Source organism: Rhizobium sp. HT1-10 (assembly GCF_049472505.1).
Taxonomy (GTDB): Bacteria; Pseudomonadota; Alphaproteobacteria; order Rhizobiales; family Rhizobiaceae; genus Rhizobium.
On the sequence record NZ_JBCEBQ010000008.1, the window covers coordinates 170981 to 228481 of the forward strand.

Sequence of the window (57501 nt, forward strand, 5' to 3'; positions counted from 1 at the left end):
CGGCGAAGCAAAGCGCGATTACACGCCCGTTTCCAGCCGCTAGAAACCGTCTGCATCGATGAAAAAACCCGCTCAGCGATGAGCGGGTTTTTTGTTGTCGAGCAGGCTGAGGACGATGGAGGCCGCCTTTTCTCCCGGCGGCACCTCGGTCTGCATCCTTTGCCAGACGAGATCGAAGCCTTCGATCATCGCCCGTCGCTGCGCCGTATCTCCACTTAGCCGCTCCAGCCAGCGAGCCAGGACGCCCGGCAGCAACATCTCGTTGATCTGCTCCGGCACGATGACATAATCGGCAATCAGATTGGGCAGTGCCGCCGTCCAAGTCTTGATGCGCTTGTGCAGCATCTTGACGATGAAGTCGGTGCTGTAGGTCGAGATCACGGGCACGCCGGTCAGCCCGAGCTCGAGGATGACGGTGCCGGAGGCTGCCATGGCCGCATCGGCTTGCGCAAAGGCGTCCCATTTTGCCGCAGAGCCGACGACGATTTCGGGTTTGATATCCCAGTCCGCGACCAGCGAGCGCACCAGTTCCTCACGTCTTGCAACGGTCGGCATCACGAATCGCATGGAATCGCTACGCCGGCTAAGTTCTTCCGCAGTGCTGCGAAAGAAGGGAATCAGGCGACTGATCTCGGAGGAACGTGAGCCGGGTAACAAAATAATCGTCTTTTTGTCGACTGATTCGCTGGCTGCCCTTACGGCGCGCTGTTGGCGCGCCTCGAGAAGGTCTGGATCCGTCACCAGTCGGTGACCGACATAGGTGGTGGGTGGTCCGCCGAGCCTTTTCATCACCTCCGGCTCGAATGGCAGGACTGCCAGCACATGGTCGACATAGTCGAGCATCTGCACGGCCCGGTATTCCTTCCAGGCCCAGACGCTCGGGCAGACATAGTTGACGATCGGCAGGTCCGGCAGGACGGCGCGCACACGCTTGGCCACGCGGTGGGTGAAGTCCGGGCTGTCGATGATGACGAGAATATCGGGCTTGGCTGCGATGATCGCCTTCGCCGTCAGCCCGATCAGGGAAATCAGGCGCGGCAGCTTGGCAATCACCTGAGTAAAGCCCATCAGCGACAGCTCGGAGAAGTCGTAGAGCGATTTCAGCCCCTGCGCCTCCAGCCCGTCGCCGCCGACACCGACCAGTTCGAGCGGCCTGTCTGTCTGCAGGCGCAATGCGGCGATCAGGTCGGCACCCAGCAGATCGCCGGAGACCTCGCCGGCTATGACAGCAACTTTCAAGGCAGCGCCGCTCATTGCAGGCCTCCGGATGGCAGTCCGCGATCAATGCCGAAAACAAACAGTCCGGCTTCATCCGCAGCGGCAATCGTCGCCTTCCGGTCGAGAATGAGCGCGCGCCCCGCTTCGACCGCTATGCCGCCAAGGCCCGCGTCTCGGGCATTGGTGATCGTCGACACGCCGATGGAGGGCAGATCGGCGCGGAGATCCTGCTGCGGCTTGCAGAGCTTGACCAGCACACCGCGGCGGCGCTGCGAAATACGCCCTGCTGCTCTCAGGCCCGCGACACGCTCGATCATCTGGTCGGTACCCTCGGCGCCTTCAAGCGCCACGATCCGGCCACCGACACTGACGGCACCCTGTCCGACATCCAGCATCCCCAGGGCATCGGCGGCCCTTGCGGCCTGCCGGATGTCGCGGAGATCCTCGTCTGATGGCTTGTGGCGGCCGAGCGTGCCTGTGGTGGCGAGGAGATCCGGCGCGATATCATGGGCGCCGATGACCCGGCGGCCCTTCACTTCGAGCAAGCCGATGACCATCTTCAACACGGTGTCGTCGCCCCCTGAGAGAAGCGTCTTCACGACCCGCGGCATCTTCACCATCGATTGCCAGGTGGGCCGGATTTCCCGCCATTCCGGGCGCCGGGCGACGCTGCCTGACATGACGATACGGCGAACGTCGTATCGGTCGAACAGCGCCTCGAACCCCTTGAAGTCGCCGACGCCCAGCAGCGCATGATCATAGGCGCTCCAGTCCCGCAGCACCTCGTCCTTGAGCACGACGATCACCGGATTTTCACCGGCCTCGCGCGCCGCGGAAGCGAGATAGACTGGCAGGGAACCGCTTCCGGCTATGATTGCCAGTCGCCCATCCCCATCACTCGGCTTGTCGGCCACCTTAGTTCTTGTTGCCGCGATGCGGCGACGACAAAGCGCGATCGCTATCGGCGGCGATGAAATCGAGGATCTGCATGACCTCGGCGCAGTCGACATATTCGCTGCGAATGGCAGCGGCGTTTTCGCGAATCGAACCCTCGCCCTCGAAGATTGTCTTGAAGGCGCGGCGAACGATGTGGATGACCGGGCGCTCTATGCCCGCGCGCGTCATGCCAACGACGTTGAGACCACCCAGGATACCCGGGTTGCCGTTCAGCATCCCGTAGGGGATGACATCGTAGTTGACGGCCGAGAGCCCACCGATGAAGGCCTGGCGGCCGACGCGGGTAAACTGGTGCACCGCGCAACCACCGCCGAGGATAGCCTTGTCTTCGATGACGACATGACCGGCCAGCATGACATTGTTGGACAGGATGACGTTGTTGCCGACGCGGCAATCGTGGGCGACGTGCGAGTTGGCCAGGAAGAGATTGTTGTTGCCAACGATCGTCTTGCCGCCGAACTCTGCCGTCCCCGCGTTCATCGTCACCCCTTCGCGGATGGTGCAATGGCTGCCGACGGTAAGGCTGGTGTCCTCGCCGCCGTGATGCACGCTCTGCGGATCGCCGCCAACCACAGCCATGGCATAAATCTTGGTGCCTTCGCCGATCGTCGTGCGGCCGGTCACCACTGCGTGGGTCAGCAATTGAACGTTGTCATGCAGCACTACCTTCGGGCCGACATGGCAGAAAGGTCCGACAAAAACGCCCTCGCCCAGGATTGCGCCGTCTTCGACGACAGCCATCGGATGAATGGTGGCGCTCTTTGGTGTTCCGCTCATGATTCTTCCTTGCGCACGATCATCGCGCCAATATCGGCCTCTGCGACCTTGGAGCCGTCAACCTTCGCATCGCAATGAAACTTCCAGATGTTGCCGCGCTGACGCTGCTTGACGACGTGGAACTCGACGCGATCGCCCGGCACCACCGGCTTGCGGAAGCGCGCGTTGTCGATCGTCATGAAGTACACGAGGCTGCCGCTCTGGCCTTCCTTGCGGGCGCAGATCGCGCCTGCCGTCTGTGCCATGCCTTCGATCAGCAGGACGCCCGGCATGATCGGCTGTTCCGGAAAATGGCCGGTGAAATGCGGTTCGTTGGCCGTCACGTTCTTGATGCCGATCGCCGAATTGTCGCCATCGATCTCGATGATTTTATCGACAAGCAAGAACGGGTAGCGATGGGGCAGCAGCTTCATGATCTCGAGGATATCAGCAGAGCCGAGTTCGGAGCGGGATTGATCAGTCATTTTCGCCGCCCCGCATCTTTTTTCGATTTCCAATCTTGGCCATTGTCTCAGCCATCTCCCTTAGAAAGTCTTTTATAGGTCGCGCCGGTACGCCGCCGTAGCGGCCGCCAGGCGCAAGATCAAATATCACGCCGCTTCCCGCGGCAAGCTGCGCGCCATCGCCGACATGGATATGCCCCGCAACACCCGCCTGCCCGCCGATCTGCACGCCGCTGCCGATCTTGGCGCTGCCTGCGATACCAACCTGGCTGACGATCGCCGTGTGGCGTCCTATGCGAACGTTGTGGCCGATCTGCGCCTGATTGTCGATCTTCGTCCCTTCGCCGATGACGGTGTCGTCCATGGTACCGCGATCGATCGTCGTGTTGGCGCCGATCTCGACATTGTCCTGGATGATGACGCGGCCGATCTGGACGATCTTCAGCATGCCGGCCGGGCCCGGAGCATAGCCGAAGCCATCCTGGCCGATCCGGGCGCCATTGTGGATGATGACATTGTTGCCGACATAGGCACAAAGCACGCTTGCGCCGGCACTGATCGAGCAATTGCGGCCGATCTTCACCCCTGCACCGATGACCGCGCCCGCGCCGATCTGGCTGCCCTCGCCGATCTCCGCATCGGCGCCGATGACGGCCATCGGCTCGATCAGGACATTGGCCTCCAATCGCGCCGTCGGGTCGACGAAGGCTGCCGGCGAGATGCCGCTCGCATCCTTGCCGACGGTGACGGCGCGCATGGCCTGCGGATGCAGCAAGGCACCAGCCTGCGCGAAGGCGGCATGCGGATTGTCCGATAGAAGAACGGGAATGTGAGACGGAATGATCGACTGTAGCGCCGTAGCGCAGATGATGGCTGAGGCGTTGCAGCTCCTCAGCTCGTCCATATTCTTCCGGGAAAGAATATAGCAGACATCCCCTTTTGCGGCCCGGTACACCGGGGCAACGGAATGGATGACAAGCTCCGAGAACTTCTCATCGGCAACTTCCGCCCCAAGATGATTGGCCAGCTCCCGAAGGCTGAGCCCATCATGGGGCGGGAAAAAACGGTTATATTCCATAAACAACAGCTCCAGGACGGTATTCTAACCCGCGGGTCTGGGCCTGCCGATATCAGAATTGGTTGGCAATGCCAAACCGGAACTGCTGAACCTTGTCGTAGCTTTCCTTCATGACAGGCTGAGCATAGTCGACCCGGAGCACGCCGAACGGCGAAGCCCAGATGACACCAAGACCGACCGAGGCGCGGATCGAGCTGTCATTGTGCAGCACGTCGCCGAACAGGTCAGCCTTGTTGCCAAAGAGCGAGCCTGCGTCGGCAAAGGCAGCCGCGCGAAGACCGATATCCTGCGGAACGCCCGGCATCGGCATGGTTGCCTCAGCGGAAGCCGTGAAATAGGTCGTGCCGCCGAGCGGATCGCCATTGGACGTGCGCGCCCCGATACCGGTGTTCTCGAAGCCGCGAATTTCACGACCACCGAGCATGAACTGGTCGAAGACGTTGAGCTTGTCGCCCTTGGTCGAGACGACATAGCCGGCGCCGAGGGTCAGCGAGCCGATGATGTCGGCCTCGTCGTTCAGGCTCTTCACCAAGCGGGCCTTGCCGCTGATCTTGTAGAAGTTCGAGTCGCCGCCGAGACCGGCAAATTCATGGGTCAGCTTGGCGATGATGCCTTCGCGCGGAAGGTTCTGATCGTCGAGCGTGTTATAGGTGAAGGTCTGCGAAACCGTCGACTGCGTCCAAGGACCGTCGTTCACGAGGTTCTGATACGGCTTGGAGAGATGATCTTCCCAGTCGTTCGTCCCGCTGTAGTCGAGGTGCTTGTAGTTGTAGCGCAGCGTCGTCGCGAGGTTCTCGGTGATCGGCGCGGTGACGCGCAGCGAGAAGCCTGCTTCGCTGTAGTCGTAGTAGTCGTCGCTCGACGTCTGGTTCTTGAAGATGTCAAAACCGGCAGCCAGGCGGTAACCGAGGAAGTAGGGCTCGGTGAAGGAGATGTTGTAGGTACGCGAGCCTTCGGTACCAGCGCCCGCAGCGATGCGGATGTACTGGCCGCGGCCAAGGAAGTTCTTTTCTTCTACCGAAGCTTCGAGCAGCAGGCCGCCATTGTTACCGACGGAGTAACCGGCACCCACACCGAACGAACCGGTCGACTGATCGACCACGTTGACGACGATGACGACGCGATCCGGCGCGCTGCCAGGTGCGGTCGTGATGTTGACGGTGGTGAAGTAACCGAGGGCATCCAGGCGACGCTTTGCGCGCGTGATCATTTCCTGGTTGAATGCATCGCCTTCGTTGAGGTCGAACTCGCGACGGATGACATAGTCACGGGTACGCGTGTTGCCACGAATTTCGATGCGCTCGACATAGGCGCGCTCGCCCTGGTCGACGAGATATTCGACGGCGATCGTGTGGTTCTGGAAGTTGCGTGTGCCGCGTGGCGTAACGCGGGCGAAGGGATATCCGGCAGCGGCAACGCGCTTGGAGATAGCCTCGATCGACTTCTGGATGTTCTTGGCGCTGTAGACGTCGCCGGCCGTCGTGGTGATCAGGCCCTTCAATTCGTCGGCCTTGATGCCATCGACGGTGGAAACAACCGTGATGTCGCCATAGGTGTAACGCGGGCCTTCATCGACGGCGAAGTTCATCGTGTAGGCGTTGGTCTGCTCGTCCAGCGTCGCGTCGGAAGAGACGATGCGGAAGTCGGCATAACCATGGTTGTAGTAGAACTGGCGCAGCGTATCCTCGTCGGCATGCTGCTTGTCGGCGCTGTAGACGTCCTTGCGGGTCAGGAACGACAGGAAGTTGGTCTTCTTGGTCGCGATGACAGAAGCAAGGCGACCGTCGCCATAGGCCTGGTTGCCGGTGAAATTGATCTTGTCGATCTTCGTGCGGTCGCCTTCGTTGATGACGAAAGCGATGTTGACGCGGCCCTGGGCAACGGGGACGACCTGCGTCGTCACGCTGACTTCGTTGCGGCCGATGACGGCATAGGCTTCTTTGATCGTCTTAATGTCGTCATTGACGATGTTCTGATCGAAAGGACCTGAGGCGCGGGTCTTTACGACGCCCTGCAGCTTGTCGTCCTTGATCTTGCGGTTGCCGTTGAAAACGACGGCATTGACGATCTGGTTTTCACTGACCGAAACAACCAGCGTGCCGCCGGAAACGCTGATGTGCACGTCGGAGAAATAGCCGGTCGCATACAGCTGCTTGACCGAGTCATCGATATCGCTGTTCGAAAACGTGACGCCTGGCTTGATGGTGATGTTGTCGCGAACGGCATCCGCACCCGAGCGGGAAGCACCGCGAACATCGACCTTCTGAATGACTGCGGCTTCCGCAACCGAGGCGGAACCAAGGGTAAGGACGCCCGCGCCCGAAGCCACAATACCAGCAGACAGCGCAATCGCCGATACCGCGTTCAAAAACCTTGAACCAGCCTTCATGTACTTCTTACCTTTTTTCAGTCGTTCCTGAGGTCGAGCAAACCCGATTCCGGCTACGTGTGTCGTTTTACCCGCTTTTGGCCTACAAGCAAGCGCGCGGGTTAATTTCTGTTTACTTCATTTGGAAACGTGTCTCATTCGCCACTACTGCTTTGAAACATCGTAAATAAAGCATTATTTACCTATGCACTACTTCAGCCGATCAGGGCGCTTATGTCATTCCAGGTTGCAAACACCATCAACGACAACACCATGACCAGACCAATGCGGAAAGCAACATCCTGCGCCCCTGCGCCCAACGGTTTTCCCCTTACCGCCTCAATCGCATAGAACATCAAATGCCCGCCATCAAGTACCGGGACCGGCATTAGATTCAATAACCCAATGGAAACAGAGAGAACGGCTGCCAACTGTAGCACAGCCGCAATACCCAGCGAGGCCATCTGGCCGGAAGCCTGGGCCACGCGGATGGGTCCGCCCAGCTGATCAGGCTTCATGTAGCCACCGATGAGGTTGCCGATATACTCGAAAGTGCCGGTGACGATGTGTCCTGTCTGGCGAACGCCCTCGGCCAATGCGCCCACAGGCGTGAAGGTCTCCTGGCGAAAGTGCCCGACCTCCTGGTTGGTGACGATGCCGATGATGCCGAGTTCCATCTTGTTGCCGAACTGGTCGGTAATGACCGTCGACAGCGGGACCATCGGGAAGTCCTGCTTTGCGCCCCCGCGCTCGACCGTCACCAGGATCTTGCGGCCCGGCCTGATGCTGACATAGCGGCGCACGTCGTCGAAGGTGGTGACCTTGTCGCCGTCGATGGCCACCAGCAGGTCTCCAGGAAGGATTCCCGCCTGGGCAGCAGCGCTGTCCGGCTTGACCTCCGCCACCACTGGATCGGCCACCTGGCGCCCGTAGATGGCAAACAGAACGGCGAAGATGGCGATGGCCAGAATGAAGTTGGCGATCGGCCCGGCAGCAACGGTCGCCGCGCGCTTCCAGAGCTTGGCCCCGGCAAAGGATTGGGCCCGTTCCGCCTCGGTCATGGCTTCGATGGCGCCGGTGTCGGTCTTGCTGGAGGCGTCCTGATCTCCGAAGAACTTGACATAGCCGCCAAGCGGGATCGCCGACAGTTTCCAGCGCGTTCCATGGCTGTCGGTGAAGCCTGCGATCTCCGGGCCGAAGCCGACCGAGAATGCGAGGATCCGGATACCGGAGAAGCGACCGACCAGATAATGGCCCATTTCATGGACGAAAACCAGCAGCGACAGCACCAGCACGAAGGGTACGATATAACCGACCAGAAAGCTGATGATGCTCATTCACTTATTCCGTTTGTTTCGATCTCAGACACCCAGAAGAGCGCCGCCGAGCGACGACATCTCGCCCCCGGCCATCAGAGAAATGACGATAGCCAACAAGAAGCCTGCAAAACAAGCAAAAACGAGTCCGTCGGCACGATCCATGACACCGCCATGGCCCGGGATCAACCGGCTTGAATCCTTGACCTTGAAGCGCCGCTTGATGAAGGATTCGAAGAGATCGCCGCATTGGCTGCAGACCGACAGCACAAGCGCCACCAGGACCACGCGCAAACCGATGTTCGGAAAGAAGCACCAGACGACCACAGGACCGATGATGACAGCGGCAAGCGCTCCGCCGATGGCGCCCGACCAGGTCTTGCCGGGAGAAATCCGCGGCGCGAGCTTGGGTCCACCGATCGCCCGGCCGACGAAATAGGCCAGGATGTCGGTCGCCCAGACCGTCGCGAAGACGAACAGCATCAGCACGAAGCCGCGCAGATCGTCGTCCCGGATCTCGGCGAGCGAGATGACCGTCAGGCCGGCATAGACGATCCCGCCCGGCAGCCACCAGCTTCGGCGTCGCAAGGCAACGATGCCGACGCTGAGCACGGTAAACAGCAGCAAGGCGCCGACGGCATAGACGGAGTCTTTGGCGAGCGTGGCGATGACGATGACGACCATCCCGAGCCAGCCGAGTGCTGCCCCCCGGAAATCGCGGTCCTTCAACCCGGTGATCGAGACCCATTCGTAGTAGATCAGCAGGCCGATGATGGAGGCGAGCCACCGAAAGGCCATGCCGCCGTGCCAGGTGGCCGCCAGAACGACGACGGCCATGACGATGCCGGAGATTATCCTCAATCGCAGTTCGGAGCCCATCACGAGCCCACGGCGGCGGTCTGGCTGGCCGACAGGGCACCGAAGCGGCGGTCGCGGGCAGCGTATCGCTTCAGGGTCGAGGCGAAAAGTGCGCGGCTGAAGTCGGGCCAATAGTCCGGCACGAAGATGAACTCGGAATAGGCGGCCTGCCACAGCAGAAAGTTGGAGAGCCGCTCCTCGCCGCTGGTGCGGATGATCAGGTCGGGATCGGGGATGCCAGCGGTATCCAGGCGGGCGTCGATCAAGGCAGGTGTGATATCCTGCGGCCGCAGCCGCCCTGCTTCGACATCCCTGGCAAGGCTTGCGACGGCGCGGGTGATCTCGTCCCTGGACCCGTAGTTGAAGGCGATCACCAGGGTCAGGGCGGTGTTGTCCTTGGTGGTCTCTTCGGCCTCGATCAGCAATGGCAGAATGTCGCCCTGAAGGTTTTGACGATCGCCGATGACGCGGATGCGGACGTTCTGCCTGTGCAGCTCGCCCAGGTCGCGCCGGATGAAGGCCTTCAGCAGTCCGAGCAGCCCAACCACCTCAGCCTCCGGCCGCCGCCAATTCTCGGACGAAAAGGCAAAGAGCGTCAGGAATTTTATCCCCATGTCGCCGGCCGCACGGACGGTCTCGCGCACGGCCTCTACGCCTTTGCGATGACCCATCGAGCGTGGAAGACCGCGCGCATTGGCCCACCGTCCGTTGCCATCCATAATGATGGCGACGTGCTCGGGTACGCTGATGGGAATAGAGTCTGACATGAATATCCAGTGTGTTCGACTTCGGAAGGCTGAAGGGCGAGGTCCCTAGACCTGCATGATTTCCTTTTCCTTATCGATGAGCAAGCGGTCGATGTCGGAAATCGATTCATCCGTCATCTTCTGCACGCGATCGGATTTGGCACGGGTTTCGTCCTGGCCAAGCGCGCCGTCCTTTTCCGCCTTCTTCAAACCGTCCATACCGTCACGACGGACGTTGCGGATGGCGACCTTGGCCTTCTCGGCATATTCGTGAGCGACCTTGACCAGCGAGCGGCGGCGCTCCTCGTTGAGCTCCGGCAAAGGAATGCGCAGGTTCTGCCCGTCCATGATCGGATTGAGACCGAGATTGGATTCGCGGATGGCGCGGTCGACGGCATTGACCATCGACTTGTCCCAGACCGAGACCGACAGCATCCGCGCTTCCGGGATGGTGATGTTGGCCACCTGGTTGAGCGGCACGCGCGAACCGTAGGCCTCGACATTCACCGGATCGAGAATGTTGGCCGAGGCCCGGCCGGTGCGCAGCGAAGCAAGGTCGCCCTTGAAGGCGTTGATCGCGCCGTCCATGCGGCGCTTGAGTTCGGTAAGGTCGGTGTTGTCGGCCATGGTCATTACTCCCGTCAGCAAATCGGCACCGGACAGCGGCGCCTTGGGATCGTCAGTTGTCGGATACGACGGTCTTGTAACCGCCACCGGTCAGAATTTGGGCGAAGCCGCCCTTTTCGTGGATGGAAAATACAATGATTGGAATGGCGTTCTCGCGCGCCAGCGCAACGGCGGCCACGTCCATCACGGCAAGCCCCTTTTCGAGGACCTGGCTGTGGGTCAGATGGTCAAATCGAGTTGCGTCCGGGACCTTCTTCGGGTCGGCGGAATAGATGCCGTCAACCTGGGTGCCCTTGAAGATCGCCTGGGCGCCCATTTCAGCGGCCCGCAGCGCAGCGGCAGAATCGGTGGTGAAGAAGGGATTGCCGGTGCCGCCGGCAAAGATCACCACGCGGCCGATGGACAGATGATAAAGCGTCGCGCGCTGCGAGAAGCTCTCGCAGATTTCCGGCATGGCGATGGCCGAAAGCACTACCGTGTCGATGCCGAGCTTGCGCAGCGATGTCGCCAGCGCCAGGGCGTTGATGACGGTGCCGAGCATGCCCATGTGATCGCCTGTCACCCGATCTCCACCCTTGGAGGCAACGGCGACGCCGCGAAAAATGTTGCCGCCGCCGACGACCACGCCAACTTCGACGCCCATATTGACGGCTTCGGCGATATCAGAGGCAATGCGGTCGGCCACTTCGACGTCAATCCCGAAACCCTGCCTGCCCATCAGAGCTTCACCAGACGCCTTGAGCAAGACGCGCTTGTAAATCGGATCGGACATGGTCGCTCCTCGTATTGATCGTAAAAAGCCGGATACACGAAGGGCACCGCGTTGTCACGCGATGCCCCAGGTTTTCCCGCAGTAAGCAGACCGGTCGATCAGCCCTTGGCGACAGCAGCCACTTCGGCCGCAAAATCGGTCTCTTCCTTCTCGACGCCTTCGCCGAGGAGCAGGCGAGCCATGCCGGTGATCTCGATGGCGGCGCCGGCTTCCTTCTCTGCTTCCTTGATGGCAGCGCCGACCGTCAGGTCCGGGTTGATCACGAAGGCCTGCGACAGCAGGGCGACTTCCTCGAAGAACTTGCGCATGCGGCCATCGACCATCTTCTCGATGATGGCTTCCGGCTTGCCGGATTCGCGGGCCTGTTCCATGAAGACGTTGCGTTCGCGTTCGGCGACAGCGGCATCGACTTCTTCCGAGCGGATGGCGAGCGGGTTGGTCGCAGCGATGTGCATGGCAACCTGGCGGCCGATCGAGGTCAGCACGGCCTTGTCGCCGACCGACTTCAGCGCGACGAGAACGCCGAGCTTGCCGATGCCATCGCCGGCTGCGTTGTGGATGTAGGTGGCAACGACGCCGTGCTCGACCTCAAGCAGGGCCGAACGACGCAGCGTCATGTTTTCGCCGATCGTGCCGATCGCGTCCTTGATCGTGTCGGTGACGGACTTGCCAGTGGCCGGATAGGTCGCTGCACCAATGGCATCGACCGTGCCGTCGGTAGACAGCGCAACGGCGGCGACGCCGCGAACGATGTCCTGGAACGCGTCGTTACGAGCAACGAAGTCGGTCTCGGAGTTGATTTCGACGAGGACGGCCTTATGGCCGGCGGACGAGACACCGATCAGGCCTTCGGCAGCCGTGCGGCCCGACTTCTTGTCGGCCTTGGAGATGCCCTTGGCGCGCAGCCAGTCGATGGCGGCTTCCATGTCGCCGGCGGTCTCGGTCAGCGCCTTCTTGCAGTCCATCATGCCTGCGCCGCTCTTCTCGCGCAGTTCCTTTACCAGTGCAGCCGTGATTTCAGCCATTTTTTGCCTCTTGTCGGTTGGTACGGTGCGCTGACGGCATCAGCCGACGCGGCACCCGGTGTGAGGGACGAAATGTACCCCTATGCATGACAGCGTTATGAAGGCCCGCCATGTGGAAATATTTGCGCGAAGATCGCCTGAGGGCGCCTCCGCCTGAAACAGGTAAGGCCGCTGAAACTTCCTCAAGTCACCAACGGCCTTCCCGGTATTTCAGTCGCGGTCAGGCGGATCTAAACCCGCCCGCCGCTTGGTAGATCAAGCCTGCGGAGCAGCAGCGGCTTCTTCTTCGAGGGTCGGCTCGAGCGGTGCTTCGAAAGCAGCGCCGAGATCGCGGCCCGACGAGCCCTGCTGACGGGCGATGCCGTCGATGGCAGCGCGCGAGATCAGTTCGCAATAGAGCGAGATGGCGCGCGAAGCGTCGTCGTTGCCCGGGATCGGGTAGTCGATCTGGTCCGGATCGCAGTTCGAGTCGATGATCGCAACAACCGGAATGCCAAGACGCTTTGCTTCGTCGATGGCGATCTTTTCCTTGTTGGTGTCGATGATGAACATCAGGTCAGGGGTGCCGCCCATGTCGCGGATACCGCCGAGAGCCTTGTCCAGCTTTTCGCGTTCGCGCTCGAGGTTCAGGCGTTCCTTCTTGGTGAAGCCCTGGGCGTCGCCATTGAGGATCTCGTCGAGCTTGCGCAGGCGCTGGATCGAATTGGAGATGGTCTTCCAGTTCGTCATCATGCCGCCGAGCCAACGCGAGTTGACGTAGTACTGGGCCGAACGCTTGGCCGAATCAGCGATGATTTCCGATGCCTGGCGCTTGGTGCCGACGAACAGGACGCGGCCGCCACGGGCTACGGTGTCGCTGACAACCTGCAGGGCGCGGCTCAGAAGCGGAACGGTCTGCTGAAGGTCGATGATGTGGATGTTGCTGCGGTCGCCAAAGATATATGGCTTCATCTTCGGGTTCCAGCGATGTGTCTGGTGGCCGAAGTGAACGCCGGCTTCGAGAAGCTGGCGCATAGAAAAATCGGGCAATGCCATGCCTAAGTTACTCCTTATCCGGTTGAACCTCCGCAAGGCGAACAGCATCTTCGAAGAAGATACCACCGGGTGGAACGGTCCGGATTTCTCCCGGACAATCCCTTGCCTCACGTGTGGAATAGGGGTGCCCATACCCTTAACGAACGGGAAAAGCAAGCGTGACGCCGTGAGAAATGCACAGCAGCCTGCGAAGTCTGGACCGGCCCACTCGACCGAACGTCGTCATCACCGGGCTTGCACCCGGGGATCTGCGGATAGCTCCCATTCGATTGAAGTGGGTTAGATCCTTGGGACAAGCCCGAGGAGGACGATACCGTGGGTGTGACGCCCTACTTGCAGGCCTTGGCGTCCAGCATCTCGAGCTTCGCCAGCTTGCCTGTCAGGACGAAGTCGCCGTAATCCATCGTCAGGTCTCGGGTGATGCCGTTTTCATAGAGCTTGAACGACATGCGATAGACCGGCGTCGCGTCGCCATGGGACTTCTCGTTGAAGTAGGCAACCGTCACCGGCCAGAAGGATGTCTTGGAGAAGGCGCCCGCCTTGTCGGCATCGGCATCGTCGAGCTTCGGCGTTTCGGCCTTGCCGACCACCGTGGTTGCGACCAGCGCCCGATCGCCGTCGTCCGAGCCATCGAACACGTGCGCCTCGAAGAAGGTCTTGCCGAGCTTGGCGTTCTGGATGATGTCGAGCATGTGCTCGGTCGGAAAACGGCTTTCGGCCAGATCGATCTCTTTGGCCGACGGCTGCGTCAAGTTGACCTTGACGCCCTTGGCACCATCGGCAGCAGCGCCGCGGACATCCTTGTCGAGCGCATCGTCGGTAAACGACTTGGTCTCGAACTTGAAGGTCCGCTTGGCGATGTCCTCGAAGGTGGTCGTCTGCTGGTCGCTCATGCGTGTCGCGTCGCCCGTATCGATCTGCGTCACGAAGCGGAAATTGGTGGTGAAGCCGGTGCAGTCCGAGCCGGTGAATTCATAGACCATGCGGCCGTACATGCCGGCAATGCCGGAGCGATCAGTGGCGTCCTTGAGCTCGAGATCGTAGATGGCGCGATGGGCGACAAGCCCGCTTGGCCCGGCTGCCTCGGCCGCCAGCGGCAGGCAAAAAGCGCTCGCGCCGCCAAGGAGAACCGCGGCAAGGTTCGAACGGAACATGCATTATCTCCTGTTGGACTCGCCCATGATGTTATAAGAACGCTTTCGGTTAAACAAAGGCAGCGTCGCATGCGGCTGCGCCTTGATGACGGATTTTTGAAGAACATACAACAAAACGGGAGACGAAAATGTCCGACGAGATTAACGGTCGCCTGACCGCGCTGGGCATCACCCTGCCCCAGGCCGCGGCCCCTGCCGCCAACTACGTACCTTATGTCATCAGCGGAAATCTGCTCACCATTTCCGGGCAACTGCCGATGGAGAACGGCAAGGTCGCCGTGACCGGCCATCTCGGTCGCAATGTCGACGTGGCCACCGGCCAGCGGGCGGCCGAGCTCTGCGCCATCAACATCCTGTCGCAGGCGAGCGCAGCACTTGGCGGCGATCTCGGCCGGATCAAGCGGCTGATCAAGCTCAACGGCTTCGTGGCCTCGGTGCCTGAGTTCGGCGAGCAGCATCTGGTCATCAACGGTGCGTCGAACCTGCTCGCCACCGTGCTCGGCGAGGCCGGCAAGCATGCCCGCGCCGCCGTCGGCATGGCGGCCTTGCCGTTCAACGCCGCCGTCGAGATCGATGCCGTCATGGAAATCGCCGAATGAACGACTTCGCCTGGCTGACTGCCCAACCGATTGCCCATCGCGGCTATCACGACATGAACAAGACGATCTGGGAAAATACGCTGTCGGCCTTCTCCCGTGCCATCGAGGCGGGCTTCGCCATCGAGTGCGACCTGCACTATGCGGCGGATGGCGTGCCGGTTGTTTTTCACGACGACGACCTGCAGCGCCTCTGCAACCTGCCGGGCGCCGTCAGGGACCGCAGTTCGCAGGAGCTCGGGCTGTTGTCGGTCGGCGGCACGAAGGACAGGATCCCGACGCTGAAGAAGCTGCTGCAGCTTACCGACGGCAAGGTGCCGCTGGTGCTCGAACTGAAGGGCAAGATCGGCGAGGATGCGGGTTTTGCCGAGACGGTGCTGGAGGTGCTCGAAGGCTACAAGGGTCCAGTGGCGCTGATGAGCTTCGATCACTGGCTCTTGAAGGACCTCAAGGCGCTAAACCCGCCCTACCCGGTTGGCCTGACAGCGGACGGTTTCAAGCCCGAGACGTTTTTTGCCCATGACGAAGCCATGCAGTTGGGTCTAGACTTCATTTCCTATTTCCATGGCGACCTGCCGAACGCCTTCATCACGGCGCAGCGGCAGCGCGGCATACCGGTGATCACCTGGACCGTCCGCGACGAGGCCGGCGTCAAGCGGACCTTCGACAATGCCGACCAGATGACCTTCGAAGGTTTTGACCCCAGGGAGAGCCCCACCTTTATTCATGGCAGATGAACTGATCTTTCGCGCCGAACGTTCTTTCAAATCCATCCCTTCGACGAGCTGGTCGCGGCTCGCCGGAGCCTCCCGCTCCGCCAGCGCGCTGCCCTATAACCCCTTCGTCTCGCACGCCTATCTTTCCTCGCTCGAGGAATCCGGCTCGGCGACTGAGAGGACCGGCTGGCTCGGCCATCACCTGCTGCTGGAGACGGCGGACGGCATCCTGCTCGGTGCGGTCGCCGGATACCTGAAAAATCACAGCCAGGGCGAATATGTCTTCGACCAGGGCTGGGCCGACGCCTTCGAGCGCGCCGGCGGCGACTATTACCCGAAGCTGCAATGCGCCGTGCCGTTCACGCCGGCAACCGGACCGCGCCTTCTGGTCGCCGAGGGCAACGACCGTGACATGATCCAGCCGGCGCTCGCCGAAGGGCTGAAGGAGCTGACCCGCCAGACAGGGATATCGTCGGCCCATATCACCTTCCTGCCGAAGGACGAGATCGCGGTGTTCGAGACAGACGGCTATCTCCACCGCACCGACCAGCAGTTCCACTTCATCAACGAAGGCTATTCCGACCACGACGCCTTCCTCGAGACCCTCGCATCGCGCAAGCGCAAGGGCCTGAAGAAGGAGCGGCGGGCGGCGCTCGAGGGCGGCATCACCATCGACTGGCTGACCGGCAAGGACCTGACCGAGGAGATCTGGGACCAGTTCTTCGCCTTCTACATGGACACCGGCAGCCGCAAATGGGGACGCCCCTATCTCACGCGAAAATTCTATTCGCTGATCGGCGAGCGGATGGCCGACGACATCCTGCTGATCATGGCCAAGCGCGACGGCCGCTATGTCGCCGGCGCCATTAATTTCATCGGCGGCGACGCCCTCTACGGCCGCCACTGGGGCTGCATCGAGGATCATCCCTTCCTGCATTTCGAGGTCTGCTATCACCAGGCCATCGATTTTGCCCTTGCCAAGGGGCTGAACCGCGTCGAGGCCGGCGCCCAGGGAGAGCACAAGCTGGCGCGCGGCTACCTGCCGGTGACCACCCATTCGGCGCACTTCATCGCCCACCCCGGCCTCAGCCGCGCCGTCGGCGACTATCTCGAGCGCGAGCGGCAGGAGGTGGAGCAGATGGGCGAGATTTTGTCCGAGCACAGCCCGTTCCGCAAGGGCGAGCGCCAGGACAACTAAACGGCACCGATGATCCCCGGGTGGCCAGACGTTCAAGTGAGGAGCAAATCGATGACCAGTCCAGCCTATGACAGCAGCAACATCTTCGCCAAGATCCTGCGCGGCGAGATCCCCTCCCATAAGGTCTACGAGGACGATCACAGCGTCGCCTTCATGGATGTCATGCCGCAGGCACCCGGCCACACGCTGGTGCTGCCCAAGCACCCCTCGCGCAATCTGCTGGATGCCTCGCCGGAGGCGCTGTCGCAGGTGATCAGGGTCGTCCAGAAGGTCGCCAATGCGGTCAAGGACGCCTTCGACGCCGATGGCATCTACATCGCCCAGTTCAACGAGCCGTCGGCCGGCCAGACGGTGTTCCACCTGCATTTCCATATCATCCCGCGCCACGAAGGCACGGCATTGAAGCCCCATTCCGGCAAGATGGAAGACGGCGGCGTGCTGGCGGAGAACGCGCGCAAGATCATCGAAGCGATGAGCTGAAAGACCGAACACGGAGTGCGGCCGGAGTGACGGCTTAGCAGTCGCGCTCGGAGAGATCGATCCGCCTCGCCAACGTCGCCCCGTCGCCCGACCTCCTTGACCACCCGCTCGAAGGCATAGTCGTTGGTCTCGTACAGCGCGCGGGCAGCGTCCGGATACGGCACGTCGAGCACGCCGCAGAGCTCGATCAGGAACATCCCGTTATTCGCCCGCTCCTGCCAGCCCTTCTGGTTCTGCCAGCGATGGCTGAGCGATCGATCTTTGATTGCATCGTTCTTGTCCCCGCCCGCCCGTTTGTCAGGCGCGGCGCGACATGCAAAGTGCAACGCGCACCAAACGCCGCTCTGTCCCCGCACGTCTGGACGCAGCTTGGCCCGCCGCAGCCGATAGCCCTGCGCGCCGCAGTCGGGTATCCGGCCCAAACCTGTGGCAGGTCCTAACGACCTCGGGAGCAAGCCCGCCCCCCTCTGTCACTGCGTGACATCTCCCCCACAAGGGGGGAGATCGGCTGGAGCGCCTGTCTTGTCCCATCCGGCCGCGAGATCGCAGCACCCTTTTGTGAGGAGACCCGGCGCTCTCGGCTAATCTCCCCCCTTGTGGGGGAGATGTCGGCGTCGCCGACAGAGGGGGTGTCGCCACGACCAGGGTGCCATTGGCCCCAAGCTCAATCGCAGCCCATGAAACGACCTCCGGAGTAAGCCCGCCCCCCTCTGTCACTGCGTGACATCTCCCCCACAAGGGGGGAGATCGGCTGGCGCCTGTCTTGTCCCATGCAACCGCGAGATCGCAGCACCCTTTTGTGAGAAGACTCAGCGCTCTCGGCTGATCTCCCCCCTTGTGGGGGAGATGTCGGCGTCGCCGACAGAGGGGGGGTGCCGCGACCAGGACGCCATCGCCCCCAGCCGCGAACCATCCCCCAGACGCAAAAAGGCCCCGCCGTCACCGGCAGGGCCTTCAAACTTCGCAAAGAGCGCCGAAATTACTCGGCAGCGTCCTCGGCAGCCTTCTTCTTCGGAGCGGCCTTCTTCTTCGGAGCGGCTTCCTCGCCTTCGGCTTCTGCAGCCTCGGCCTTGGCAGCCTTCTTCTTCGGGGCGGCCTTCTTCTTGCCATCGTCAGCGCTGTCGTCGTCTTCGGCGAGCAGGGCTTCCTTAGTGACCGTCTTGTCCGTCACGTCGACTTCCGAAAGCAGATGGTCGATGACCTTCTCTTCGAAGATCGGCGCGCGCAGGTTGGCGGAGGCGCCCGGCGTGTTGCGGAAGAATTCCAGGATTTCCTTTTCCTGGCCCGGGAACTGGCGGAGCTGTTCGTAGAGCGCGCGCTGCAGCTCGTCTTCGCTCACTTCGATGCCGGCCTTTTCGCCGATTTCAGAGAGAACGAGGCCGAGGCGGACGCGGCGTTCGGCAAGCTTCAGGTATTCGGCACGGGCGGCTTCTTCCGTCGTGTCTTCGTCCTCGAAGGTCTTGCCTGATTCACCGAGATCGGTCTGGATCTGGCGCCAGATGCTTTCGAATTCGGCTTCTACCAGCTTCTGCGGGGTGTCGAACTGGTACATTTCGTCGAGCTGGTCGAGGATCTGACGCTTGACCTTCTGGCGGGTGACCGAGCCGTACTGGCTTTCGATCTGGCCGCGAACGATTTCCTTCAGGCGATCGGCCGATTCGAGGCCGAGCTTGGTGGCCAGTTCGTCGTTGATCTCGGTTGCAGCCGCAGAAGCGACGTCCTTGATGACGAGGTCGAAGGTGGCTTCCTTGCCGGCCAGGTTCTTGGCAGGATATTCGGTCGGGAAAGTAACGGTGATGACCTTCTCGTCGCCGGCCTTGACGCCGACCAGCTGCTCTTCGAAGCCGGGGATGAAGCGGTTCGAGCCGATGATCAGCTCGGCATTCTCGTCCTTGCCGCCGTCGAAGGCTTCGCCGTCGACCTTGCCGAGGTAATCGAGGGTGACGCGGTCGCCATCGGCAGCCGGGCCTTCCTTGGTCTCGTAGCTGCGCGCGCTTTCGGCGATCTTCATGATCTGCTCGGTCACTTCGTCTTCGCCGATCTCGGCAACTTCGCGGGTGACCTTGATGCCGCCGACCGGCTTCAGTTCGATGGCCGGGATGACTTCGTAGGAGAGCGTGAACTCGAAGTCGGCTTCGGCAGCGAGGATCTTCTCGGCTTCGTCCTTGTCTTCGGTCATGGCGATTTCAGGCTGGGTGGCGGACTTTTCGCCGCGGCCGGTCAGGATCTGCGCCGGCTGGTCGCGGACGATCTCATTGACGAGCTCGGCCATGATCGACTTGCCGTACATCTTCTTCAGATGCGCAGGCGGCACCTTGCCCGGACGGAAGCCGTTGATCTTGACCTTGTCCTTGACCTCGGCAAGGCGCTCGTTCATGCGGCCTTCCATGTCCTTGGCCGGAATGACGACCTTGATTTCGCGCTTCAGACCTTCGGCCAGCGTTTCGATAACCTGCATCTTCTTACCTTCAATTCGTAGCGGCCGTGCCCAGACAGCCGTTCGTTTCAATGAGCACGACGCCGGACCGACGACCGGGCGTGGCTTTTCATGCAATTCTCTGACATTTTGCAAACGGCAAAATGGCGCGTCTTCTCTCTAAGCTTTTGGGTCAGACTGTATCAGCCTCCCCCGGCAGCAAAGCAGCCTTGGTGCGGGTAGAGAGACTTGAACTCCCACGCCTTGCGGCACCAGAACCTAAATCTGGCGTGTCTACCAATTTCACCATACCCGCGTCCCTAAAACCGCATAGCAATGCCTACGCATGAGGCCTTCCGGAGCGCGGCGTCTCTATATCACCCGATTCAAACCGCGCAAAGGAAAAATGACACTTGTGCGTCCGGGAGCGGGGAATGGCCGATTTTTGCGAAAACAGTCAGTAGAAGGGCTCGTCATAGACGGGCTTGCCGTCGAGAAGCAGGCTTTTGATCTGTGCCGTGCCAGCGGCAGAGACGCTGGCGGCTATAGCCAGCCGGCCCTCCGCCGGCGCCTGCTCGAGATGCCGCCCCTCGCCTTCGGGCACATAGTAGCTCTCTATGCCGTAATCGACCCGTATGGCGGTCGTGTAATCCGACGGGCGATAGTCGAAGGGCAGGCTCATAAGCACCACCGAGCCCTCCTCCGCCGCCAACGACCCGAAGGATGATTCGGCGATGCCCCAGTAGCCGTCGGCCTGCTTCTTCAGCCGCACCGACAGGCGCTGCTCGCCCTTGCCTTGCGGCCGCGCCCCGGTCAGCGTCTCCACCGGCACGCTGGAGATGTCGTAGTTGAGGATGGCGTATTCGCCGCGCAGGAGATCCCGCGGATCGACCGGCGCCGCCTTCAACAGGACTTCTGCGCCATTGCGCAGGATGACCGCGTGACTTGTCACCATAGTGGCGAGGATGCCGGTCTGCAGCAGCGCCAGCGCGATGGCGGCGATAAAGGCGCGCCGGCCGAGCGCGCGGCGGGGATGAACGGTGTCGCTGAGATAACTCATGCTGCCATCTCCGGCTTCCGGCTTCCGGCAAAGCGACGCTCCAGGCGGATGACCAGCCAGGCGACGACGGCGACCAGCAGGCCCGAGACGAGGAAGAAGCCCGAGGTGCCGATGATCGAGCCGAGGGTCTCGGAGGCCAGGAACAGCATTTCGGCGGCAAACACCAGATAGGCGAGATAGCGCACCGCGCCATTGTCGCGGCCACGGATGCCGATGGCGCCGACGGAAATGGCCAGCGTAACCACACCCAGCGCCACCAGCCTCGGGCCGCTGATGATCTCGACGTGCAGCATCAGGAGCCCGATGGCGACGACGAGGAATGTATAAAAGGCCGGCGCTGCGCCAGCGGTCCGCAACAGCCCCGCCAGGGGTGGCAGCGGCAGGCTGACGGTGAGAAAGGCGGCAAGGCCGATGGAAGTATAGAGCACGGCCATCCCCAGCCCCTGGTTCAGCGAATAGATCCAGGTCAGCCAGCCGATGACGAGCAGATAGACCAGATGCCGGGCCCGGCCGGCGCCGGTGTAATAGATCAGCGCCAGCACAAGGGCGGCCATGATCGGCGGCGCATAGGGCGCCCAGCCGATCCAGTCGGAGACGTGTGCCTCGAGGTAGAGCCCGAAATAGAGCCAGGCCAGAAAGCCGGCCACCACGACCTGGCTGCCGGAGCGAAACAGCGCCGCCGACAGGCAGGCCAGCCCGAACCACAGCAGCACCATGGTCATCTCGTCACCCGACAGATGATACATCTGCGCCACCAGCGAAACGGCGGCACCAAAACTCAGCGTCGCCAGCAGCAGCATGGCAGTCGCCAGTTGCGGCTGGTCGCGGTTGGCGAAGGCGGCGCCCGACAGATAGAAGGCCCAGATCAGCACGAGGCAGCCGATCGCTCGAACGAGACGCGGGATCGCCTCCCAGTTGGAAGCCACCAGCAGCAGGATTGCGGCAGCCACCAGAAGCGCCGCCAGCACCGCAAGCACCCGCCCGAGACTGAAGCTTGCCGGCCGGCTGTCATAGTCGGCTAGTATGGCGCTTGCCTGCCCCTTTTCCAGCAGGCCTTTACCCACCCAAATCTCGATATCCCGCTGAAGTCTGCCGCGATACATCTCTTCCCCTTGCCCTGCCGGACGCACCCGCCCCTCACCTATATATCGGGCAAACCGAACCGGAGGCAAACGCCATTCACGCCGTTCTTCGGGATCACCCGCGGAACAGCAGAACTGGCCGCCCATCGCGCTTTAACGGAGTTTTAAATCCCGTACATTAAGATCGCCTAATGGAAAAACGCGCGCATCGCCGGCATGCACTATAGACATGGCTGACCGCGCTTTTCCGCACAGCACGCGATTCGCAGGATTCGTGCTCCGCAGCAGCGCCGCCCTCCGCTCTCAGCGCGGATGAAGCGGCAGAGTGAATTCGGGGCGGCACAGGCAATCGGCCCCGACGGATTGGCGCCTCCCCCCCAGCCAATCCCAGCAAACGACGTCCGCCGCTCTCCTCCATCGGCGGACGTCGTTCCCCCCGACTAAGCGCCTTCGACGATAACCAAGGCCACGCGGCGCCCCTGACAGCACCTGCGCGTCGTCCAGCACGGCAAACCTTAACGAGCCGGCGAACGAAGCTGTTAGTCGCAACAGAATCTTCACAAATGCGCTCATTTTATAACCACTGAGGATGAAATATGATGCGAGAGATGCATGCAGCGCATGGGTGTCATGATGCATCAGCGCTTTTTAAATCATCTCAATCGATTATATTCCAACTCATCAAACGGAAGCCAGCGCAGCAAAGAGCGGCTGGCAAGCAACCCTCGGAAAGGGGATTACGATGAACATCACTCGCTCGTACAACAACTGGCGCAAGTATCGTCAGACCGTCAACGAACTCGGCCGCATGACTACCCGCGAACTGCACGACCTCGGCATCGACCGCTCCGACATCCATCGCGTTGCCCGCGAAGCCACCGGTCGCTAACAAGACCCTGGCATCGCCCATCGCGATCGCCTTACAACGCCCGTTGCGGACCTCCGCGGCGGGCGTTCTCTTTTGCCCATTACTTTGATTTCTCGTCGGACCAGAGGGCCAAAAGCAGATATCTGCAAGCCGCCTAAATTTTAGCTCACGGCTGATATTTATGCGGCACATTGCACAAACGCATGGCAGAAGCCTTTTAATTGCACTGCACATTTCCCGGTCGATCGCCTATATGAGGGTCAATCGCTGACACGGCAATCACGCCGTTCGCCACCCGATCGACCTGAGGATATGACCATGAACCCGATCCGTATTGCAAAGAGCTGGATTTCCTATCGCCGCACCCTGAGCGAACTCGGCAGCCTGTCGAACCAGACGCTCTCCGACATCGGCATCAGCCGCTACGAAATCCGCAACATCGCAAACCGTTCGTTCCGCTAATCTTCGACGGAACGTTCCTTTAAAAACGGCGCCCTGGTGGCGCCGTTTTTGATTCCGGGAGATTGGAACAGGCACCTCGCCGTGCTATGGACCCGCCCATGAAAACAACCTCCTCCCCCATCCACGTCATCGGCGGCGGCCTTGCCGGCTCTGAAGCCGCCTGGCAGATCGCAGCCTCCGGCATTCCCGTCATCCTGCACGAGATGCGCGGCGTTCGCGGCACCGACGCCCATAAGGGCGACGACCTCGCCGAACTCGTCTGCTCCAACTCCTTCCGCTCCGACGATGCCACCAGCAATGCCGTCGGCGTCATCCATGCGGAAATGCGGCTGGCCGGTTCGCTGATCATGGCCTGCGCCGATCGCAACCAAGTGCCGGCCGGCGGCGCGCTCGCGGTCGACCGCGACGGCTTTGCCGCCGACGTGACCCGCGAGGTCGAAGGCAATCCGCTGATCACGGTCGTGCGCGAGGAAATCACCGGCCTGCCACCAAAGGAGTGGGACCAGGCGATCATTGCCACCGGCCCGCTGACGGCGCCCGGCCTTGCCGCAGCCATCCAGCAGGAAACCGGCGCCGATGCGCTCGCCTTCTTCGACGCCATCGCGCCGATCGTCTATCGCGACAGCATCGACATGGACATCTGCTGGTTCCAGTCGCGCTACGACAAGGTCGGCCCCGGCGGCGACGGCAAGGACTACATCAACTGCCCGATGGACGAGGCGCAGTACAACGCCTTCATCGATGCCCTTGTCGCCGGCGACGCCGTCGGCTTCAAGGAATGGGAAGGCACGCCCTATTTCGACGGCTGCCTGCCGATCGAGGTCATGGCCGAACGCGGCCGCGAAACGCTGCGCCACGGGCCGATGAAGCCGATGGGGCTGACCAATGCCCATAACCCTGGCGTAAAGGCCCATGCCGTCGTCCAACTCCGCCAGGACAACGCGCTGGGTTCGCTCTACAACATGGTCGGTTTCCAGACCAAGCTGAAATACGGCGCGCAGGCGGAGATCTTCCGGCTGATTCCAGGCCTGCAGAATGCGGAGTTTGCCCGCCTCGGCGGCCTGCACCGCAACACCTATATCCACTCGCCCGTCCTGCTCGACCACTCGCTGGCGCTGAAGTCGCGGCCGGGGCTTCGCTTTGCCGGCCAGATCACCGGCTGCGAGGGCTATGTCGAGAGCGCCAGCATCGGCCTGCTCGCCGGCCGCTTTGCCGCCGCCGAACGAAAGGGCGAGACGCCGAACCTGCCGCCCGCAACGACAGCACTCGGCGCCCTGCTCAACCACATCACCGGCGGCCATATCGTCAGCGACGAGGAGCCCGGCAAGCGGTCGTTCCAGCCGATGAACATCAATTTCGGATTGTTCCCGGAACTCGAGCCCGGTTCGATCGTCAAGCCCGAAGGCATCAAGCGCTTTCGCGGCAAGGACAAGACGATCATGAAGCGCCAGCTGGTGGCAAAACGGGCGTTGGCCGATTGCAGGGCCTGGCTTGGCCTACCACCTGCTGCGGAGCCTGTCGCGCAACCGCCACTCGAAGTCGCCGGACAAGAAGCCGCTCAGGCCTGATTGGCAGCTGTCGTGTCTGGCAGCGCCAGGTCTTCGGTGGCGACGTAGTTGCCGAGCAGCCAGAGCGAGACCTCGGCAGCCTCCTTGGCTGACGGGAACGCGTAAGTGCCGTTATGATGCGGCGCATCGAGGAAATCGATGGTGATGCGGCGGTTGTCCGCCGCGTCGCGCACACGGGCGCGGCCCGGTTCAATCAGGTGACAGGCGAAATGCCTGCCGCTGTCCTTCATGAAGCCGGCTTTGTTATCGTGCAGCCGGACAAACAGGGCCTTGCCATCGCTGGTCTTCTGCAACTGCCGGATCGCTTCCAGCGGGAAGGCGCGGCCGAATTCGAGAATGGCAAGGCCGACGTCGTTGAGGCTGTCTTCCCTGTCGCGCGCCACCATGCCGGTCGCGAAGAAACCAAAGCCGATGATCGCGGCGAAGATCACCAACCAGATAACAATAGCCATGGCGATTCTCCCTTCGGAACGTGAGGCGCTGCATCGCCGATAACGCGCGAGACTTGCGCGAGTTTGACCAGCGTCAAAATTTTCCGCGCACGGCGGCGATTGCCATGCTGAGCTGCCGGCGCCATTGCGGCGGTTGGAACGGCTGGTCGAGCACGCCGGCGCCGAGCGCGCGCGCCCTTCGCAACGTTGGACCGACGAGCGCCACCGGGAGAAAAGCAGGCACCAAGTCCTTTGGAACGGGTCCAGACGCCCGGGCCTTGGCCAGATGCTCATGGCCGAGCCCCACGAAGGCATCGATCGCAGCACCGATCCGCGCGACGTCCTTGCCGTCGAGGAAGGCCTGTCGGTCAAGCCCAACGGCCGTCAGGATATCGAGCGGAAGATAGAGCTGGCAGCGATGGCGATGCAGCGGCATCAGCAGCAGGCAGCCGGCAATCGCCTGTGCTACGCCTGCATGACCGGCGGCATGGCTCGACTGCATCGCATCCTCCGGCGACAGAACGAGCCCGGCCAGTTGGATCAGCGCGGAAGCGGTCTCACCCGCATAGCCTTCCAGCGCATTGCGGTTTTCCATCGGGTCGTCGTAGAGATCGAAAATCCGGGCATCGATCATGTTGATCAACGTCGCGCGCGGCAGCCGATGGGCCTCGATCGCCCGCAGCAGTTCGGAGGCAAGCGGATTGGCCTCCGTCGAGCCATGCGACTGGCCCTCAAGCAGGTCGCGCCAATATTGCAGCCGCACCTCTCCGGGGAGCGGCTCGTGCACGAGGTCGCGGATACGGGCGAGTTCTGCATGGAAGCCATAGAGTGCTGCCAGCGACCGGCGCTTGTCTTCCGGCGCCAGCAGGCACGCCAGATAGCGGTCGCGATCGGTTTCTCGGAGCGTGGCGAGACAGATGTCGGGGTTGCTGCGCTGTCCTTCGGTCGCCGCCATACTCAATCCTAATCGACGGCGATCAACGCGCAGGCCACTGCCCGCGATTCGGACAGCATGATGTTGAAGGTCCGAACGGCCGCACCGGTGTTCATTGGATCAGACGAGATGCCGGCTGCGCGAAGGGCTGTCTTAAGCTCCTGCGGCAGCGGCAGCATGTCTGTGCCGGTTCCGACCAGCAGGAACTCGATCTCCGCCGCCTCGTCGAGCACCTTCTGGAAGAGCGCCGGCGTCAGCGCGTCGCCTGCGACAGCGTTCCAGCCGTAAATGCCCGAAGGCAGGCAGAGCAGCGAGCCGCGATGGGACATGTCGGCGAAGCGAAAGCCGCCATTGCCATAGACGTCGATCGGCGCGCGTCCGGGAAAATGCGCCGAGCGTATTTCGATGCCACGCGCCATCAGGCCACCGCCTTGCCGGCCGGCGGCAGATCGGGCGCGGGGTCCGGCGAAACGCCCTTCGGCCGAAGCTTGAAGGCGATCAGCACCGGTGCGGCGATATAGATCGACGAGAAGGTACCGACGGCAACGCCGAAGAACATGACAAAGGTGAAGGAGCGGATGACCTCGCCGCCGAAGATGGACAGGGCCAGCAAGGCCAGCAGCGTGGTGGCCGCCGTCAGCACAGTGCGCGATAGCGTCTGGTTGATCGATGCATCGATCAGGATCGGTAGCGGCATCTGCTTGTAGTGCCTGAGATTCTCGCGGGTCCGGTCGTAGACGACGACGGTATCGTTCAGCGAATAGCCGATGATCGTCAGCACTGCGGCGATACTCGTCAGATTGAACTCGATGCCTGTCACGACGAACAGGCCGAATGTCAGGATGATGTCGTGAAGCGTGGCGATGATGGCGCCGAGCGCATACTGCCAGGCGAATCGCACCCAGATATAGATGAAGATCGCCGCAAGCGAGGCGAGCACACCGAAGGTCCCTGCCCGCGTCAGCTGGCCGGAGATCGCCGGTCCGACGACCTCGACGCGGCGAAACTCATAGGCGTCCTGCAATTCGCCGCGCACCAGCGTCACCGCCGATTGCTCGGCATTCTCGCCGCCATCCTGCGACTGCAGCCGGATCAGCGCGCCGGTGGCATTGTTGATCGGACGCGCCTGGACGTCGCCGATATTGAGCTGGCTCAACCGCGTCTTGATGTCCGGAATATCCACCTTGCCCTGCTTCGCCCGGACTTCGATCAGCGAACCACCGGTGAAGTCGACGCCGAGATGCATGCCGACGGAGAAGAATCCAACCATCGCGATCAGCGACAGCACCGCCGAGACGGTGAAGGTGTAGCGGCGGATGCCCATGAAGCGGATGTGGGCGCCGTCGAACATCGCCGTCCGCACGCCCTTCGGCAGATGTTTCGGACGCCGGCGCTTGATCCAGGTGGCGATCAGCCAGCGGGTCAGCGTGAAGGCGGTGAACAGCGATGCAATGATGCCAATGCCGAGCGTCACGGCGAAACCGCGCACCGGCCCGCTGCCCATCGAGAACAGGATGGCGGCGGCGATCAGCGTCGTCACGTTGGCATCGATGATCGTGGTATAAGCGCGCGCAAATCCGCTTTCGCAGGCCTGCACGAAGGGTGTGCCGGCTTTCAGCTTCTCGCGGATGCGCTCGTAGATCAGCACGTTGCTGTCGACCGCTAGTCCCATGGTGAAGATGATTCCGGCGATGCCAGGCAAGGTCAGCGTCGCCTGAAAGAAGCTCAGCACAGCCATGATCAGAATGATGTTGAACACCAGCGCGGCCGTCGCAAAGCCTCCGAGCGAGCCGTAGAAGAACACCATGAAGCCAACCACGGCGAGCGCCCCGACGATGCCGGCAATGACGCTGGCCTTCACCGAATCCGCACCGAGGCCGGGCTCGATCGTGCGCTCTTCGACAACGGTCAGCGTTGCCGGCAGCGAGCCGGAGCGAAGCAGGATCAAAAGGTCGGCCGCACCCTCGGGCGAAAAGTTGCCGGCCAGCATGCCCTTGCCGTCGGTAATCGGCTGCTTGATGAGCGGCGCCGAGATGACCTGATCGTCGAGCACGGCGACATAGGGCTTGCCGACATTCTTGGCGGTCGCCTGGGCGAAGGCCTGGGTCGCCTTGTCGTCGAGCTGAAAGGTGACGACATTCTGCTTGGTGGCCGGATCGAGTATTGCCTCGGCACCGACGATGCTCTGGTCGCTGGCAACAGGCCGCTTGACCACCAGATAACTCTCAGGCGGGTCGTCCTGCGAATAGAGGACTTCAGAATTGGCAGGCGGCTGCGTATCGATCGCGGTCTGCACCGGCATGCTGGTATCCAGCATGTTGAAGGTAAGCTTGGCGGGCTGGTTCAGCAGCGTCTTCAGGCGCTGCGGGTCGGTGAGCCCTGGGACCTCGACGATCAACCGATCGATGCCCTGTTTCTCGATCAGCGGCTCACGACGACCAACCTGCTTGACTCGGTTTTCTACCACGTCGATCGACTGGTCGACGGCAGCCGACACGCGGAAATTGATGCCGTCATTGGTCAATGCCACGGTGATCAGGCCGTCATTGCCCGATGTCACCGCTGCCTCGCGGATGGCGCCGCCGGTCGAGGAGGTCCCAATGCTGTCGGTGAGCGGCTTCAGCGCATCCGTCGCCGCCTGCATCTGGCCGGCGTCGGCAAGATGCAGGGTGATGGTCTGGACGGTGCCGCTGAGATCGGATGTGGCGATCTTGGCGTCGCGCAGGCGGCGGGCGACATCGTTGATGGTCGCCTGAAGTCGTGCTGCAACGATCTCGTCACGCTCGATCTTCAGCGAGATCCGCGATCCGCCCTGCAGATCAAGGCCCAGAACGGCCTTGTGATGCGGCAGCCAACTCGGAAACCGCGCGAGCTGGCGCTCGCTGAACAGATTGGGCAAGGCGACGACGACGCTGATGAAAACGGCAAGCCAGACCAGGATTGTCTTCCAGCGGGAGAATTGCAGCATGGCGTTCTCGACTTTGGCGCTTCATCGCGACGCGGCCGCTTGGCCGTCGTCGGTCTCTGCTGCTAGGCTGCGTCTGCCTTGACCGGCTCACCCTTGACGCGCACTTCCGAGATCGCCGTACGGACGACGCGGACCTTGACGCCTTCGGCGATTTCGACTTCCAATTCCTTGTCGTCGACGACCTTGACGACCTTGCCGACGATGCCGCCGCCGGTGACGATCTGGTCGCCGCGACGGATATTCTTCAGCACGTCGTCACGCTTGCGGGCCTGGGCGCGCTGCGGCCGGATCAACAGGAAATACCAGACGACCATCAGCGGGACGAAGAGGAAAATCATTTCCATGCCGGAACCGCCAAACGCGCCCATGGCGGAATCGGTGGCGCTCTGGGCGTATGCGTTGGTGATAAACATCGGAAGCTCCTCAAGACCCGGGCGGAAAACAACCCGTTATACCGCGCGGGATATCATTGTGATCGGTGTATATGCAACAAAAACAGCCGCTCAGCGTACCATTTTCCAAGGGTCTTAACCTTTCGGCTGCGGAAAGGCCATGCTACCCGGCAGCGAAATGATTTTTTACGGCTCAGCCCCATCTGCCATTCCGGAGGAACCACGGTGACCGAAGACCAAAACCTGCTGATCCTGCGCGAACTCAGCCGCCTTGCGGCGGCCGTCGAGCGGCTGGCCGGCCCTCCGCCCGCCATCAATGATTGGGACGCCGCGGACTGCTTTGTCTGGGCTCCTGCGCGCCAGCATCTCCAGCCGGTACCGAGGCCCAATCGCGTGGCGATCGGCCTCATCCGGGGGGTCGATCATGTGCGCGATATCCTGCATGAGAACACGCTGCGTTTTGCCGAGGGCTATGCCGCCAACAACGTGCTGCTGTGGGGCGCGCGGGGAATGGGCAAATCGTCGCTGGTCAAGGCGGTGCATGCCGATGTCGGCCGGGCAACCGGCGTGCCGTTGAAGCTGGTGGAGGTGCACCGGGAGGATATCTCGACACTGCCGCTGCTGCTCGACCTGGTGAAGGGGGCGCCGCTGCGCGTCATCATCTTCTGCGACGACCTGTCCTTCGACCATGACGACACGGCCTACAAGTCGCTCAAGGCAGCCCTCGACGGTGGCGTCGAGGGGCGGCCGGACAATGTGCTGTTCTATGCCACCTCCAACCGCCGTCATCTCCTGCCGCGCAACATGATGGAGAACGAACAGTCGACGGCCATCAACCCTTCTGAGGCAGTCGAGGAAAAAGTCTCGTTGTCGGACCGTTTCGGCCTTTGGCTCGGTTTCCACAAATGCAGCCAGGAAGACTATCTGCTGATGATCGACGGCTACGCCGATCACTTCAAGCTTGCGCTCGATCGTGCCGAAATGCACCACGAGGCGCTCGCCTGGGCGACGACGCGAGGCGCACGCTCGGGGCGCGTGGCCTGGCAATATATCCAGGATCTCGCCGGTCGGCAGCGAATTACGCTCGAGCGCGATTGAATTCGCTGAGGCAATTCGAAACATCCGCAGACACGGACCGAATGGTCACCCCATCGATTCCACGTTTTCGCATATGCTTGAATATCGAATATCATAAATTTTAATGTGCTAATTAGGAAATACTTCAGCCTGCCGCGCTACGGTCCGAATGGGGAAAATGACTGACCTCATGAAAGGCTATGACCAGCCAGCGCATGGAGGCACTATGTCGTTTTTTCGTAGCAAAGCCGGCCACGAGGCAGTCGCACTCATAGGCGTAGGCGGGGCCATATGGGGGCTGGGGGCAAATTTCGATGTCTTCGAAAAGCTATCCAGGCTTGTGGCGCAATACGACAGCTACGAATTGGACGATATACTGCTCGCCGCATCGGTCACCGGGCTCGTCAGTCTGATCTATTCCGCCCGCCGCGTGCACGAACTTCGCCGTGAGATAAATCGCCGAAAGCACGCGGAGCAGGACGCGGAATGGATGAGCGGCCACGACGAGACGACGAGGCTCCTCAACCGTCGCTCGTTGCAGCAGCGCATCGGTTGCGCGGGCGATAGCGGTTCTGTCGGCATTATCTCCTTCGAACTCCACGGCTTCAACAAGATCAAGGACCTCTTCGACCATCAGGCAGCCGATGACGTACTCCGGGAAATGGCAGAGCGCCTGAAGCAGATCTTTGCCTATCAAAATGTCTTCAGGACCGGTGGGCGCGAGTTCGTTGCGCTGATCGACCGCAATGGCGAACCGGATATGGCGGCTGTCGCCGAAAAGCTGGTGGCGGCCGTGGCACGGCCGGTCATCGTCAACGGGCAGGCCATGGATATCTCCATCTCGGCCGGCCATGCCACTTTTCCGGATGACGGCGCCTCCATGAGCGATGTCCTGCGCTGCGCGGAAGTCGCGATGGAAGCCGCCAAGAACGATCCCTTCAAGACGGTTCGCGTTTTCGAAGGCAAGATGCGCGAACGATGGCAGGAACGCACCAAGCTTGAGAAGCAGCTCCGCCAGGCGGTCCATGCGAATGCGATCACGCCGCACTACCAGCCGATCGTCGACCTCAAGACCGGCCGCATCAACGGTTTCGAGGCACTGGCGCGGTGGGAACCCTCGCCCGGACACTTCATCCCGCCCACCAGCTTCATCGAGCTGGCCGAGCGCACAGGACTGATTGCCGAGCTGACGGTAAAACTGTTCCGCACGGCCTGTGCCGACGCGCGCGATTGGCCGGACCACGTCATCCTCTCGTTCAACCTCTCGCCGACACAGCTGCACGACGGACTGCTCGGCATCCGGATCCTGACGATCCTCTCGGAGATGGGCGTTCCGCCATCGCGGCTGGAAATCGAAATCACCGAGTCCGCCCTCGTTCAGGATCTCGTCGCGGCAGAGCGCATCCTCGATGACCTGAGGAACGCCGGCATACGCATTGCGCTCGACGACTTCGGCACCGGCTATTCCAGCCTCGGCCAGCTGTCGCGTTTCAGCTTCGACAAGATCAAGATCGACCGCATCTTCGTGTCGGGGAGCGGTGACATCAAGAAAAACGGGAAGATCCTGAAAACCATCATCAGCCTCGGCAAGGGCCTCGACATCCTGACGACCGCCGAAGGCATCGAGACCAACGAACAGTTGCGGGCGCTGACCCGGATGGGCTGCAACCTCGGCCAGGGCTATCTCTTCGGCAAGGCCGTCCCCGCCAACGACGCCCTCAAGATGCTCGAATCCCAGGCCGCCCAACCGCAGAAGAGAAGCCGCCAGGCCGCTTGATGTGTCAGGCCAGCGTCGAGCCGCAACGCGCGGCGGGTGCGCCAGCATCCCACATTTATCGACGACGCAGCGAGCTACGTCCTAAGTGAACACGGCGCCGCCGCCATGAAGTCCGGCCAGCGCCCACAACTCCGCCACTGAAACAGCTGGACTGTAAGGCTGACTGACAAACGGCCGCTTCCGGCTCCACCACCCCCCGAAAAACACCCCGCACGCCGAGGCAAGGCAAGCCCTGAACGACAAAAAGCCCGGCATGACCGGGCTTTTTGCAGACGCCTCGAGATGCACTACCTATTCGAGGAATGTCATTGGGTTGACCGGCGATGCGTTCTTGCGGACTTCGAAGTGCATCTGCGGCTGCTTGGCGTTGCCGCTCATGCCTGACGTCGCCAGGGTCTGGCCACGCTGGATCTTCTGGCCGCGCGTCACGCTGAGGGCGTCGGCGTTGCCGTAGACGGTCACGGTGCCGTCGTCGTGGCGCACCAGCACCGTGTTGCCGAGCGCCTTCAGGCCGTTGCCGGCATAGATGACGACGCCATTCTCGGCGGCCTTGATCGGCGTACCCGACGGAACCGAGATATCGATGCCGTCGTTGCGGCTGCCTTCGACATTGGCACCATAGCCGGCGATGACAGCGCCGCGCACCGGCCAGCGATATTTGCCGATGCCGGTCGATTCCGGTGCGGCCGAGCCGGCATCCGACTTCTGGGCGTCGCTGACGGACTGGGTCGGCAGAGATGCGACCTTGGTCGGCTCTTCAGCCGCAACCGGAGCGGCGGCCTTGACCGGTGCCTTCTCCGGAGCGATCGAGGCAGTCTTCAGCTGGTCGGCAGCCGGCGAGGCCGCACCATGCGGCAGCTTCAGCGTCTGGCCGACCTGGATGCCGCCCTTTCCGATGGTGTTGGCCTGCTTCAGGGCGTCGATATGCGTTCCGGTCGCCTTGGCGATCTTGGACAGCGAATCGCCCGGCTTGACGACATAGGTGCCGGGTGTCGGACCCTTGCCATCACCGGCGGAAAGCTTGCCGGCGCCGTTATCGGCACTCATCTGCTGTTTGTCGCGGGCAGTGCTGCCGTTCGGCAGGACAGCGGCATCCTGCTCCGGCGCCTTCATCGGCGTCGGCTGGTTGCCGCTCTTGTCGAGATCCGTTGCCTGCGACGATGCCTTCACGACATTGGCGCCGCCATTCATGGTCGGGATGATGATCTTGGTACCCGGCTGCGCGGAAGCGGAATTGCGCAAGCCATTGACGCGCAAGATTTCCTTTTCAGGCACGCCGTAGCGGCTGGCGAGCGTCTTGGTGCTCTCGCCCGGCCGCAGCGTGACGCTCGGCGCATTGTCGCCTGTCCAGGCGGATGGCTTGCCGGGCGTGGTGCCTGTCGCGAGGGTCCGGTCCGGCGACATGCGCGGCGGCGCCAGCGCATGAGGCGGCTCGCCACGGTTGGCCGGATAAGGCTGAGCCATCGCCTGCTGCTCTTCGCGCGGCGGGCGGGTTGACAGATGATCCGATGTAGCGATGCCGGCCGGCGCTGCCAGCTCAGACCGCTGGACCGGAGGAGCCGAAGCGATGCGGGCGCTGGAATAGGCCGGCTTGTAGGTCTGCGGCTGCGACGGATAGGGCTGGTTCATCGCGGAATTTCCGTCGCCGTAATCTGACTGCCCGGAGGCAACATTGGCGCGCGGCACCGGGTCGGCTGGAAGGCCACTCAGCTGCCTCCGCGGAATTGAGTTCGTGGTGATATTGTCGGAGCCGGAGCTTCCGAACATCCCGCCAAAGCGCGAAGCGTCGGAGCTGCAGCCTGTTGCGGCGCTTGCAAGAAATGCCGCAACCAGAACCTTGCCTGTGGTCTTGTTGATATTTAACGGAACACTGAAACGCATGACTCGACCCACTTAAGACGCTACCATCTGTGAGGACCATTAAAGCGCGTTAATCTTACCATGCCGTTAAGGCGCTGGAGTCATATGGATTTTTTTGACATATTGCTAACCATAGCGATCCCATTGCGCCTGCGCGGCGCTGAAGACGCGGCCCGGCAGCTTGATCAGAGGTAGGAGGCGACCTGCGGGATGATCGGCAGGTAGGGAGCCTCGAAAAGCTCCTCACGCTCGAACCGGCTGCCGGTCTTCGTCAGGCGCACCATGCGGCAGACCGTGTCGGAGATCATGACCGGCGTGATCATCGAGCCGCCCGAGACCAGTTGGTCGGCATAGAAGCGCGGCATGGTGGGGAAGGCGCCGGTCACCAGGATGCGGTCGAACGTGCCCTCGCCCGGCATGCCGGCGCTGCCGTCCGCCTGGCGCACGATGATGTTGCGTATCGACATACCCTCGAAGCGCTTCTGCGCCGCCACCGTCAGCGTCTTGTAGCGGTCGACCGTCAGCACCCGCTCGCCAAGCCGGGCCATGACGGCCGCCGTGAAGCCGCTGCCGGTACCGACCTCGAGCACCCGGTGGCCGGGTCTGACCTTGAGATGGTGCAGGAGACGCACGACCAAGTCGATGCCCTCCATGAACGATCCGCATTCGATCGGGATGGTTCGGCTGGTATAGGCATCGGCCACCGCCTGCGGCGGCACGAACAGCGAGCGCGGCGTCTGCTCGACGGCGGTCAGCAGATCGATGTCCGAAATGCCTTCGGCGCGCAGCCGCAGCACCACTGCCGCGAAGCCTTCCCTTTCAAGAAGCCGAGCTGTCAAACCGATACTCCATCACCAAGCGCCCGCGTCATGGGGGCCTTTCCGCGATCCTTGGCGGCATCGGGTTTAAAAGATGTTACCAGGATGGGTATTTGTCGACGAAGGGCGGGGCCTGCGCAGGATGCGCTAAAAGATACCCGTCGGCCGGCTTCGGGCGGAAGCTGGAGCGCCCGACGGGATCCGTCATGATTGGTCGACAAAACTTCCAATGCCCTGCCCGCGCCTAAGCTGCCCGCTCGATCGTCTTCAATCCACCCATATAGGGCACGAGAACCTCGGGCACAGTCACCGAGCCGTCCTCGTTGAGATAATTCTCGAGCACCGCGATCAGGCAGCGGCCGACGGCAGTGCCGGAGCCGTTCAGCGTGTGGACGAAGGTGGTCGCCTTATCATCCTTGCCGCGATAGCGGGCATTCATCCGGCGGCCCTGGAAATCGCCGCAGACCGAGCAGGACGAGATTTCGCGGTAGGCATCCTGGCCGGGCAGCCAGACCTCGATGTCGTAGGTCTTGCGGGCGCCAAAGCCCATGTCGCCGGTGCAGAGCGTCATCGTGCGGAAATGCAGGCCCAGGCGCTTCAGCACCTCCTCGGCGCAGGCCGTCATCCGCTCGTGTTCGGCAACGGCGCTGTCGGCATCGGTGATCGACACAAGCTCGCACTTCCAGAACTGGTGCTGGCGCAGCATGCCGCGCGTGTCGCGGCCGGCCGATCCCGCTTCCGAGCGGAACGATGGCGTCAGCGCCGTGAAGCGCAGCGGCAGCTTGTCCTGTTCGAGGATTTCGCCCGAGACCAGATTGGTGAGCGGCACTTCCGCCGTCGGGATCAGCCAACGGCCATCGGTCGTGCGGAAAAGGTCTTCGGAAAACTTCGGCAGCTGGCCGGTGCCGTACATGGCTTCGTCGCGCACCATCAGCGGCGCGCTGACTTCGGTATAGCCGTGCTCGCCGACATGCAGGTCGAGCATGAACTGGCCGAGCGCCCGCTCGAGCCGCGCCAGCGGTCCCGTCAGCACCGTGAAGCGCGAGCCGGAAATCTTGGCAGCCCGCTCGAAATCCATGTAGCCGAGCGCTTCGCCGATCTCGAAATGCTCCTTAGGCGCGTGGTTCCAGCGCGGCTTTTCGCCGAAGGTGCGGGCCACGACATTGTCATGCTCGTCCTTGCCGACGGGAACGTCGTCGAACGGAATGTTCGGCAGCCGCGACAGCGCATCGGTCAGCGCCGCGGTGAGCTCGCGCTCCTCCACTTCCGCCGCCGGCATGGCGACCTTGATCTCGGCAACTTCCGCCTTCAGCTTCTCGGCAAGCTCGCTATTTTTCTGGGCCATCGCCGCACCGATATCCTTGGAGGCGGCGTTGCGGCGCGACTGCATGTCCTGCAGTGCCTGGACGACGGAGCGGCGCTTCTCGTCGAGCGCGATGATCGATTGCGCCTGCGGCTCGGCGCTGCGCTTGGCCAGCGCCGCATCGAGGGCTTCGGCATTGTCGCGGATCCATCTGATATCGAGCATCGTCGTTCCCGGTCGCTTCGTGAAAACAGCTCCGGCCGGGGCCTGACCAAGCCTCCAGCCGGAGTTTAAGGGCTATCCGCGGAAATGCGGCGTAAAACTCAGTCGTCGTCGCGTGGAGCGAGGGCCGAAGGAGATTCAGTATCTTCCTCGACCTGGCGCTTGCGGCTGCGCTCCACCATACGCGCGGCGTAGATGGAAATCTCGTAGAGAAGGATGGTCGGCACGGCAAGGCCGATCTGCGACATGGGGTCCGGCGGTGTCAGCACGGCGGCGACGACGAAGGCGAGCACGATGGCGAACTTGCGCTTTTCGGCCAGCCAGGTCGATGTCAGCAACCCGACGCGGGCAAGCAGCGTGGTGATGACCGGCAGTTGGAACACCAGACCGAAGGAAAACACCAGCGTCATGATCAGGCTGAGATATTCCGAGACCTTCGGCATCAGCGAGATGGCGATTTCGCCATCGGCCGGCGACTGCTGCATCTTCAGGAAGAACCACATCACCATCGGGCAGAAGAAGAAATAGACCAGCGCCGCCCCCATCAGGAAAAGCACTGGCGAGGCGATCAGGAACGGCAGGAAGGCGTTACGCTCGTTCTTGTAGAGGCCGGGGGCGACGAACTTGTAGACCTGTGCGGCAATGATCGGAAAGGCGATGACCAGCGCGCCGAACATGGCGACCTTCACCTGCGTGAAGAAGAACTCCTGCGGCGCCGTGTAGATCAGCTGCGACTTGGCAACATCGAGGTGAGCCCAGATGACAGCCCATTTATAGGGATAGACCAGATAATTGAACAGCTGCTTGGCAAAGGTGAAGCAGACAACGAAGGCGACGAAGAAGGCCGCGATCGACCACATAAGCCGCGTGCGCAGCTCCATGAGGTGTTCGATAAGCGGCTGCGGCTTATCGCCGATGTCACTGGTCATGCATCATTTTCCTTGGTGACAGGCGCTGAAGGCGGCGAACCGGTGGGTGATTCTGTCGAAGCGCACGATGCCGCAGGCTTGCGCGCGGCTCGCTTCGGTTTGTCGTCGGCAGGCAGCCCCACCTGCGCAGGCTCGACGACGGAGGGCTCCGAGAGCTGTGTCGTCTCGACCCTGGCGCGCGACCGGCGAACAGGCTTTACGGGCGACAGCACTTCGGTGACAACGGGCACGGAGGCATCGACAACAAGCGCTTCCGCCTTGACGCGCGGCTTGCGCGGCGCCTTGGGAGCCGGGATAGATTCGACAACCGTGTCCGGCGCCGGCACCTCGGTGACAACAAGCTCCGGCTTCGTGCGCGGTTTGCGTAGCGGCTTTGGCTTGGTGACCGCCTCCGACACCACCTCGGGCGGCGGAGCAATCACTTTCGACGCTTCGGCGGTCTCCACGGCCACCGATGCGGCAGGCTCGGGCGACGGTGTGCCGGCGGCAATGGCTGCCGGCTGCGTGTCCGGAGTGTGCTCGACTGACGTCGAGCGCTGCAGATCGGCCTTGATGTCGTTACCCATTTGCCGGAGCGGGTTCATCGCCTCCCGCAGACTGTGCGCGGGATTCAGCTTCTGGGCATCGGCTATGGTCTGCCTGACGTCATCGAGGTCGGCTTCCCTCAGGGCGTCGTCGAATTGCGCCCTGAACTCGCCGGCCATCTTGCGGAAACGCGTCATCGTCTTGCCGAACGTCCGCAGCATGGGCGGCAGGTCTTTCGGGCCGACGACAACGATCAAAACAACCGCTATGACGAGCAGTTCGCTCCAACCTATATCGAACATGAAAGGCTCCTGGGCAGGCACGGCACGAAGAGGCCGCCATGCACCCCATCGTGGTTATTTCGTTTCGTCGGCCTTGTGATCGACAGTGCGGCCCATTTCCGGACGGATGGGATCGCCGCGCTGCGCGTCGCGCGTCGCTGCCGTTTCGTCCTCGTCGGTCATGCCCTTCTTGAAGCTCTTGATGCCCTTGGCGACGTCGCCCATCAGTTCCGGGATCTTGCCACGGCCGAACAACAACAGCACGATGGCCAGAACGATCAGCCAGTGCCACATACTAAAAGAACCCATTGCGATACCCCTTGTGTTATGTCCGTAGGATGTAAGCGGTTTGCCGCCCATTTTCAAACACCAAAATCACCCGTCGCGCAGACTTGATGCCGATAACCGCCCGACTGTCGCGGCCGACGAGTGTCCTAGCCCGGTTGCAGACGAAGTCTTGGCAAATCGCCGCCTAAAACCCGCCTTGCGGCGCAAGCCTCTGATCGCCAACGTCAATCGGGCGCGCCGGTCGGCGCCAGCAGTCCGAGTTCCTCGAGATCCAACTGGGTGATGGGATCTTCGTCCTCGGTCAACTCGTCGCTCATGACAGGCGACGGCATATTGAAGTTGGCCGGAATGCGGCCGGATAGCAGGCCCGCGCCCTTCAACTCTTCGAGACCAGGCAGATCCCGCAGCTCTTCCAGCCCGAAATGGTCGAGGAAATCCCGTGTGGTCCCGAGCGTCACCGGCCGGCCCGGCGTGCGCCGGCGACCGCGAAAACGCACCCATCCGGCTTCCATCAGCACATCCAGCGTGCCCTTGGAGGTCTGCACGCCCCTGATGTCCTCGATTTCGGCGCGCGTCACCGGCTGGTGGTAGGCGACGATCGACAGCACTTCGAGCGCCGCCCGCGACAGCTTGCGGACCTCGTTCTCGTCGCGGCGGATGAAGAAGGACAGATCGGCGGCAGTCCGGAACGCCCAGGCGTCGTCGGCCTGGACGAGATTGACACCCCGCCCCGCATAATCCTCGCGCAGCCGCAGCATCAAGGCACGTACGTCGATGCCAGCCGGCAGGCGGTCGCGGATATAGGTCTCGGAGACGGGCATCGCCGAGGCGAAAATCAGCGCTTCGGCAATCCGTTCGGCTTCGCGCAGGCGCGCCGCATCGGCAACCGCCTGCCCGCTCGCCTCATCGTGATCTTCCGCTTCCGACACGCCCACTCCTATTCCCCCGCGTCAAGCACGCTGTGCTTGGGTCCGCGCCGCATGTAGATCGGCTGGAAGGCAGCCTCCTGGCGGATTTCCATCTTGCCTTCGCGCACGAGTTCCAGCGAGGCGGCGAAGGCGCTGGCGATGGCCGTCACCCTTTCGCTCGGATCGGTCATGTAGCGCAGCAGATAGTGCTCCAGCGCCGTCCACTCCGGCACGTCACCGATCATTCGCGTCAGGATGGCGCGCGCCTCGACCAGCGACCACACCGTCCGGCGCTCGATCGTCACCTGCGTGATCGCCTGGCGCTGACGCAGTCCGGCATAGGCGTTGAGCAGGTCGTAGAGGCTGGCATCGAACGCCGACTGTCGCTGGTCCGGTATGTGCTCCGGGGCACCGCGGGCAAATATGTCGCGACCAAGCCGGTTGCGGTTGACGAGATTGGCGGCCGCATCGCGCATGGCTTCGAGACGCTTCAGGCGAAACGCCAGCGCCTCTGCCATTTCCTCGCCGCTTGGACCCTCGTCCTTGTTTTGCTGGGGAATCAGCAGCTTCGACTTCAGGAAGGCGAGCCAGGCGGCCATGACAAGGTAATCGGCAGCAAGCTCGATGCGCACCCGCCGCGCGGTCTCGACGAAGACAAGATATTGCTCGGCCAGCGCCAGCACAGAGATCCGTGACAGATCGACCTTCTGGTTTCGAGCCAGATGCAGCAGCAGATCGAGCGGTCCTTCGAAGCCGGCGATATCGATGACCAGCGCCGGCTCGTGTGGGTCCCGGTCGGCGGTGTTTTCCTGCCATAGGCGATCCATCGGCGTTGCCGCCGCCTTGGTCAGATCCGTCGCCTTACCACTACTCACTCAAACCCCCTTGATGACCGCCCACTCAGGCGATCGCCAGCATCCCGTCGAACTCGGCACGAATGGCAGCCTCGTCGGCGCCATCGCTATGGCCGAAGGCCGCTTCGACACGCCTGGCCCGTTCCAGACCGGCACCTGCGAGAACCGGAACATTGCGCACCACCTGCTGCATCTCATCCATCAGGCCGTTGCAATGCAACACGATATCGCAGCCGCCCGCAACGATATTCGCCGCGCGCTCGCCGATCGTGCCCTTGAGCGCATTCATCGACGTGTCGTCGGAGATCAGCAGGCCCCTGAAGCCGATATAATCGCGGATGATCTCGTCGATGACGATCTTGGAGGTGGTGGCGGGGTTCTGAGGGTCGATGTCGGTGAAGACGACATGGCAGGTCATCGCCATCAGTTCGTCCTTCAATGCCATGAATGGCGGAAAATCATGGGCTTCGAGTTCAGCCCGCGAAACGGTGACGACGGGAAGCTCGTGGTGCGAATCCGCAAAACCACGACCATGTCCCGGCACATGCTTCATGACCGGCAGCACGCCGCCAGCCTTCAGACCCTCGGCTGCCGCGCGCCCCATCTCGGTGACGATGACGGGATCGCCGCCATAGGCGCGATTGCCGATGACATTGCTGCTGCCCTCGATCGGCACGTCGAGCACCGGCAGGCAGTCGATGTTGATGCCAAACTTCAGGAGGTCGAAAGCATGCAGCCGCGACATCAGCCAAGCGGCCCGCAGCCCGGCCTCGCGGTCGCGACGATAGATGTCGCCCAGCGCTTGTCCCGAGGGATAATGCGGTAGGATCGGCGGGCGGATACGCTGAACCCTGCCCCCTTCCTGGTCGATCAGGACAGGCACATCCGCGCCGACGCTGTCGCGCAGCGCGGCCACCAGATCGCTGATCTGCGCCGGCTCGCCGATATTGCGGCCAAACAGAATGAAGCCCCAGGGCCGTTCGCCCGCATAGAAGGCGCGCTCTTCGGGAGTGATGGACAGGCCGCTGCAGCCCAGGATCATTGCTTTTGATTCGGTCATGTCAAAAACAATAGAGACGCCGGTTGACGATGACGAGCGGCAGGCTGGGCTCTTGCACAAAAAAGAACGGCGGGCCGAGGCCCGCCGTTCGCAGATGGTTGGATCGATCCCTTACTTCGAGATCAGGCAGGTCCCGCCGGCGGCCCGGAATTTGGTGCAGAGAGCGGCGGCATCGTCCTTGGAGCCTGCGGCGACGCGGACGCGGTAATAGGTGCCCTTGCCGGCGATATCCACCTTGCGGACCTCCATCGGCCGTCCACCGAGAACGCTGGCATATTTCGCCGACATGTTGGCCTGCGAGCGCTTGGCTTCGTCTTCCGAAGGCAGCGACGCGATCTGCATGACATAACCGCCTGTCGAAACGGCAGCCGGTGCCTTGACCGGTGGCGTCGCCGGATTGGCCGAGGCGACTTGGGTCGGTTGTGTTGCAACCGGTGGCTTGGCGGCGACCTGCGCGGCTGGCGGAGGCGTCGTGCTGTTCGGTCTTGTCGGACGAACGGTCGGGATCGGCGCGGTATCGGTGGTTGCCGCGAGAGGCGCATCGGCAGCCGGCGTTGCAGCAGCCAGTGCAGGTGGCGTGTTGGCCAGCTGCGTCGTTTTCACGGTCCGGATCGGTGCGCTTTCCGCGCTCGGTCCATCGCTGTCGCTGGCGGACGCCACCTGTGTATTGGCAGCAGGGGTCGGCGTTGCCGTTGCCGTCGATGTCGTGACGTTGTCATCGACCGGTGGCGCTTCCTCGCGGGCGACCAGCGAGCCGTCAGGCTTGACGATCATCGTCCGGACACGGCGCGGTGCAACGGCTGAATTGTCCTGGCCGTTGACGGGAGCGGCGTTGCCCTGGCCCGGCAGCAGGCGCGGATCTTCCGTCTCACCGACAGGCGTCGACTGGTTGGCCGCCTCAAGGCTGCCCTCGCTGTCGTCAGGCAAGCTGTTTTCCGGGATCAGCGTTTTCTGGACGACGTCGACCGGCTGCTCGTCCGAGGTGACGAGTTCCTTCTGCTTCGGCGGCTGGTTGGCCGCACCGGCAACGCGGTCATAGACGGCCTTGTCCTGGTTGGGGACAACCTTGCCGCCCGGATCGGCCGGCACAACCTTGATCGGGTCCTTGTCGGCGGTAATGACGCGAGGTTCGCCCGAGGCAAAGCTCAATGGCGAGCCGCTGTGCGCGACCCAACGATACATGCCATAGGCACCTCCGCCCAGCACCACCACGGCAGCGGCGGCGATCGCCAAGCCGCGCATGGAGCGGGCACGCCAGCGGTCGTTGGCAGTGTGGGAGGATTCGAACATCAGTTGCGAGACATTCTCGGGCGGGTTCGACGTCTCGCGGAAGCTGCGACGGAAATCCTCCTCGAGCGCCCGCTCGAATTCATCGAGCCCCTCGCCGGCCTTCGCCTGCATCGTCACGCCGCGCACAGGCGCAGCCGCAGCGGCAAAACCCTGCGTCACCGCCGCTTCGGCGATGGGAGCCGCTCGGGCGGGTTCCGGCGTCGCATCGGCCGGAGCGTTGAACAGGTTCGCCATTTCGGCATCGATGTCGAAGTCGTAATCCGGAACGGCGCTGACGGGCTCTTCCGGCTCGGCCGGCGGCAATGCCGGAACGTGGATGCCCTCGAAGCTCTCGACGCGGTCTTCCGTCTCGCCGATTTCATTCGGATCGAAGGGCAACTCCTGCTCCTCGTCGACCACAGGCGCAGGTTCATGGGCAGAAACGCCTGCGGCAACGGCAGCGGCGGCCATGGGCGCAGCAAAAGACGGCGCCTCGTAACGCTCGTCCTGCTGCGTGGCAAAGCTTGAAACAATTGGCTTTTCATAGCGATGCTGTGGCGCATCGTAGCGCGGCTCAGCGGCCGGCGCCGGCTGACGCCAGTCCGCGACCGGCTCGGTCACAACAGGAGACGCCACTACGGCCGCTGCCACAGGCTTCGGCTCGGAAAAATCCAGTTCGGCCAGTTCGAGTTCGATATCGGCGAGATCCAGGTCGAAATCATGATCGTCGAAGCCATCGATGCCTTCATCGGCCGCAGCCTGCGCCACGGGCGCCGGATCGGGCTGACGGACCTCGGCCGGCATCGCCGCAGCAGGCGCCGCCTCGGGGGCGGCAGGCGCCACCGGTTTCGCCAAGGAGGAATCAAAGCGGGCGGCGATCTCTTCGCGCGACGGGACCGGATAGCGCGAGACGTCGGCCAGAAGATCGTCGATATCAAGGCCCTGATAGCCTGAAGACGGCGAGGCAACCGGTTCTGCAACGGCGGCAGCGGCCCGGAACTCGGTGTCGAGATCAGCGGACGGCTGATCGAAGCTGGAAACCGCCACCTCCTCCGGCTCGGCAAAGACCGGCTCGGGCGCTGCGACGACGGAAGCCTCAGGCTGGACCGACTCATGACGGTCGATCTCGGCCGGATAGTCGAGCGCCATTGGCGACTCGAAACCGGCGACCGGCGCAGGCTGCGATGTCGGAATGTCGATCACCGGCTCCGGCGCCGGCATCGTAGATGCGTCGCGGCGCGGCGCATTGAAATTGGCCAGCGGAAGACGGATCGTGGCGGCGGCCCACTGTTGCGTCTTCGGCGCGACAGGCTGAACCTCGGGAGCACCGATCGACATCTCAAGCTCGTCGGCAAGATCGCGGGGCGCAGAGGCTGCCCCTGCAACGGCCTGTTCGACGACCAGCTCTTCATCGACCGGCATGGTCGCGGGCTCAACGACGGAATCCCAGCTTTCTTCGGCAGGGTTCCATTGCGTCGAATCGTTGGCGGCAACGGGCGCCGAGTAGGCACCTTCATTTTCGTAGGCGGGCTGCGGCTCAGGCACGTGCGGAGCTTGCGGCTCGTGACGGGCCTGCGGCGCATAGGCCTCTTCGAAATCGGCAGTCGTTTCGGCCGGCAGGTCTTCGCCGCGGTCGGGCTCAGGGGAAACGTCCGGCGCACGATTGGCCTCGACGCTTGGCGCCGGCTGCGATGCCGGCGCGCCCCGAGGCGCGTCGTAGCGCTCGAACTCGCGCAAAAGCTCATCTTCGAGATCGAAGGCGGGTTCCTGTCGCTGATTGGCAGCCACAGGTGTGGATGGCCGCTTGTCGTATCCGACGATGCGGGCGAGTTCTGCCAGCGGATCATCGTCCGCGAAGAACTCATCTTTTCCGCCTGCGCGGTACGCCAACTGTTTTTCAGCCATTACTTCATCCACCCGCAACTGCTACGCTATTGCCAGCGCAATGTGGGTAAATGGTGACGTTTATCGCATTTCAGCCGGTGCTGCGGTCCCGGTAATACCGAGCCCTGATTTCAAAACCGACGCGACAGCGTGCACCAGCCCAAGTCTGGCAATGCTCAATTCTCGGTTTTTATCGTTAACAAATCGTAATTCTGGAAAATCTTTACCTTTATTCCAATGACCATGGAAGAAACTCGCCAGGTCATACAGGTAAAAAGCGATGCGATGCGGCTCCTGCGCCTGGGCTGCGCTCTCGATGATCCGCGGGAATTCGGCCAGCTTGGCGATCAGCGCCAGCTCGGTCGGATCGACGATGGCGCCATGCACGGCAGCCGCCATCTCCTCGACCGACACCTCGAGGCCGGGGAAGGCTTCGCTGGCCTGGCGGAAGATCGACATGCAGCGGGCGTGGGCATACTGCACGTAGAAGACCGGATTGTCCTTCGACTGTTCCGTCACCTTGGCAAAGTCAAAATCGAGCGGCTCGGAGCTCTTTCTGTAGAGCATCATGAAGCGCACGGAATCGCGGCCGACTTCCTCGACCACGTCACGCAGCGTCACGAAGTCGCCGGAGCGCTTCGACATCTTCACCGGCTCGCCGTTGCGGAACAGCTTGACCAGCTGGCAGAGCAGCACGGTAAGCTTCGCCTGTCCGTCGGAGACGCCGCGCGCCACCGCTTCCAGCCGCTTGACGTAGCCGCCATGGTCGGCGCCGAGCACATAGATCATCTCGTTGAAGCCACGGTCGTACTTGTTCTTGAAGTAGGCCACGTCGGCAGCGAAATAGGTATAGGAGCCATCAGACTTGATCAGCGGCCGGTCGATGTCGTCACCGACTTCGGTCGAGCGGAACAGCGTCTGCTCGCGGTCTTCCCAGTCTTCCGGCAGCTGCCCCTTCGGTGGCGGCAGGGTGCCCTTGTAGACGAAGCCCTTGAAGGTCAGGTCGTTGATGGCCGTGCGGATCGGCGCCGCTCCATTGTCGTGCAGCGTGCGCTCCGAGAAGAACACGTCATGGCGCACGTTAAGCGCCGCCAGGTCCTCGCGGATCATCACCATCATCGCATCGATGGCCTTGTCCTTGACGATGGGCAGCCACTGGGCCTCCGGCATGCTGCGCAGCTTGGTGCCGAACTCGTCCGAAAGGGCCTTGCCAACCGGGACAAGGTAATCGCCCGGATAGAGGCCGGCCGGGATATCACCGATCTGCTCGCCGAGCGCCTCGCGGTAGCGCAGGAACACGGAGCGGGCCAGCACGTCGATCTGCGAGCCGGCATCGTTGATGTAGTATTCCTTGGTCACGCCATAGCCGGCGAATTCCAGGAGGTTGGCCAGCGTGTCGCCGACGACGGCGCCGCGGCAATGGCCGACATGCATCGGACCGGTCGGATTGGCCGAGACATATTCGACATTGACGTTGATGCCGTCCCCGACTGTCGACTTGCCGAAGGTCTCGCCATTGGCGATCATCGCCGCCAGCAGCCGCTGCCAGTAGCCGACCGACAGGCGGATGTTGATGAAGCCCGGACCGGCAACGGAGACCTCGGCGATGTCGGCGTCCTCGCGCAGCTTTGCGCCGATCACATCGGCCAGAACCCGTGGATTGGTGCCGACGGCCTTGGCCAGGACCATGGCCGCGTTGGTCGCCACGTCGCCATGACTTGGATCGCGCGGCGGCTCGATACCGACGCGACGGAAATCGAGCTCGGATCGCTTTTCCTTGATGATATCAATATCTTCAAGGGCGAGCTTAATTCTGGCTTCGAAGTCTGTGAATAGGTTCATAATCAATTCCAAGCGTGGGCGGTTTCGGTCAGCCATGCGTCTGCGACGGGTGCCTAGCGTAAATCCGGAGTCTGGTCAAACAAGCGTCGGTGGGCACTGATGGCGTAGGTATCGGTCATTCCTGCCAGGTAATCGCCAACATGGCGGGCACCCGCGGCCTCCGCCAGACCCGAGATGTGATCGACCCAGTAGTGGCTCTGCATCTCGCGCGGATCAGCCATATAGGCGTGGAACAGGTCGGTGACGATCTCAGCCGCACCCGCCCTGATCCGCATGATGTCCGGATGACGATAGATGCGCTTGAACAGCATCGCCTTGATCTGCCTGTCGGTTTCGGCCATCTCGGGCGAGAAGGCGACGACCACGCGGCCGGCGTTGCGGATGTCCTGGGCGCTGCTCGGGCGGATCGCCGACAGGTTGGCCTGAGCCACCGAGATGACGTCCTCGACCATGCGGGTGATCTGCCGGCGCATGATCTCGTGGGTAAAGCGGCTGGCCTCCAGACCGGGATAGCGGTCACGGACCTCGGCCATCAGGCCCGCCAGGAACGGAATGTCCTCAAGCATCTCGAAGCTCAGATAGCCTGAGCGCAGTCCGTCGTCGATGTCATGGGTGTTGTAGGCGATGTCGTCGGCAATCGCCGCCGCCTGCGCCTCGAGACTGGCAAAGCTGCCGATCTCCAGGTCATGCAGCTCGCAATAGTCGAGGATCGGCTGCGGCACCGGACCATGCGTCCCCTGGCCATCGGGCCCGAGCAACGGTCCGTTGTGCTTGACTAGGCCTTCGAGCATCTCCCATGTCAGGTTGAGCCCGTCGAACTCGGCGTAGCGCCGCTCGAGCTTGGTGACGATGCGCAGCGATTGGGCGTTGTGGTCGAAGCCGCCATAGGGCAGCAGCATCTCATGCAGCGCATCCTCGCCGGTATGACCGAACGGCGTGTGGCCGAAATCATGGACCAGGGCCACGCCCTCGGCGAGATCCTCGTCCAGCCGCAGCGCGCGGGCAAGCGCCCTTGCCACCTGCGCCACCTCGATCGTGTGCGTCAGCCGCGTGCGATAATGGTCGCCGTCCTGGGCGATGAAAACCTGGGTCTTGTGTTTCAGGCGCCGGAAAGCCGTTGTGTGGACGATGCGATCCCGGTCGCGCTGGAAGTCCGAGCGGGTCGGGCTCGAGGATTCGGCATAGAGCCGGCCACGCGTCGTCCAGGGATCGGCGGCATAGATCGCCCGTTCACCCGTGCCGAAACCCAATGCATGCCTGTCGATCGTCATATTCCATCCATATGGGCGCCTGGCCATTGACGGCGCTTCTCCGCCTTCATACCTACAGTTCCGGACAACGGCAAAGCAGCGGGGCGAAATTCCCAACTGTTTGCTGTCGCCCCCACGGCTTTCGTGATAATCACAGTGGATATCAGGCGTTTGAACGCCGACCGCAACCCATTCTCTCCGGGCCTTGCCCCCGGCTGGAGGACCGCATGACCGAAACAAGTGTAACCCTTTCGGATTCCGCCGCCAAGCGAATCGCCGCGATCGTCAGCGCCGAAGCCGGCAAAAGCGCGCTCCGCGTCGCCGTCGAAGGCGGTGGCTGCTCCGGTTTTTCCTACAAGTTCGACCTGGCGGAAGGTCCGCAGGATGACGACATCATCGTTGCCAAGGGCGACGCGACCGTCTTCATCGACAAGCTGTCGCTGATCTACATGGCCGGCTCGCAGATCGACTTCGTCGACAACCTGCTCGGCCAGTCCTTCCAGATCAACAATCCGAATGCCGTCGCCAGCTGCGGCTGCGGCACCAGCTTCTCGGTCTGATCAAAGAGACCGCACACAACCGAACCGGTCGACGGCAACAGCTGTCGGCCGGTTTTTCTTTTGTCGCGATGCAATGGCCAAGCCGACCTGCCGGCGGTAAAAGGAGCCATCAAGGAGTCCCTCGCCCATGAAGATCGCCACCTGGAATATCAACGGCATCAAGGCCCGTATCGACAATCTGCGCCAGTGGCTGACCGATTCCAGTCCCGACATCGCCTGCCTGCAGGAAATCAAGTCGGTCGACGAGGGCTTCCCCCGGGCGGAGATCGAGGCGCTCGGCTATCATGTCGAGACCCATGGCCAGAAGGGCTTCAACGGCGTGGCAATCCTGTCGAAGCAGGTCCCCGACGCCGTCATGCGTGGCCTGCCGGGCGACGATGCCGACGAGCAATCCCGCTTCATCGAGGCTACGTTCTCGATAGCGGGCGGTCGCAACCTCAGGGTCGGCTGCCTCTACCTCCCGAACGGCAATCCGATCGATACCGAGAAATATCCGTACAAGCTCGCCTGGATGGAGCGCCTGCACGCATTTGCCGTCGGGCGCCTGGCGCTTGAGGAGCCGCTCATTCTGGCCGGCGACTACAATGTCATTCCGGAACCACAGGATTGCTTCGACCCTAAGGTCTGGGCCAACGACGCGCTCTATCTGCCGCAGACCCGCCAGGCGTTCCGCCGGCTGGAGAATCTGGGCCTCACGGATGCGCTACGCGCGACCAGCGATGCTGCAAAACTCTATACATTCTGGGACTACCAGGCCGGCGCCTGGCCTAAGAACAACGGTATCCGCATCGACCATCTGATGCTGTCGGCCGAAGCCGCCGACCGGATGACCTCGGCATCGGTCGAAAAACACGTCCGCGCCTGGGAGAAGCCGTCGGACCACGTGCCCGTGGTGGCCCATTTCGATTTCGCGGCCTGAAATTGGATCCTGCCACGCTGCAGCTGGGATACCCCGGCCCTATTCCGCAGCCGTCACATCCAGCTTGTGGGCCATGACGACGGCGTTGCGCCGGTCGTTTTCAGTGGCGACAGAGAAGGCCTGCTCCTGTAGATCTTCCATCCAGGGACAATCCTTCGGCTTGCACTTGTCGAGCGCCGCCGTCATGAAGGCGAGACCGCGTGTGGACTGGCCTTCCTGGAAGAGGATGTTGCCGAAGATGGCCATGGCCCCGGGGTGGCCGCTCTTGCGGGCCTGGTTCAGCCATTTCTTCGCCTGCTGGACGTTCGGCGTACCGCCCTCGCCGGATAGCATCATCTTGGCCAGCTGGAACTGTGCCTCGGCAATGCCGAAGGTCGATGCCACCTGGAAATAGAGCTGGCGAGCCTGGGTCAGGTCGCTCTTGATCGGCGTATTGGGTATGCCGCTCTTGTAATAGTTCGCCAGCGACAGCAGCGCGTTGATGAAGAAGCCGGTGTCTTCCGAGCCCGGCTCGACGCCCTGCTGGGCAATCTCGTTGTAGATCTTGAAAGCCTCGAAATCGTCCTGCGCCACGCCGTCGCCGTCAGCATACATGTTGGCGAGCGCCCAGCGCGATCCGGTATGGCCTTTCTCGGCCGCGTATTTGTAGGCTTCGACGGCTTCTTCCTTCTGGCCGTTTTTGTAGGCCTTGAAGCCGAACTTGAAGAGGTCGAAGGGTCCCGATTCCTTGGAGACGCCGGCGTTGATATCGAAAGCAAAGGCAGGCAAGGCAGCAGACATCGGCACGATCAGCGCCATGCCAAGCATCATAACCCGTACTGATGGAAACTCGGATCTATGCATCACAGTCGATTTCTTTCGCTCTATCCGGAAACGCCACGATAAAACCCTCGTCACCGTTCAGCGCCCGAATAAACTCCCACAAGCCGCATACACCGGCCCGCATTCACGTCCCGACAAATCCAGTAAACGCCCCCGTTCCCAGATCAGCCGTCGCCCGTCCTCGACACCACGAGGGAGCTACCCCTACCGGGAAGATCCATCGCCTTGCCTTTCGTCACATTTTCAACCGTATCGCGAAATTGTGACCAAACCAGCGTAAGCACTTATCAGACCCGAAATTCAGCATTGAGTTTGCCGCACCGAGCCATTTTTACAACAGTGAAGGCCACCGGATACAGAAAGGAATTTCTTTGTGCTGCGGTAGCTTATGCAGGAAAGCTCGAAACAACACGAGCAATTCTGCGACAACATCGATAGCACTTCCGGAAATTGTCCCTGCGACCCCCCACGCACGTATTCAGATAGGCTCGCCCAGAGCCCGCTATCATCGGTGCACTGTCTTTGTGGCGGGAAATGGACAGATCAACGGCATCCGAAAGCAAGGCAAACGGTTGCAAACGAGTGTTGCGATTTCGTCACAAAATGGGTCACCCGAGGCCGCCCGTTCAGTCACGCCAAAAGCGCCCGCAAGCGAGCGACCTGCATCCTGAGGTGATCGGACTAGCACTACTTTGGCAGAATTGAATTTTTGCTTTGAAAGTGCTGTTGACAGTGCGGACATCGGATCTGTGCTGTCGGTATAGCAAGCGCATTGATCACGGCTCGACGGACGGCTGGCAAGGTCGGTTCAGGCGGCCCACGGCGAACTCGTCGATTCTTTTTTTTCCCGCTTTGCAGTTTGCAATCTCTGGTGCTGGAGAAAAGCATAAGCGATCATCGTCATCAGAGCGTGCCGATGTAGGCCTTGCCACGATCGGCCCTCGAAGTGATCGAGACCGAGCTCCTCTTTCATCTGCTGATGCGCCTGTTCGCAGACCCATCTCGCCTTGATCGCGGCCGCCAGGACTTTCAATGTCGCATCGACGGGCAAGTTGGACAGGTAGTATTTGCGCTCGTCGTTTGATCGCCATTCGCCAACTAGCCAAGCCGCTTCGCCCGGCATGTGCTGCTGTCCCTTGTCATAGATGCGCTGCGGCGTGCCATCGGCGATCCGGATGCGCAATGCCGCAAACCGTGCGGTCAGGCGACCTTTTGTGCCGCGGCGCCAACTGACCTTCTTCCAGCTTGCAGATGCCAACATCGTTTCGGCGGCAACCGAAAGAGTGTCGGGGATCGAATGCTTGCGGGGACGGCCATGACCGGAGACGGGAAAAATCAATCCGACATCATCGGGATAAACCTTCTGATGCTTGGGGATACCGACCGCCCAGGTGAGGCCACGTTCACTTAAGCCCTTTCGGAACGCAGCCGACAGGCCGTAACCTGCGTCAGCCAGCACTGTGCCAAACCGGACACCGGTCACGATCAACCGATCGATCTCGGCAAGAGCAATCTCCGGCTTCGTGCGAGAGGTCCGCATGTCGTCTGGGACCCCAGCCTTCGCCATGCGCTCCTGATCACCGATCCAGCTATCCGGCAGGAACAGACGCAGGCCAACCGGGACCGGCACCTCGTCTCGCGCAAGCGTCACTGACACCAGCGTCTGGCAATTTGCTCTCTTGCCCAGCATCGAGGCGTATTGCGGCGCGACTCCGACCGAATGATCACCCTTCTTCGGCAGGCCGGTGTCATCAATCACCAGAAACGCATCGGATGCGCCAACGATCCTGTCCGCCTGCAGCGCGAGCTCGGCCTCAAGAGGAACAGCATCCCAAAGGCCGTCGGAAATGAAATGGTGGAGGCGGTCGTACTGGCCTGGAGCGAACCGTTCCGCCATCGGCTCAATACTCTTGCGGTCTCCGGGACCGATAAGCCCCGACACATAAAGTGGAGACATCTGTCGCCGTTTCTTGTGTCCAAGCTTCTCCAGAAACGGCTGCAAAAATGCTGAAAGCTCCGTATCCCAATCCGCCATACCGCGCCCCAAAAGTGAGAGCGCATATCATCTCAAACCAGGCTTGCCTGAATCTGCCAAAGTAGTGCTAGAACTTGATCTTCACAGCGGTGGAGACGACACCGACGAAATCATTGCCGTAGCTGTAGGTGACATCGTCGCCATAGGTGACGCCGTTCGAGGTCACGGTTCCGGACTTGCCCGAGGTCAGCATGCCGACGGCCCCTGCGAGCCGATATTCGATATGCTCCGTCGGCGCAAACGACAGGCCGGCCCCCAGCGTCCAGGTGTCGGAGGACAGACCGTAGCCATGGCTGGTGCCCTGGTCCCAGCCAAGGCTGATAGCACCGCTCCACTGGGCATTGAACTTGTGGCCGAGACCAGCACGCAGCGTCCAGCCATCCTTGTAGAGGAGGTCGAGGGAGGAAAGCTCGGCGGCACCGCCGGGCTTGCATGCAACGACCCCACGGGTCGATTTCGGGCAGAACGCCACGCTTTGCAGCGTGCTCCAGTTCGTCCACGTCGCCGACCCGAAAGCGAGCCAGTCGGGAGCGATACCGGTTTGCAGCTTCAGCTCCAGGGAATCGGGTGCCGTTGCCGAGCCGTAGACCGGGGTCACGGCACCGACGGCCGGATTGGTGGGGTAGAGAAACTTCGGCACGCCCGTCAGATCGACAGTGCCGGTGAGATTGTCGTACTTGACCTGGCTGTTGTAGACCAGGCTGGCGCGCATGGCATATTCCGGGATCTCATAAGCGACGCCCGAACGCCAGCCCCAGCCATTGTCTCTGAGTTCAAGCCGCCCCATGCCGCTATAGAGCGAGGAAAGCGGCGCAGGCAAAGGGGCAACCAGCTGCTCCTTGAAGCCCAAGACCTCCTGATAGAAACCGCCGCCGATCAATCGCAACTGACCGGGGCCGAGATCGAACTTGTAGGAACAGGTGAGCCCGTAATTATGGCTACGGATCTCTTCCTCGACATTGTAGTTCGCCCCTGCCCAGTTCAGTCCCGGGTTAGAGTGAGCGCCGAAAGGTTCAGAGTAATCCGCCAGGCAGTCGACGTCGTCGGTCACGCCGATCTTGAAGCCGATATACGGGACGCCATAGGTCGGGCCGTCACTGACGGAATTCGGCCTGCTGTTCAGGTTTCCATCCCGGGGATTGACGTCTCGTGCGTTGGTGATCTTGCGACCCGGCATCACATAGGTGACGCCCCCGTCCATGACGTAGCGCGACGTGTCGAACAACAGGTCGATGTCATAGCCGTAGCGCTCGATGCCGCCGGCAGCGGCCGAATTTGCCAGGCTGAAGCAGGCGACCACAGCCAAAGTGGTCTTCGCCAAAGCGCGGTCGATCATTCTATATCCCCAGCTCGCCATTTTCGCGGCGATCCTAGGGCGGCTGGCGAAATAGGCAATGAGGCTCAGTACTTAGGACACCGACAATTTTAGCCGAGTGGCTTGTGCGGTTCCCATCCATGCGCCGGAAAAAAACCGAAGATTAGAATATTTGCCTAGAAACGCGTTTCGGGAGCGGTTTCCAGGAATATTTTTCCGCCGGGAGCCTATTTAGCTCAAATGCGTCACACCTGATGAATATCAGATCGCTTATAAAATAAGCAACCCATCAGTCAACCATGGGGAATTTGGTCGAGGTGAAAACAACCTTAGGGAAGGCTTTGTGAAGCGCAGATGAAAGCGCGTGGCATGCCACGCGCCTCCGTTATTCCAATTGATTCTCTGATCAGCCGATTTCGCTGAGCCTAGCCAGCGCGACCTTGAGACTTGCCAGCTGGCCCTGCAGTTCTTCCAGCCGTGCCCGCTCGGCAGCGACGACGTCGGGATTGGCGTTGGCGACGAACCGCTCGTTCGACAGCTTGCCGACGATACGGTCCGCTTCCGTCTGCGCCTTGCCGATAGCCTTTTCGAGGCGGTTGCGCTCGGTGTCGAGATCGATCAGCGTGCCCAGCGGCAGGCAGGCCGTCGCCTCGCCGATGACGATCTGTGCCGATCCCTTCGGCGAGGTATCGGCGACCGAGATCGCTTCGACGCGCGCCAGCCGCTTGATCGCTGCATCGTGACGGAACAGCCGCTCGCGGGTCAGGGCGTTGGCATCGACGAAAACCAGCGGCGCGGTCGCCGCCGGTGGCACGTTCATTTCCGAACGGACCGAGCGGATGCCCGACACCAGGTCGATCAGCCAGTTGATCTCATCGGCAGAGACATCGTCGGCATAGGATGGCGCCGGCCAGTCGGCATGGCAGATCAGGCTGTCCCGGACAACGCCCTCGCCGGCCGTATGCGCCCACAGCTCCTCGGTCATGAACGGCATGAACGGGTGGAGCAGCTTGTAGATCTCCTCCAGCACGTAGGCGCTGCAGCCCTGCGCCTCGACCTTGGCACCCTCGTCGTCGCCCATGAAGACCGGCTTCAGCAGCTCCAGGTACCAGTCACAGAACTGGTTCCAGACGAAACGGTAGAGAACGCTGGCTGCGTCATTGAAGCGGTAGGCCTCAAGCGCCTCGGTCACGTCGCGCGTCGTGCGGGCAAGCTCGGTCAGGATCCAGCGGTTGACCGTCAGTTCCGCAGCCTCCGGCACGAAAGTGGCGCCGCTGACAGCCCCGTTCATCTCGGCAAAGCGCGTGGCGTTCCAGAGCTTGGTGCCGAAATTGCGGTAGCCGGCGATGCGGGCCGGATCGAGCTTCACGTCACGCCCCTGCGCCGCCATGATGGCCAGCGTAAAGCGCAGCGCATCGGCGCCGTATTCGTCGATAAGCTCCAGAGGATCGATGACGTTGCCCTTCGACTTCGACATCTTCTGGCCGTTCTTGTCTCGAACCAGCGCGTGGACATAGACGGTGTTGAACGGCTCGACCGAATTGCCGGCCTCGTCCTTCATGAAGTGCAGGCCCATCATCATCATCCGGGCAACCCAGAAGAAGATGATGTCGAAGCCGGTGACCAGCACGTTGGTCGGATAGTAGCGGGCAAGCTCCGGCGTCTGCTCGGGCCAGCCAAGCGTCGAGAAGGGCCAGAGCGCGGACGAGAACCAGGTGTCGAGCACATCTTCGTCGCGGATCAGGATTTCGCCGGGCTTGAAATTCTCCAGCTTTTCCTCGACCCAGGCCTTCCAGATACCCTCGTGGGAAAGGTAGTGCTGGATAGCCGCCTGCAACGCTTCCTCTTCGGTCTTCTCGACGAAAACCTGACCATCCGGACCGTACCAGGCGGGAATCTGGTGACCCCACCAGAGCTGGCGGGAAATGCACCAGGGCTGGATGTTCTCCATCCATTCGAAATAGGTCTTGTCCCAGTTCTTCGGCACGAAATTGGTGCGGCCCTCGCGAACAGAAGCCATGGCCGGCTCGGCCAGCGTCTTGGCATCGACGAACCACTGGTCGGTCAGCATCGGCTCGATGACGACGTTCGAGCGGTCGCCGAACGGCTGCATGATCTTCTTGTTCTCGACGTAGGGAATATCGTTGCCTTCGGCATCCTTGACGGTGACCGCCAGGCCCTCGGCGTTGATCGCGTCGACGATGCGCTTGCGCGCAACGAGACGGTCGAGGCCGCGATACTCTTCCGGCACGAGGTTGATATCGTCGATTTCGGCTTCCGTCGGCATCTCGCCGCCGCGGGCAATCGCCTGCGCCTGAGCGGCACAGACGTCGTAGGGCTCGCCGTCATCGCGCATTTCGGCGCGACCGTTCATCAGCCGGTAGAGCGGAATGTCGTTGCGCTTGGCGACCTGGTAGTCGTTGAAGTCATGGGCACCGGTGATCTTCACCGCGCCGGAGCCGAAATCCGGTTCCGGATACTCGTCGGTGATGATCGGGATCAGGCGGCGATGCTCCTTCGGCCCGACCGGGATCTCGCAGAGCTTGCCGACGATCGGCGCATAGCGTTCGTCGGACGGGTGAACGGCCACCGCACCATCGCCCAGCATCGTTTCCGGCCGCGTGGTGGCGATCGCGATGTAGTCGCGCTCTTCCTGGAAGGTGACGTTGCCGTCCGCATCCTTCTCGAGATAGGTATAGGTCTCGCCGCCGGCCAGGCGATACTTGAAGTGCCACATGTGGCCGTCGACTTCGCGGTTCTCGACCTCGATGTCGGAGATCGCGGTTTCGAACTGCGGGTCCCAGTTGACCAGCCGCTTGCCGCGATAGATCAGGCCTTCCTTGTAGAGCGACACGAAGACCTTGAGCACGGCCTCGGACAGCCCCTCGTCCATGGTGAAGCGCTCGCGCGACCAGTCACAGGAGGCGCCGAGCCGCTTCAGCTGGTTGAAGATCAACCCGCCGGATTCGTCCTTCCACTCCCAGACCTTGTCGATGAAGGCTTCGCGGCCCATGGCGACACGGCCCGGCAGCTGATGTTCCTTCAGCTTGCGCTCGACCACCATCTGTGTCGCGATGCCGGCATGGTCCATGCCTGGCTGCCACAGCACGTCCTTGCCGCGCATCCGCTCGAAGCGGACCATGATGTCCTGCAGCGTGTTGTTGAGCGCATGGCCCATGTGCAACGAGCCGGTGACGTTCGGCGGCGGGATGACGATGGTGAAGGTCTCGGCACCCGGCTTGGCGTTGGCGCCGGCGCGAAAGGCATCCGCCTCGTCCCATTTCTGGGCGATTTTCGGCTCAACAGCGGCGGAATCATAAGTCTTTTCGAGCATTTTTGGACCGCATCTAGAGGGTTCGGTGATGCGGTTGGTAAATAGGATGCCTGTCGGCAAGTCAATAAAAAAGCCGCCCCGGCGCTGGGAGCGGCTGTTCGGGACGGTGGACCTTTGGCTTAGCGGCGAGGCCCGCGCGCCACCCGTTCGATCTCCTCGCGCACGAGGCGCTCGACCAGCGTCGGCAGGTTATCATCGAGCCATTCCTGCAGCATCGGCCGCAGCATGTCCTGGGCAATTTCGTCGAGAGAGCGGCGCTCGGCGCCGAGTGCGGCAGCGAGTTCGTCGAAGGAACGGGCCACCTGCTCTCCGGTTGCCTCGGAGACCAGCATCTTATGGGCTTCCTCCTGCAGCTTCGGCAGGAAGCGGTCATGCTGCTCGACCGGCGCGACGAAGGCGGCGGCTGGTTCGGCATAGCTCGGCTGCGCGGCTGCTGCGCGTTCCGCCACGGGCGCCGCCGCCCCTTCGGGCTGCGCTGCCTGGCTCGATCGGGGCATCTCGCGCGCTGGTCCGCTCTCGTTTTCATGGGGCTGCGAGCGAGCATGCGCGCCGACGACATCGGCAGATGGCTCGATCGGGCGCATCGGCACGACGACATCGGACATCTCGGCGGCGAAACCCATAGACACGGCAGCCATCGGCGCGGGTTCGATGGTCTCTGCCTGCATCGGGTGCCCACCGAGGCGCACCTCTGCCAAGCGGGCCGCCATGGCCGGCGGCATTTCGCGCGACGGCTGCGTCTCGCGCTGCGGGTTCAACTGCGCGGAATTGCGGTCGGAGGCGGCGCGGACACGGGCGGCGACATCGGCAAGCGACATGGTGCT

The 57501-nt window shown here is 62.2% G+C and carries 50 protein-coding genes, 1 tRNA gene and 1 pseudogene (2 of these 52 only partly in view); 12 read left to right on the forward strand and 40 right to left on the reverse strand.

Going from position 1 to position 57501, the window contains the following annotated elements; genetic code table 11:
* A protein-coding gene (gltA, locus tag VH564_RS19530) for a citrate synthase (RefSeq protein WP_423341527.1) crosses the window boundary here: on the forward strand, positions 1–43 show its 3' end. Its footprint begins 1247 nt before the window's first position; the window shows 43 of its 1290 coding nt (coding positions 1248–1290); its start codon lies off the left edge, out of view; the stop codon is at positions 41–43.
* A gap of 29 nt (positions 44–72) precedes the next feature.
* On the opposite strand, the gene lpxB is transcribed toward gltA, so the two are convergent.
* The 14 genes from lpxB to VH564_RS19600 all read right to left on the reverse strand — a co-directional run bounded on the left by lpxB (position 73) and on the right by VH564_RS19600 (position 14374).
* Positions 73–1254: a lipid-A-disaccharide synthase gene (gene lpxB / locus VH564_RS19535; RefSeq protein ID WP_423341528.1), complete on the reverse strand. Its 1182-nt coding sequence runs from the start codon at positions 1252–1254 to the stop codon at positions 73–75.
* Positions 1251–2132 (reverse strand): LpxI family protein, encoded by an 882-nt coding sequence (locus tag VH564_RS19540; protein WP_423341529.1) that lies wholly within the window; start codon positions 2130–2132, stop codon positions 1251–1253. Before VH564_RS19540 ends, lpxB begins: the two co-directional genes overlap by 4 nt.
* A 1-nt stretch (position 2133) precedes the next feature.
* Positions 2134–2952: an acyl-ACP--UDP-N-acetylglucosamine O-acyltransferase gene (lpxA, locus tag VH564_RS19545; RefSeq protein ID WP_423341530.1), complete on the reverse strand. Its 819-nt coding sequence runs from the start codon at positions 2950–2952 to the stop codon at positions 2134–2136.
* Positions 2949–3416 carry a 3-hydroxyacyl-ACP dehydratase FabZ gene (gene fabZ, locus VH564_RS19550; protein ID WP_423341531.1) on the reverse strand — a complete coding sequence of 156 codons (468 nt, stop codon included), beginning with the start codon at positions 3414–3416 and terminating at the stop codon, positions 2949–2951. Before fabZ ends, lpxA begins: the two co-directional genes overlap by 4 nt.
* Entirely contained in the window at positions 3409–4473 is a 1065-nt protein-coding gene (lpxD, locus tag VH564_RS19555) for a UDP-3-O-(3-hydroxymyristoyl)glucosamine N-acyltransferase (RefSeq protein ID WP_423341532.1), read from the reverse strand. Before lpxD ends, fabZ begins: the two co-directional genes overlap by 8 nt.
* 52 nt (positions 4474–4525) lie before the next feature.
* A complete protein-coding gene (bamA, locus tag VH564_RS19560; protein ID WP_423341533.1) occupies positions 4526–6862 on the reverse strand; it encodes an outer membrane protein assembly factor BamA in 2337 nt (778 codons plus the stop codon).
* Between the two features lie 194 nt (positions 6863–7056).
* Positions 7057–8178 carry an RIP metalloprotease RseP gene (rseP, locus tag VH564_RS19565; protein ID WP_423341534.1) on the reverse strand — a complete coding sequence of 374 codons (1122 nt, stop codon included), beginning with the start codon at positions 8176–8178 and terminating at the stop codon, positions 7057–7059.
* Between the two features lie 24 nt (positions 8179–8202).
* Positions 8203–9036 carry a phosphatidate cytidylyltransferase gene (locus tag VH564_RS19570; protein WP_423341535.1) on the reverse strand — a complete coding sequence of 278 codons (834 nt, stop codon included), beginning with the start codon at positions 9034–9036 and terminating at the stop codon, positions 8203–8205.
* On the reverse strand, positions 9036–9782 hold the full coding sequence (locus tag VH564_RS19575) for an isoprenyl transferase (RefSeq protein ID WP_423341536.1): 747 nt from the start codon (positions 9780–9782) through the stop codon (positions 9036–9038). Before VH564_RS19575 ends, VH564_RS19570 begins: the two co-directional genes overlap by 1 nt.
* 45 nt (positions 9783–9827) lie before the next feature.
* The gene (gene frr, locus VH564_RS19580; RefSeq protein WP_423341537.1) at positions 9828–10388 is read right to left on the reverse strand and encodes a ribosome recycling factor; all 561 of its coding nucleotides are present in this window, start codon (positions 10386–10388) and stop codon (positions 9828–9830) included.
* Positions 10389–10440: 52 nt separating this feature from the next.
* Positions 10441–11160: a UMP kinase gene (pyrH, locus tag VH564_RS19585; protein ID WP_423341538.1), complete on the reverse strand. Its 720-nt coding sequence runs from the start codon at positions 11158–11160 to the stop codon at positions 10441–10443.
* Between the two features lie 98 nt (positions 11161–11258).
* Positions 11259–12185, reverse strand: a complete 927-nt coding sequence (gene tsf, locus VH564_RS19590; protein ID WP_423341539.1) for a translation elongation factor Ts — start codon at positions 12183–12185, stop codon at positions 11259–11261.
* A gap of 255 nt (positions 12186–12440) precedes the next feature.
* A complete protein-coding gene (gene rpsB / locus VH564_RS19595; RefSeq protein WP_423341540.1) occupies positions 12441–13220 on the reverse strand; it encodes a 30S ribosomal protein S2 in 780 nt (259 codons plus the stop codon).
* A 329-nt stretch (positions 13221–13549) separates the two neighbouring features.
* Positions 13550–14374, reverse strand: a complete 825-nt coding sequence (locus tag VH564_RS19600) for a cell envelope integrity EipB family protein (RefSeq protein ID WP_423341541.1) — start codon at positions 14372–14374, stop codon at positions 13550–13552.
* A 128-nt stretch (positions 14375–14502) separates the two neighbouring features.
* On the opposite strand from VH564_RS19600, the gene VH564_RS19605 reads away from it, so the two are divergent.
* Genes VH564_RS19605 through VH564_RS19620 form a run of 4 tightly spaced genes read left to right on the forward strand, consistent with a single transcriptional unit; the run spans position 14503 to position 17364 of the window.
* A complete protein-coding gene (locus VH564_RS19605) occupies positions 14503–14973 on the forward strand; it encodes a RidA family protein (RefSeq protein ID WP_423341542.1) in 471 nt (156 codons plus the stop codon).
* Complete coding sequence (locus VH564_RS19610; protein ID WP_423341543.1) at positions 14970–15707, forward strand: glycerophosphodiester phosphodiesterase; 738 nt, start codon at positions 14970–14972, stop codon at positions 15705–15707. The genes VH564_RS19605 and VH564_RS19610 overlap by 4 nt, the downstream gene beginning before the upstream one ends.
* A complete protein-coding gene (locus VH564_RS19615; protein WP_423341544.1) occupies positions 15697–16884 on the forward strand; it encodes a GNAT family N-acetyltransferase in 1188 nt (395 codons plus the stop codon). The genes VH564_RS19610 and VH564_RS19615 overlap by 11 nt, the downstream gene beginning before the upstream one ends.
* Positions 16885–16935: 51 nt before the next feature.
* Positions 16936–17364, forward strand: a complete 429-nt coding sequence (locus tag VH564_RS19620) for an HIT family protein (protein ID WP_423341545.1) — start codon at positions 16936–16938, stop codon at positions 17362–17364.
* Positions 17365–18343: 979 nt separating this feature from the next.
* Here VH564_RS19620 and tig read toward each other — a convergent pair.
* The 4 genes from tig to VH564_RS19640 form a co-directional block, all read right to left on the reverse strand.
* On the reverse strand, positions 18344–19822 hold the full coding sequence (gene tig / locus VH564_RS19625) for a trigger factor (protein ID WP_423341546.1): 1479 nt from the start codon (positions 19820–19822) through the stop codon (positions 18344–18346).
* A gap of 189 nt (positions 19823–20011) precedes the next feature.
* Positions 20012–20096: transfer RNA gene (locus tag VH564_RS19630), tRNA-Leu, on the reverse strand.
* Between the two features lie 141 nt (positions 20097–20237).
* On the reverse strand, positions 20238–20840 hold the full coding sequence (locus VH564_RS19635; protein WP_423341547.1) for a GDYXXLXY domain-containing protein: 603 nt from the start codon (positions 20838–20840) through the stop codon (positions 20238–20240).
* Positions 20837–21943: a DUF2157 domain-containing protein gene (locus tag VH564_RS19640; RefSeq protein WP_423341548.1), complete on the reverse strand. Its 1107-nt coding sequence runs from the start codon at positions 21941–21943 to the stop codon at positions 20837–20839. The genes VH564_RS19635 and VH564_RS19640 overlap by 4 nt, the downstream gene beginning before the upstream one ends.
* 721 nt (positions 21944–22664) lie before the next feature.
* On the opposite strand from VH564_RS19640, the gene VH564_RS19645 reads away from it, so the two are divergent.
* The 3 genes from VH564_RS19645 (at position 22665) to trmFO (ending at position 24820) form a co-directional block, all read left to right on the forward strand.
* Positions 22665–22811, forward strand: a complete 147-nt coding sequence (locus VH564_RS19645; protein ID WP_423341549.1) for a DUF1127 domain-containing protein — start codon at positions 22665–22667, stop codon at positions 22809–22811.
* A 297-nt stretch (positions 22812–23108) separates the two neighbouring features.
* Entirely contained in the window at positions 23109–23252 is a 144-nt protein-coding gene (locus VH564_RS19650; RefSeq protein WP_111221763.1) for a DUF1127 domain-containing protein, read from the forward strand.
* Positions 23253–23350: 98 nt separating this feature from the next.
* Positions 23351–24820, forward strand: a complete 1470-nt coding sequence (trmFO, locus tag VH564_RS19655) for a methylenetetrahydrofolate--tRNA-(uracil(54)-C(5))-methyltransferase (FADH(2)-oxidizing) TrmFO (RefSeq protein WP_423341550.1) — start codon at positions 23351–23353, stop codon at positions 24818–24820.
* Here trmFO and VH564_RS19660 read toward each other — a convergent pair.
* From VH564_RS19660 to yajC, 5 genes are all read right to left on the reverse strand, one after another.
* A complete protein-coding gene (locus tag VH564_RS19660; RefSeq protein ID WP_423341551.1) occupies positions 24811–25272 on the reverse strand; it encodes a hypothetical protein in 462 nt (153 codons plus the stop codon). The two genes, trmFO and VH564_RS19660, sit on opposite strands and share 10 nt — an antisense overlap.
* A gap of 73 nt (positions 25273–25345) precedes the next feature.
* Positions 25346–26206: a phytoene/squalene synthase family protein gene (locus VH564_RS19665; RefSeq protein ID WP_423341552.1), complete on the reverse strand. Its 861-nt coding sequence runs from the start codon at positions 26204–26206 to the stop codon at positions 25346–25348.
* Positions 26207–26214: 8 nt separating this feature from the next.
* Positions 26215–26604, reverse strand: a complete 390-nt coding sequence (locus VH564_RS19670) for an Mth938-like domain-containing protein (protein ID WP_423341553.1) — start codon at positions 26602–26604, stop codon at positions 26215–26217.
* Positions 26604–29153, reverse strand: coding sequence for a protein translocase subunit SecDF (gene secDF / locus VH564_RS19675; RefSeq protein ID WP_423341554.1), 2550 nt, complete (start codon positions 29151–29153; stop codon positions 26604–26606). Before secDF ends, VH564_RS19670 begins: the two co-directional genes overlap by 1 nt.
* Positions 29154–29215: 62 nt before the next feature.
* Positions 29216–29566 carry a preprotein translocase subunit YajC gene (gene yajC / locus VH564_RS19680; RefSeq protein ID WP_423341555.1) on the reverse strand — a complete coding sequence of 117 codons (351 nt, stop codon included), beginning with the start codon at positions 29564–29566 and terminating at the stop codon, positions 29216–29218.
* Between the two features lie 204 nt (positions 29567–29770).
* On the opposite strand from yajC, the gene VH564_RS19685 reads away from it, so the two are divergent.
* Both VH564_RS19685 and VH564_RS19690 read left to right on the forward strand, forming a co-directional pair.
* Positions 29771–30643, forward strand: coding sequence for an ATP-binding protein (locus tag VH564_RS19685; protein WP_423341556.1), 873 nt, complete (start codon positions 29771–29773; stop codon positions 30641–30643).
* 205 nt (positions 30644–30848) lie between these two features.
* Positions 30849–32399 (forward strand): putative bifunctional diguanylate cyclase/phosphodiesterase, encoded by a 1551-nt coding sequence (locus tag VH564_RS19690; RefSeq protein WP_423341557.1) that lies wholly within the window; start codon positions 30849–30851, stop codon positions 32397–32399.
* A 291-nt stretch (positions 32400–32690) separates the two neighbouring features.
* On the opposite strand, the gene VH564_RS19695 is transcribed toward VH564_RS19690, so the two are convergent.
* The 12 genes and pseudogenes from VH564_RS19695 to VH564_RS19750 form a co-directional block, all read right to left on the reverse strand.
* Entirely contained in the window at positions 32691–34280 is a 1590-nt protein-coding gene (locus tag VH564_RS19695; RefSeq protein ID WP_423341558.1) for a peptidoglycan DD-metalloendopeptidase family protein, read from the reverse strand.
* Between the two features lie 164 nt (positions 34281–34444).
* Positions 34445–35098, reverse strand: coding sequence for a protein-L-isoaspartate(D-aspartate) O-methyltransferase (locus tag VH564_RS19700; protein ID WP_423341559.1), 654 nt, complete (start codon positions 35096–35098; stop codon positions 34445–34447).
* Between the two features lie 223 nt (positions 35099–35321).
* Positions 35322–36605, reverse strand: a complete 1284-nt coding sequence (gene serS / locus VH564_RS19705) for a serine--tRNA ligase (protein ID WP_423341560.1) — start codon at positions 36603–36605, stop codon at positions 35322–35324.
* Positions 36606–36703: 98 nt separating this feature from the next.
* Positions 36704–37531: a twin-arginine translocase subunit TatC gene (gene tatC / locus VH564_RS19710; RefSeq protein ID WP_423341561.1), complete on the reverse strand. Its 828-nt coding sequence runs from the start codon at positions 37529–37531 to the stop codon at positions 36704–36706.
* Between the two features lie 266 nt (positions 37532–37797).
* Positions 37798–38358 (reverse strand): annotated as a pseudogene (tatB, locus tag VH564_RS19715) (Sec-independent protein translocase protein TatB); the annotation flags it as partial.
* A 54-nt stretch (positions 38359–38412) separates the two neighbouring features.
* A complete protein-coding gene (locus VH564_RS19720; protein WP_423341562.1) occupies positions 38413–38646 on the reverse strand; it encodes a twin-arginine translocase TatA/TatE family subunit in 234 nt (77 codons plus the stop codon).
* 203 nt (positions 38647–38849) lie between these two features.
* Complete coding sequence (gene scpB, locus VH564_RS19725) at positions 38850–39494, reverse strand: SMC-Scp complex subunit ScpB (protein ID WP_423341610.1); 645 nt, start codon at positions 39492–39494, stop codon at positions 38850–38852.
* A 68-nt stretch (positions 39495–39562) separates the two neighbouring features.
* The gene (locus VH564_RS19730) at positions 39563–40360 is read right to left on the reverse strand and encodes a segregation and condensation protein A (RefSeq protein ID WP_423341611.1); all 798 of its coding nucleotides are present in this window, start codon (positions 40358–40360) and stop codon (positions 39563–39565) included.
* 73 nt (positions 40361–40433) lie between these two features.
* Positions 40434–41447 (reverse strand): beta-N-acetylhexosaminidase, encoded by a 1014-nt coding sequence (nagZ, locus tag VH564_RS19735; protein WP_423341563.1) that lies wholly within the window; start codon positions 41445–41447, stop codon positions 40434–40436.
* A gap of 111 nt (positions 41448–41558) precedes the next feature.
* On the reverse strand, positions 41559–44621 hold the full coding sequence (locus tag VH564_RS19740; RefSeq protein ID WP_423341564.1) for an SPOR domain-containing protein: 3063 nt from the start codon (positions 44619–44621) through the stop codon (positions 41559–41561).
* Positions 44622–44681: 60 nt separating this feature from the next.
* Entirely contained in the window at positions 44682–46442 is a 1761-nt protein-coding gene (gene argS, locus VH564_RS19745) for an arginine--tRNA ligase (protein WP_423341565.1), read from the reverse strand.
* A gap of 53 nt (positions 46443–46495) precedes the next feature.
* Positions 46496–47713, reverse strand: a complete 1218-nt coding sequence (locus VH564_RS19750) for a deoxyguanosinetriphosphate triphosphohydrolase (RefSeq protein ID WP_423341566.1) — start codon at positions 47711–47713, stop codon at positions 46496–46498.
* Positions 47714–47919: 206 nt separating this feature from the next.
* Between VH564_RS19750 and erpA the strand changes: the two genes are divergently transcribed.
* Positions 47920–48252 carry an iron-sulfur cluster insertion protein ErpA gene (gene erpA / locus VH564_RS19755; RefSeq protein ID WP_423341567.1) on the forward strand — a complete coding sequence of 111 codons (333 nt, stop codon included), beginning with the start codon at positions 47920–47922 and terminating at the stop codon, positions 48250–48252.
* A 127-nt stretch (positions 48253–48379) separates the two neighbouring features.
* A complete protein-coding gene (gene xth, locus VH564_RS19760; RefSeq protein WP_423341568.1) occupies positions 48380–49171 on the forward strand; it encodes an exodeoxyribonuclease III in 792 nt (263 codons plus the stop codon).
* Between the two features lie 39 nt (positions 49172–49210).
* Here xth and exoR read toward each other — a convergent pair whose 3' ends face one another.
* The 5 genes from exoR to VH564_RS19785 all read right to left on the reverse strand — a co-directional run.
* The gene (gene exoR, locus VH564_RS19765) at positions 49211–50014 is read right to left on the reverse strand and encodes an exopolysaccharide production regulator ExoR (RefSeq protein WP_423341612.1); all 804 of its coding nucleotides are present in this window, start codon (positions 50012–50014) and stop codon (positions 49211–49213) included.
* Positions 50015–50801: 787 nt separating this feature from the next.
* Positions 50802–52028 carry an IS701 family transposase gene (locus VH564_RS19770; protein WP_423341569.1) on the reverse strand — a complete coding sequence of 409 codons (1227 nt, stop codon included), beginning with the start codon at positions 52026–52028 and terminating at the stop codon, positions 50802–50804.
* Positions 52029–52095: 67 nt separating this feature from the next.
* On the reverse strand, positions 52096–53364 hold the full coding sequence (locus tag VH564_RS19775; protein ID WP_423341570.1) for an OmpP1/FadL family transporter: 1269 nt from the start codon (positions 53362–53364) through the stop codon (positions 52096–52098).
* Between the two features lie 385 nt (positions 53365–53749).
* Positions 53750–56677 (reverse strand): valine--tRNA ligase, encoded by a 2928-nt coding sequence (locus VH564_RS19780; protein WP_423341571.1) that lies wholly within the window; start codon positions 56675–56677, stop codon positions 53750–53752.
* 119 nt (positions 56678–56796) lie between these two features.
* On the reverse strand, positions 56797–57501 hold the 3' portion of the coding sequence (locus tag VH564_RS19785) for a DUF2497 domain-containing protein (RefSeq protein ID WP_423341572.1). The gene runs 279 nt beyond the window's last position; 705 of the gene's 984 nt are visible here — the last part of the coding sequence; the start codon falls outside the window, past its right edge; the stop codon is at positions 56797–56799.

What these genes read in the sequence shown, in the direction of transcription:
- lpxD (WP_423341532.1), bottom strand. Translation starts at nt 4,473, where the DNA reads ATGGAATATAACCGTTTTTTCCCGCCCCATGATGGGCTCAGCCTTCGG.
- VH564_RS19650 (WP_111221763.1), top strand. Translation starts at nt 23,109, where the DNA reads ATGAACCCGATCCGTATTGCAAAGAGCTGGATTTCCTATCGCCGCACC.
- VH564_RS19600 (WP_423341541.1), bottom strand. Translation starts at nt 14,374, where the DNA reads ATGTTCCGTTCGAACCTTGCCGCGGTTCTCCTTGGCGGCGCGAGCGCT.
- tatC (WP_423341561.1), bottom strand. Translation starts at nt 37,531, where the DNA reads ATGACCAGTGACATCGGCGATAAGCCGCAGCCGCTTATCGAACACCTC.
- yajC (WP_423341555.1), bottom strand. Translation starts at nt 29,566, where the DNA reads ATGTTTATCACCAACGCATACGCCCAGAGCGCCACCGATTCCGCCATG.
- VH564_RS19615 (WP_423341544.1), top strand. Translation starts at nt 15,697, where the DNA reads ATGGCAGATGAACTGATCTTTCGCGCCGAACGTTCTTTCAAATCCATC.
- VH564_RS19620 (WP_423341545.1), top strand. Translation starts at nt 16,936, where the DNA reads ATGACCAGTCCAGCCTATGACAGCAGCAACATCTTCGCCAAGATCCTG.
- VH564_RS19665 (WP_423341552.1), bottom strand. Translation starts at nt 26,206, where the DNA reads ATGGCGGCGACCGAAGGACAGCGCAGCAACCCCGACATCTGTCTCGCC.
- xth (WP_423341568.1), top strand. Translation starts at nt 48,380, where the DNA reads ATGAAGATCGCCACCTGGAATATCAACGGCATCAAGGCCCGTATCGAC.
- VH564_RS19645 (WP_423341549.1), top strand. Translation starts at nt 22,665, where the DNA reads ATGAACATCACTCGCTCGTACAACAACTGGCGCAAGTATCGTCAGACC.
- VH564_RS19610 (WP_423341543.1), top strand. Translation starts at nt 14,970, where the DNA reads ATGAACGACTTCGCCTGGCTGACTGCCCAACCGATTGCCCATCGCGGC.
- VH564_RS19690 (WP_423341557.1), top strand. Translation starts at nt 30,849, where the DNA reads ATGTCGTTTTTTCGTAGCAAAGCCGGCCACGAGGCAGTCGCACTCATA.
- rpsB (WP_423341540.1), bottom strand. Translation starts at nt 13,220, where the DNA reads ATGGCATTGCCCGATTTTTCTATGCGCCAGCTTCTCGAAGCCGGCGTT.
- lpxA (WP_423341530.1), bottom strand. Translation starts at nt 2,952, where the DNA reads ATGAGCGGAACACCAAAGAGCGCCACCATTCATCCGATGGCTGTCGTC.
- VH564_RS19775 (WP_423341570.1), bottom strand. Translation starts at nt 53,364, where the DNA reads ATGATCGACCGCGCTTTGGCGAAGACCACTTTGGCTGTGGTCGCCTGC.
- tig (WP_423341546.1), bottom strand. Translation starts at nt 19,822, where the DNA reads ATGCAGGTTATCGAAACGCTGGCCGAAGGTCTGAAGCGCGAAATCAAG.
- tsf (WP_423341539.1), bottom strand. Translation starts at nt 12,185, where the DNA reads ATGGCTGAAATCACGGCTGCACTGGTAAAGGAACTGCGCGAGAAGAGC.
- nagZ (WP_423341563.1), bottom strand. Translation starts at nt 41,447, where the DNA reads ATGACCGAATCAAAAGCAATGATCCTGGGCTGCAGCGGCCTGTCCATC.
- VH564_RS19660 (WP_423341551.1), bottom strand. Translation starts at nt 25,272, where the DNA reads ATGGCTATTGTTATCTGGTTGGTGATCTTCGCCGCGATCATCGGCTTT.
- rseP (WP_423341534.1), bottom strand. Translation starts at nt 8,178, where the DNA reads ATGAGCATCATCAGCTTTCTGGTCGGTTATATCGTACCCTTCGTGCTG.
- VH564_RS19740 (WP_423341564.1), bottom strand. Translation starts at nt 44,621, where the DNA reads ATGGCTGAAAAACAGTTGGCGTACCGCGCAGGCGGAAAAGATGAGTTC.
- VH564_RS19730 (WP_423341611.1), bottom strand. Translation starts at nt 40,360, where the DNA reads ATGGATCGCCTATGGCAGGAAAACACCGCCGACCGGGACCCACACGAG.
- erpA (WP_423341567.1), top strand. Translation starts at nt 47,920, where the DNA reads ATGACCGAAACAAGTGTAACCCTTTCGGATTCCGCCGCCAAGCGAATC.
- serS (WP_423341560.1), bottom strand. Translation starts at nt 36,605, where the DNA reads ATGCTCGATATCAGATGGATCCGCGACAATGCCGAAGCCCTCGATGCG.
- VH564_RS19780 (WP_423341571.1), bottom strand. Translation starts at nt 56,677, where the DNA reads ATGCTCGAAAAGACTTATGATTCCGCCGCTGTTGAGCCGAAAATCGCC.
- VH564_RS19635 (WP_423341547.1), bottom strand. Translation starts at nt 20,840, where the DNA reads ATGAGTTATCTCAGCGACACCGTTCATCCCCGCCGCGCGCTCGGCCGG.
- secDF (WP_423341554.1), bottom strand. Translation starts at nt 29,153, where the DNA reads ATGCTGCAATTCTCCCGCTGGAAGACAATCCTGGTCTGGCTTGCCGTT.
- exoR (WP_423341612.1), bottom strand. Translation starts at nt 50,014, where the DNA reads ATGCATAGATCCGAGTTTCCATCAGTACGGGTTATGATGCTTGGCATG.
- fabZ (WP_423341531.1), bottom strand. Translation starts at nt 3,416, where the DNA reads ATGACTGATCAATCCCGCTCCGAACTCGGCTCTGCTGATATCCTCGAG.
- VH564_RS19570 (WP_423341535.1), bottom strand. Translation starts at nt 9,036, where the DNA reads ATGGGCTCCGAACTGCGATTGAGGATAATCTCCGGCATCGTCATGGCC.
- argS (WP_423341565.1), bottom strand. Translation starts at nt 46,442, where the DNA reads ATGAACCTATTCACAGACTTCGAAGCCAGAATTAAGCTCGCCCTTGAA.
- VH564_RS19720 (WP_423341562.1), bottom strand. Translation starts at nt 38,646, where the DNA reads ATGGGTTCTTTTAGTATGTGGCACTGGCTGATCGTTCTGGCCATCGTG.
- pyrH (WP_423341538.1), bottom strand. Translation starts at nt 11,160, where the DNA reads ATGTCCGATCCGATTTACAAGCGCGTCTTGCTCAAGGCGTCTGGTGAA.
- lpxB (WP_423341528.1), bottom strand. Translation starts at nt 1,254, where the DNA reads ATGAGCGGCGCTGCCTTGAAAGTTGCTGTCATAGCCGGCGAGGTCTCC.
- trmFO (WP_423341550.1), top strand. Translation starts at nt 23,351, where the DNA reads ATGAAAACAACCTCCTCCCCCATCCACGTCATCGGCGGCGGCCTTGCC.
- VH564_RS19670 (WP_423341553.1), bottom strand. Translation starts at nt 26,604, where the DNA reads ATGGCGCGTGGCATCGAAATACGCTCGGCGCATTTTCCCGGACGCGCG.
- VH564_RS19695 (WP_423341558.1), bottom strand. Translation starts at nt 34,280, where the DNA reads ATGCGTTTCAGTGTTCCGTTAAATATCAACAAGACCACAGGCAAGGTT.
- frr (WP_423341537.1), bottom strand. Translation starts at nt 10,388, where the DNA reads ATGGCCGACAACACCGACCTTACCGAACTCAAGCGCCGCATGGACGGC.
- VH564_RS19770 (WP_423341569.1), bottom strand. Translation starts at nt 52,028, where the DNA reads ATGGCGGATTGGGATACGGAGCTTTCAGCATTTTTGCAGCCGTTTCTG.
- VH564_RS19750 (WP_423341566.1), bottom strand. Translation starts at nt 47,713, where the DNA reads ATGACGATCGACAGGCATGCATTGGGTTTCGGCACGGGTGAACGGGCG.
- VH564_RS19640 (WP_423341548.1), bottom strand. Translation starts at nt 21,943, where the DNA reads ATGTATCGCGGCAGACTTCAGCGGGATATCGAGATTTGGGTGGGTAAA.
- bamA (WP_423341533.1), bottom strand. Translation starts at nt 6,862, where the DNA reads ATGAAGGCTGGTTCAAGGTTTTTGAACGCGGTATCGGCGATTGCGCTG.
- VH564_RS19575 (WP_423341536.1), bottom strand. Translation starts at nt 9,782, where the DNA reads ATGTCAGACTCTATTCCCATCAGCGTACCCGAGCACGTCGCCATCATT.
- VH564_RS19605 (WP_423341542.1), top strand. Translation starts at nt 14,503, where the DNA reads ATGTCCGACGAGATTAACGGTCGCCTGACCGCGCTGGGCATCACCCTG.